The 57,671-nt window shown below is 53.6% G+C and carries 50 protein-coding genes (1 of these 50 running past the window's edge); 6 read left to right on the top strand and 44 right to left on the bottom strand.

Annotated features, from left to right (window positions below; all coding sequences use genetic code 11):
* Positions 1-1,466, bottom strand: partial view of an AbgT family transporter gene (locus tag CF651_RS22665; RefSeq protein WP_425436303.1) — the 5' portion only. It extends 67 nt beyond the left edge of the window; only the first 1,466 of its 1,533 coding nucleotides appear in the window; the start codon lies at positions 1,464-1,466; its stop codon lies off the left edge, out of view.
* Between the two features lie 464 nt (positions 1,467-1,930).
* Between CF651_RS22665 and hpaB the strand changes: the two genes are divergently transcribed.
* Positions 1,931-3,382 carry a 4-hydroxyphenylacetate 3-monooxygenase, oxygenase component gene (gene hpaB / locus CF651_RS22660; RefSeq protein WP_094017156.1) on the top strand — a complete coding sequence of 484 codons (1,452 nt, stop codon included), beginning with the start codon at positions 1,931-1,933 and terminating at the stop codon, positions 3,380-3,382.
* Between the two features lie 116 nt (positions 3,383-3,498).
* Here the strand turns inward: hpaB and CF651_RS22655 are convergent, their stop codons facing one another.
* From CF651_RS22655 to CF651_RS22515, 29 genes are all read right to left on the bottom strand, one after another.
* A complete protein-coding gene (locus tag CF651_RS22655; RefSeq protein ID WP_094017155.1) occupies positions 3,499-4,512 on the bottom strand; it encodes a LacI family DNA-binding transcriptional regulator in 1,014 nt (337 codons plus the stop codon).
* 209 nt (positions 4,513-4,721) lie between these two features.
* The gene (iolB, locus tag CF651_RS22650; protein WP_094017154.1) at positions 4,722-5,546 is read right to left on the bottom strand and encodes a 5-deoxy-glucuronate isomerase; all 825 of its coding nucleotides are present in this window, start codon (positions 5,544-5,546) and stop codon (positions 4,722-4,724) included.
* A 34-nt stretch (positions 5,547-5,580) separates the two neighbouring features.
* A complete protein-coding gene (iolG, locus tag CF651_RS22645) occupies positions 5,581-6,636 on the bottom strand; it encodes an inositol 2-dehydrogenase (protein WP_094017153.1) in 1,056 nt (351 codons plus the stop codon).
* Positions 6,623-7,510 carry a class II fructose-1,6-bisphosphate aldolase gene (fba, locus tag CF651_RS22640; protein ID WP_094017152.1) on the bottom strand — a complete coding sequence of 296 codons (888 nt, stop codon included), beginning with the start codon at positions 7,508-7,510 and terminating at the stop codon, positions 6,623-6,625. Before fba ends, iolG begins: the two co-directional genes overlap by 14 nt.
* A gap of 213 nt (positions 7,511-7,723) precedes the next feature.
* A complete protein-coding gene (locus CF651_RS22635; protein ID WP_094017151.1) occupies positions 7,724-9,175 on the bottom strand; it encodes a CoA-acylating methylmalonate-semialdehyde dehydrogenase in 1,452 nt (483 codons plus the stop codon).
* 431 nt (positions 9,176-9,606) lie between these two features.
* Complete coding sequence (gene iolC, locus CF651_RS22630; protein WP_094017150.1) at positions 9,607-10,620, bottom strand: 5-dehydro-2-deoxygluconokinase; 1,014 nt, start codon at positions 10,618-10,620, stop codon at positions 9,607-9,609.
* A gap of 4 nt (positions 10,621-10,624) precedes the next feature.
* Positions 10,625-11,536, bottom strand: coding sequence for a myo-inosose-2 dehydratase (gene iolE, locus CF651_RS22625; protein WP_094017174.1), 912 nt, complete (start codon positions 11,534-11,536; stop codon positions 10,625-10,627).
* 36 nt (positions 11,537-11,572) lie between these two features.
* A complete protein-coding gene (gene iolD, locus CF651_RS22620) occupies positions 11,573-13,444 on the bottom strand; it encodes a 3D-(3,5/4)-trihydroxycyclohexane-1,2-dione acylhydrolase (decyclizing) (RefSeq protein WP_094017149.1) in 1,872 nt (623 codons plus the stop codon).
* 236 nt (positions 13,445-13,680) lie between these two features.
* Complete coding sequence (locus CF651_RS22615) at positions 13,681-14,484, bottom strand: inositol monophosphatase family protein (RefSeq protein ID WP_245856100.1); 804 nt, start codon at positions 14,482-14,484, stop codon at positions 13,681-13,683.
* Positions 14,423-15,292, bottom strand: a complete 870-nt coding sequence (locus CF651_RS22610) for a Cof-type HAD-IIB family hydrolase (RefSeq protein ID WP_179232937.1) — start codon at positions 15,290-15,292, stop codon at positions 14,423-14,425. The genes CF651_RS22615 and CF651_RS22610 overlap by 62 nt, the downstream gene beginning before the upstream one ends.
* Before the next feature lie 27 nt (positions 15,293-15,319).
* Positions 15,320-16,090: an MgtC/SapB family protein gene (locus CF651_RS22605; protein WP_094017147.1), complete on the bottom strand. Its 771-nt coding sequence runs from the start codon at positions 16,088-16,090 to the stop codon at positions 15,320-15,322.
* 31 nt (positions 16,091-16,121) lie between these two features.
* The gene (locus tag CF651_RS22600; RefSeq protein WP_094017146.1) at positions 16,122-17,225 is read right to left on the bottom strand and encodes an ABC transporter ATP-binding protein; all 1,104 of its coding nucleotides are present in this window, start codon (positions 17,223-17,225) and stop codon (positions 16,122-16,124) included.
* 1 nt (position 17,226) lies between these two features.
* The gene (locus CF651_RS22595; protein ID WP_245856099.1) at positions 17,227-19,062 is read right to left on the bottom strand and encodes an ABC transporter permease; all 1,836 of its coding nucleotides are present in this window, start codon (positions 19,060-19,062) and stop codon (positions 17,227-17,229) included.
* A complete protein-coding gene (locus CF651_RS22590; RefSeq protein WP_094017145.1) occupies positions 19,049-19,981 on the bottom strand; it encodes a sugar phosphate isomerase/epimerase family protein in 933 nt (310 codons plus the stop codon). Before CF651_RS22590 ends, CF651_RS22595 begins: the two co-directional genes overlap by 14 nt.
* Positions 19,982-20,073: 92 nt before the next feature.
* Positions 20,074-21,276: an ABC transporter substrate-binding protein gene (locus CF651_RS22585; RefSeq protein WP_094017144.1), complete on the bottom strand. Its 1,203-nt coding sequence runs from the start codon at positions 21,274-21,276 to the stop codon at positions 20,074-20,076.
* A 45-nt stretch (positions 21,277-21,321) separates the two neighbouring features.
* Positions 21,322-22,215 (bottom strand): protein-tyrosine phosphatase family protein, encoded by an 894-nt coding sequence (locus tag CF651_RS22580; RefSeq protein WP_094017143.1) that lies wholly within the window; start codon positions 22,213-22,215, stop codon positions 21,322-21,324.
* A gap of 28 nt (positions 22,216-22,243) precedes the next feature.
* Positions 22,244-23,260 (bottom strand): LacI family DNA-binding transcriptional regulator, encoded by a 1,017-nt coding sequence (locus CF651_RS22575; RefSeq protein WP_179232936.1) that lies wholly within the window; start codon positions 23,258-23,260, stop codon positions 22,244-22,246.
* Positions 23,261-23,425: 165 nt separating this feature from the next.
* Positions 23,426-24,820, bottom strand: coding sequence for a phytase (locus tag CF651_RS22570; RefSeq protein ID WP_094017141.1), 1,395 nt, complete (start codon positions 24,818-24,820; stop codon positions 23,426-23,428).
* Between the two features lie 343 nt (positions 24,821-25,163).
* Positions 25,164-25,640, bottom strand: coding sequence for a NanQ anomerase/TabA/YiaL family protein (locus tag CF651_RS22565; RefSeq protein WP_094017140.1), 477 nt, complete (start codon positions 25,638-25,640; stop codon positions 25,164-25,166).
* A 73-nt stretch (positions 25,641-25,713) separates the two neighbouring features.
* Positions 25,714-27,507, bottom strand: coding sequence for an L-fucose isomerase (locus CF651_RS22560; protein ID WP_094017139.1), 1,794 nt, complete (start codon positions 27,505-27,507; stop codon positions 25,714-25,716).
* 21 nt (positions 27,508-27,528) lie between these two features.
* The gene (locus CF651_RS22555) at positions 27,529-28,446 is read right to left on the bottom strand and encodes a dihydrodipicolinate synthase family protein (RefSeq protein WP_094017138.1); all 918 of its coding nucleotides are present in this window, start codon (positions 28,444-28,446) and stop codon (positions 27,529-27,531) included.
* A gap of 26 nt (positions 28,447-28,472) precedes the next feature.
* Positions 28,473-29,501 (bottom strand): sialidase family protein, encoded by a 1,029-nt coding sequence (locus CF651_RS22550; protein ID WP_094017137.1) that lies wholly within the window; start codon positions 29,499-29,501, stop codon positions 28,473-28,475.
* 30 nt (positions 29,502-29,531) lie between these two features.
* Positions 29,532-30,359 carry a carbohydrate ABC transporter permease gene (locus CF651_RS22545; protein WP_094017136.1) on the bottom strand — a complete coding sequence of 276 codons (828 nt, stop codon included), beginning with the start codon at positions 30,357-30,359 and terminating at the stop codon, positions 29,532-29,534.
* Positions 30,360-30,375: 16 nt separating this feature from the next.
* Positions 30,376-31,233 carry a carbohydrate ABC transporter permease gene (locus CF651_RS22540; RefSeq protein WP_094017135.1) on the bottom strand — a complete coding sequence of 286 codons (858 nt, stop codon included), beginning with the start codon at positions 31,231-31,233 and terminating at the stop codon, positions 30,376-30,378.
* Positions 31,234-31,329: 96 nt separating this feature from the next.
* Positions 31,330-32,652 carry an extracellular solute-binding protein gene (locus CF651_RS22535; RefSeq protein ID WP_094017134.1) on the bottom strand — a complete coding sequence of 441 codons (1,323 nt, stop codon included), beginning with the start codon at positions 32,650-32,652 and terminating at the stop codon, positions 31,330-31,332.
* A gap of 184 nt (positions 32,653-32,836) precedes the next feature.
* Positions 32,837-33,865 (bottom strand): LacI family DNA-binding transcriptional regulator, encoded by a 1,029-nt coding sequence (locus CF651_RS22530; RefSeq protein ID WP_094017133.1) that lies wholly within the window; start codon positions 33,863-33,865, stop codon positions 32,837-32,839.
* A gap of 281 nt (positions 33,866-34,146) precedes the next feature.
* Complete coding sequence (locus tag CF651_RS22525) at positions 34,147-35,169, bottom strand: LacI family DNA-binding transcriptional regulator (protein WP_094017132.1); 1,023 nt, start codon at positions 35,167-35,169, stop codon at positions 34,147-34,149.
* A gap of 243 nt (positions 35,170-35,412) precedes the next feature.
* Positions 35,413-36,516 (bottom strand): glycoside hydrolase family 88/105 protein, encoded by a 1,104-nt coding sequence (locus CF651_RS22520; RefSeq protein ID WP_094017171.1) that lies wholly within the window; start codon positions 36,514-36,516, stop codon positions 35,413-35,415.
* A 307-nt stretch (positions 36,517-36,823) separates the two neighbouring features.
* The gene (locus tag CF651_RS22515) at positions 36,824-37,708 is read right to left on the bottom strand and encodes a class I SAM-dependent methyltransferase (protein WP_094017131.1); all 885 of its coding nucleotides are present in this window, start codon (positions 37,706-37,708) and stop codon (positions 36,824-36,826) included.
* Between the two features lie 136 nt (positions 37,709-37,844).
* Here CF651_RS22515 and CF651_RS22510 point away from each other — a divergent pair, with 136 nt between their 5' ends.
* Positions 37,845-38,267 carry a SpoIIAA family protein gene (locus CF651_RS22510; protein WP_094017130.1) on the top strand — a complete coding sequence of 141 codons (423 nt, stop codon included), beginning with the start codon at positions 37,845-37,847 and terminating at the stop codon, positions 38,265-38,267.
* A gap of 40 nt (positions 38,268-38,307) precedes the next feature.
* Here the strand turns inward: CF651_RS22510 and CF651_RS22505 are convergent, their stop codons facing one another.
* Entirely contained in the window at positions 38,308-39,318 is a 1,011-nt protein-coding gene (locus tag CF651_RS22505) for an IS1595 family transposase (protein ID WP_094017129.1), read from the bottom strand.
* A gap of 341 nt (positions 39,319-39,659) precedes the next feature.
* Positions 39,660-40,685 (bottom strand): NADH:flavin oxidoreductase/NADH oxidase, encoded by a 1,026-nt coding sequence (locus CF651_RS22500; protein ID WP_094017128.1) that lies wholly within the window; start codon positions 40,683-40,685, stop codon positions 39,660-39,662.
* A gap of 409 nt (positions 40,686-41,094) precedes the next feature.
* Between CF651_RS22500 and CF651_RS22495 the strand changes: the two genes are divergently transcribed.
* Complete coding sequence (locus CF651_RS22495; protein ID WP_094017127.1) at positions 41,095-41,463, top strand: DUF4180 domain-containing protein; 369 nt, start codon at positions 41,095-41,097, stop codon at positions 41,461-41,463.
* A gap of 11 nt (positions 41,464-41,474) precedes the next feature.
* On the opposite strand, the gene CF651_RS22490 is transcribed toward CF651_RS22495, so the two are convergent.
* A complete protein-coding gene (locus CF651_RS22490; protein ID WP_094017126.1) occupies positions 41,475-42,212 on the bottom strand; it encodes a class I SAM-dependent methyltransferase in 738 nt (245 codons plus the stop codon).
* A gap of 221 nt (positions 42,213-42,433) precedes the next feature.
* Here CF651_RS22490 and CF651_RS22485 point away from each other — a divergent pair, with 221 nt between their 5' ends.
* A complete protein-coding gene (locus CF651_RS22485) occupies positions 42,434-43,504 on the top strand; it encodes an LLM class flavin-dependent oxidoreductase (RefSeq protein WP_245856098.1) in 1,071 nt (356 codons plus the stop codon).
* A gap of 76 nt (positions 43,505-43,580) precedes the next feature.
* On the opposite strand, the gene CF651_RS22480 is transcribed toward CF651_RS22485, so the two are convergent.
* Positions 43,581-44,318 carry a hypothetical protein gene (locus CF651_RS22480; protein WP_094017125.1) on the bottom strand — a complete coding sequence of 246 codons (738 nt, stop codon included), beginning with the start codon at positions 44,316-44,318 and terminating at the stop codon, positions 43,581-43,583.
* Between the two features lie 32 nt (positions 44,319-44,350).
* Entirely contained in the window at positions 44,351-45,823 is a 1,473-nt protein-coding gene (locus CF651_RS22475; protein ID WP_094017124.1) for an FTR1 family iron permease, read from the bottom strand.
* A gap of 274 nt (positions 45,824-46,097) precedes the next feature.
* Between CF651_RS22475 and CF651_RS22470 the strand changes: the two genes are divergently transcribed.
* Complete coding sequence (locus CF651_RS22470) at positions 46,098-47,651, top strand: type 2 periplasmic-binding domain-containing protein (protein ID WP_342746608.1); 1,554 nt, start codon at positions 46,098-46,100, stop codon at positions 47,649-47,651.
* 98 nt (positions 47,652-47,749) lie between these two features.
* Here CF651_RS22470 and CF651_RS22465 read toward each other — a convergent pair whose 3' ends face one another.
* Positions 47,750-49,171: an S-layer homology domain-containing protein gene (locus CF651_RS22465; RefSeq protein ID WP_094017123.1), complete on the bottom strand. Its 1,422-nt coding sequence runs from the start codon at positions 49,169-49,171 to the stop codon at positions 47,750-47,752.
* Positions 49,172-49,338: 167 nt separating this feature from the next.
* Between CF651_RS22465 and CF651_RS22460 the strand changes: the two genes are divergently transcribed.
* Positions 49,339-50,571 (top strand): aminopeptidase, encoded by a 1,233-nt coding sequence (locus CF651_RS22460; RefSeq protein ID WP_094017122.1) that lies wholly within the window; start codon positions 49,339-49,341, stop codon positions 50,569-50,571.
* A 106-nt stretch (positions 50,572-50,677) separates the two neighbouring features.
* Here the strand turns inward: CF651_RS22460 and CF651_RS22455 are convergent, their stop codons facing one another.
* The 8 genes from CF651_RS22455 to CF651_RS32930 form a co-directional block, all read right to left on the bottom strand.
* On the bottom strand, positions 50,678-51,217 hold the full coding sequence (locus CF651_RS22455) for a hemerythrin domain-containing protein (RefSeq protein ID WP_094017121.1): 540 nt from the start codon (positions 51,215-51,217) through the stop codon (positions 50,678-50,680).
* A gap of 177 nt (positions 51,218-51,394) precedes the next feature.
* The gene (locus CF651_RS22450; protein WP_094017168.1) at positions 51,395-51,943 is read right to left on the bottom strand and encodes a DoxX family membrane protein; all 549 of its coding nucleotides are present in this window, start codon (positions 51,941-51,943) and stop codon (positions 51,395-51,397) included.
* Between the two features lie 660 nt (positions 51,944-52,603).
* On the bottom strand, positions 52,604-53,722 hold the full coding sequence (locus CF651_RS22445) for a PAS domain-containing sensor histidine kinase (RefSeq protein WP_094017120.1): 1,119 nt from the start codon (positions 53,720-53,722) through the stop codon (positions 52,604-52,606).
* A complete protein-coding gene (locus CF651_RS22440; RefSeq protein ID WP_094017167.1) occupies positions 53,715-54,368 on the bottom strand; it encodes a response regulator transcription factor in 654 nt (217 codons plus the stop codon). Before CF651_RS22440 ends, CF651_RS22445 begins: the two co-directional genes overlap by 8 nt.
* A 42-nt stretch (positions 54,369-54,410) precedes the next feature.
* Positions 54,411-54,872 carry a hypothetical protein gene (locus CF651_RS22435; protein ID WP_094017119.1) on the bottom strand — a complete coding sequence of 154 codons (462 nt, stop codon included), beginning with the start codon at positions 54,870-54,872 and terminating at the stop codon, positions 54,411-54,413.
* A 147-nt stretch (positions 54,873-55,019) separates the two neighbouring features.
* Positions 55,020-56,672: a b(o/a)3-type cytochrome-c oxidase subunit 1 gene (locus tag CF651_RS22430; protein ID WP_094017118.1), complete on the bottom strand. Its 1,653-nt coding sequence runs from the start codon at positions 56,670-56,672 to the stop codon at positions 55,020-55,022.
* A gap of 29 nt (positions 56,673-56,701) precedes the next feature.
* Positions 56,702-57,172, bottom strand: coding sequence for a cytochrome c oxidase subunit II (locus CF651_RS22425; RefSeq protein WP_094017117.1), 471 nt, complete (start codon positions 57,170-57,172; stop codon positions 56,702-56,704).
* Positions 57,173-57,198: 26 nt separating this feature from the next.
* On the bottom strand, positions 57,199-57,387 hold the full coding sequence (locus tag CF651_RS32930; protein ID WP_245856097.1) for a cytochrome c oxidase subunit 2A: 189 nt from the start codon (positions 57,385-57,387) through the stop codon (positions 57,199-57,201).
* Positions 57,388-57,671: the final 284 nt, after the last annotated feature.

The following is a 57,671-nucleotide window of genomic DNA, read 5'->3' as shown; positions in this document are numbered from 1 at the left end:
GTCCATACGACGAAGAACGCTATCGGGTAAGGCAGGATGAGCGAATAATACGTGCCAAGCTGCGCATCCTTCCGATACCTTTGCAAAAAGCTCAGGAACAATGGAAGGAAAGGTGACATCGGTGCAAACGGAATGACCGAGGAATCGGCAACCCGGAAGACGATTTGCGCAAAAGCCGGATGGAACCCGAGCAGCATGAACATCGGCACGAAAACCGGCGCCAGAATAGACCAGATCGCCGAGCCGCTGGCAATGAACATGGTAAGCAGCGCAGACAGGAACATCAGACCGACAAAGACAGGAACCCCCGTCATATTTAATTTTTCCAGCACATCGATAATCGACAAGGCCATAAATTTCCCCATATTGCTCCAATTGAAGAAGGCGACGAACTGGGACAATGGAAACACCATAACAATGAATCCGGCCATATGCTTCATCGGATCACTGAGCAGGTTAGGGATATCGTTCTGCCCCCGGATCGCCTTGGTTACCAAGCCGTACACGATTGCAACCGTGAAGAAGAAAAAGATAATGATCGGAACAATCCCCGACATGAAGGGGGAAGGAACGACGCTGCCTGTTTTTGGATCACGCAATATCCCGCCGTGAGGCACAACCAGCAGAGCCGCAACAATAATGTAAAGGATGGCAGCGATCCCCGCCCAGCGCAAGCCTTTATTTTGCAGATCGGACAGCTTCTCCAGCGAAATATTAAGGTCTCCCTCATACTTTCCAAGTCTCGGCTCGATGAATTTGTCCGTAATCAGCGCCGCAAGAACGGTAAGCACGATCACGGAGGCCCCCATGAAATACCAGTTGTCCAGCACGGTAACCGACGCCGACGCACTGACGGACTTGGCTACCTCGCTTGAAATCCCCGACAGGAGCACATCCGTCGTGACGATCAGCAGGTTGGCCGTAAAGCCCGAACCTACCCCTGCTATCGCGGCAAGCAAGCCGGCAACGGGATGGCGGCCGACGGCCAGGAAAATCAATGCGCCGAGGGGCGGCATGATGACGACAGCAGCATCCGAAGAAACGTGACTGAAGAACGCGATAAACACCACAAGGTAGCTGGCAAATCTCGCATTGACCTTAGAGGCCATTTTCCGCATGATCGCTTCGAGCAGCCCGACCTTCTCGGCCAGACCGACCCCGATCACGAGCGCCAATATATAGCCTAAAGGGGTGAAGCCGGTAAAGTTTTTAATGACATTCGGCAAAATCCACTGAATCCCTTCCACACTCAGCAGGTTTTTAACGGCGACAGGCTCCTTTTTGACAGGATCAAACGCCGTAATGTGAAAGGACGACAAGATATAAGTCGTAACCATCAGGATGAGAATCAAATAAATAAATAGCAAAAACGGATTCGGAATTTTATTGCCCACTCGCTCTACCCATTTAAAAATACCCGATTGACTTTGCTGCGGCGCCGTGCCGACTGGCTGTACGTTTTCCATTGCCATCCCCCTAATCTCGTTATGTTGTTTGCTTCCTCGCTGTCTGCCGCTCCCCCGAGTGCATCATTCCAGCAGCGCCGCTCCGGCCTTCCTATGATTTCAGATCCTCCCGTACCTCCATACCGGACATGATTCGTCCCCTCTCTTCTCTCTTCTTTCTTCTGCCGAAGATGTGTGCGATGCAAGCCTTGAATAGAGGTTTTATTATTAACGATAATTTAACGAAAATTTCGCTTAAAAGAATTATATAAGGTATTTCCGCAAAACTCAATAGTTTATGTTAAGTTTTCTCACAAAAGCTATCCATTTTTTATGAGGTATTTTTTGGTAAACCGTGACCGATGAAGGGGCCCTGCAATAGATTGGACAAATTACACCAAATCCTTATTTGGAAAATCAGCTGTTATCCATGTCCATCCCGGCGTACGCACGTAAAATATACAAAAAAGTCAGGCGGTGGTCCGATGCCAATAAAAAATGGGTTGCAGTATGTTGAACGCCTCGACAGCTCCAAAGCATGTATTTGGATCCGGGGTGAGCGCTTAACCGGCCCCGTGTCCCAGCATCCTGCCTTTGCAGGACTGATCTCGACACAGGCGGCGCTGTATGATTTGCAGGGACGAGAGGAAACGATTTCCAGGATGACCTATGCGTCCCCGGCGACCGGGGCCCCGGTCGGCATGTCGTTCCTGCAGCCGCGGACGAAAGCCGATCTGGAGCGGCGCAGGCAAATGATGGGCATGTGGGCCGAAGCCCACCACGGCTTTCTTGGGCGTGCGCCGGATTATATGAACACAGGGATGATGGCATTCGGATCAGCGGCCGACCTGCTGTCGGATCTGCATCCGTCGTATGCCGATAATATGCGGAATTATTACGAATACTGCCGCGAACAGGACATCACGCTCTCCCATGCATTCATTGTCCCCCATGCCGCACGCTTGAGCACCCTAATGAAGACGTTCGAAGAGCCTGATGCCCCTAGGGTCGTCGACAAGACGAAGGACGGTCTGATCGTCAGCGGAGCGTTTCTGCTGGCCACGCAAGGGGTTACCGCGGAGGAGATTCTGATCTTTCCACCTGCACTGCCTTCGATTCATGAAGACAATCCCCATGCCTTCGCCTTTGCGATTCCGAACGATCTTCCCGGTGTCCAATTTATATGCAGAGAAAGCCTGGCGGCAGGCAGCTCCAAGTACGATTATCCGCTCAGCTCCCGGTTTGAGGAGATGGATACGCTGGTCGTGCTGGATCATGTGCTGGTGCCTCATGAACGGGTGTTTTTGTACGGGGATGAGCACATGGCGGCTCGCTTCATCGAGGAGAGCCACTTTCATACGCATGCCGGCCATCAGGTTTTGTGCAAAAATATCGCCAAGACCGAGTTTCTGCTCGGCACGCTCGAATCAATCGTCCAGGTGCTCGGGCTGGGGACCTATCCCCAGGTAATCGAGAAGATTGCCGAGGTCATCGCCGGACTGGAGACGCTGAAAGCGCTGCTTATCGCCTCCGAGGCCAATGCCAAGCCGGATCGCTGGGGGCTGATGCTGCCGGATACGAAGCCATTGTATACGGCCAGCTTTTTGTTTCCGAAGCTGTATCCGCGGATGATCGAAATCGTCCAGCTTCTCGGGGCCAGCGGATTAGTCATGCTGCCCGGTGAGCTGGATTTCCAATCGGGGGCGGCCGCCGGGATCGAACGGTATTTGCGGGGAATCGACATGGATGCGAAGGCGAAGGTCGGCCTGTTCCGGCTCGCGTGGGAGATGAGCTCGAGCGCCTTCGGCGGGCGGCAATGCTTGTATGAGCGGTTCTTTTTCGGGGATGCCGTTAAGGTGTCCTCGCGGCTGTACAACGGCTGTGCAGATAAAAAGGACTATGCGGAGCAGGTAAAAAGGTTTTTACAGGAAGATTGAGGGAATTTAGGGAAGGAAGCCTCACCGTCTGATACACACCCATTTACAGACAGAAAAAAGAGACCGTCTCCGGTCTCTTTTGGATTTCTATGGGTCGGCCTCTCGATGCCGCGTCCTTACTGCTGCCCGGGCACACCCGTCGACTGCCGGATGATCAGCTCCGGCCGAAGAACGGTGCGCTGCTTCGGCTGCGGCTGCTCCTTCTTCAATTCCTGGATCAGCAGATCGACGGCCATTGTGCCCATCTCCTCCATCGGCTGTGCCACGGTTGTGAGCGGCGGATCGGTAACGGATGCCAGAATCGTATTGTCGAAGCCGATGACCGACAAATCCTGAGGCACCCGCAGGCCCAGCTCCTTGACCGCTTGCAGGGCTCCGATGGCAAGAAGATCGTTACAGCAAAACAACGCGGTCGGCCGATCGGCCTGCGCCAGCAGCTCCAGCGTCCTGCGCTTGCCGTCCTCGACGACGAAGTCGCAGTGGAGCACGCGGCGCTCCGGCAGCTCCTGTCCCGCCTCCGCAAGCGCCTCGCGGAAGCCGCGCACCCGCTCCCGACTGCTTCGGACCTTCGCCTGCTCCGCCAGCACAGCGAACCGGCTGTGCCCTAGCTGCAGCAGATGCTTGCCCGCCAGCTTGCCGCCGATATAGTCATCGACGACAACGGTATGCACCGCCTGCTCCGGCAGCTCCCGGGCGATCATCGCAATCGGGATTTGCTTTTCCACCAGCGGGTTCAATATTTCCTTGTTGTCCATCCCGGTTCCGATGATCATGCCGTCGATGCTTTTTTGCTGGAGCAGCGTCAAATAGCGTTCAACGCGTTCATCCTTGTTATCGGTGCTGCAGATCACCAGGCTGTAGCCCAGCTGGTGCCCGCGATCCTCCACGGCTCTTGCAATCTCGGCAAAGAAAGGGTTGGAAATATCCGGCACGAGCAGCCCGAGGGTATACGTCTTTTTCCCTGCCAGAGCCGCTGCAATAACACTCGGCTGATAATTCAGCCGCTCCATAATTTCCATAATTTCATTGCGTCGTTCTTCACTGATTTTCCCTTTGCCGTTAATAACCTGCGAAACCGTCGCAATCGACACCCCGGCCTCCCGGGCAATGTCATAAATAGTCGCTTTCATCACGATTCTCCTATTTCTTTAAAGGTTTGTGAATCCTGTCAGCTTCCCGCAGGGGCTCTTTCCTTCGATCGTTGACTGCTGCCGCATATCAGAAGGATTCCGCCGCCGCTCGTTCGTTTACTGCTGATGATTCACCAAACCTTTAATGTCCGATAATTGAACTGAATAAGATTCATTATGAATGCGATCGGGTAAACTTGCAACCGTTGTTATTCTTCCGTCGGCTTCGGCTGCGCCATGATCCAGGCATGATCCGGGTCGTTGTGGAACTTCCATGTACGGGTCGGTCCCGCCATCACGTTCAAGTAGTACACGTCATACCCCGGAGGAGCGGATACGGGATGGTAGCCGCGCGGCACGAGCACCGTCTCGCCGTCCCGGACAACCAGCGTTTCGTCCAAGGACCTGTCATCGGTATACACGCGCTGAATCGCAAAGCCCTGCTCCGGCTGGACGCGGAAATAATACGTTTCCTCCAGCAGCGATTCGTTCGGCAGCGCGTCCCGGTCGTGCTTGTGCGGCGGGTAGCTGGACCAATGGCCGTTCGGCGTCAGTACCTCGACAACCAGCAGACTGTCCGCCGGCTCCTGCTCCGGCAAAATATTATGAATATAGCGCTCGATATTCCCGTAGCCGCGAACCTCCGCACCGACCTGCTGCGGCGCGATCAAGCGGGCAGGATAGCCGCCCTTACCGGGCGCGGTGCATACAGCCAGCTCCAGCTGCGTCACGGCGCGAACCTCGTAGCGGTCCCCGTTCGGCACATAAACCGAATAAGGAGCCTTCCGCTCGAATACGCTCATGCGCTCTCCAATGCCGTGCCACTCCTCGTGAGTGGTCAGCACATCCGCTTTGCCGCTAAGAAGGACAAGACATACCTCCTGATCCCCGGTATCCCTGCACAAGGTTTGGCCCTCGGACAGCTTCACCAGCTGAAAGCCTACATACTTCCACCCTGCAGATTGCGGGGTGACCTCGATGACAACCCCCTCTTCATTCGGGGACGATTCGGGCTTTACAATCAATTGCGACATGCTCTAGCTCCTCCTCTCGATTCCAGCTTCCTCGTTATGCGGATTCCGTTGTCGCCTGCGCCGATTGACGAACCAGCTCCGGCAGCTCGCTCAGGCGGACGGGACGTCCTAACCGGCTCGACAGCTTCGCCGCAAGGGCGATACGCTCCGCCTGCACGCCGTCGTAACCATCCACAGGCACCGGTTTATCGTGCAGGATGCACTCGATGAACATTTTCGTTTCCTCTATATAGGCTTCGTTATACCGCTCCAGGAAAAAATGCAGCGGCTTATCGCGCCGCACGCTGTCCGCCGTACTGATCTCTACCGTGTTGGGGTGATCGTTCGTCGCAGCGGAGCTGCCTTTGGAGCCGAACACCTCGACGCGCTGATCGTAGCCGTATACGGCCTGGCGGCTGTTGTCAATGACTCCCAGGGCACCGTTTTTGAACTTAAGCGTGACGATGGCCGTGTCCACGTCTCCATGCTGGGCGAATACCGGGTTGATCAGCACGTTGCCGTGAGCATATACCTCTTCTACCTCGCTGCCGGATAAATAACGGGCCATATCAAAATCGTGGATCATCATGTCCATAAAAATACCGCCCGATACCTTAATATAATCCTCATGCGGAGGGTTCGGGTCGCGGGATGTAATCTTCACAATATGGGCATCGCCAATGGTACCGTCCAGCACACATTCACGCACCCGTTTGAAGTTGTGGTCAAAACGGCGGTTGAAGCCAACCTGCAGCTTGACGCCCGCTTGACGCACGACATCCAAAGCCCCCTCCGTTTGAGCCAGCTCCATACTGATCGGCTTCTCGCAAAAAATATGCTTTCCTGCCAGCGCAGCCTGCTTGATAAGCGGAACATGCGTGTCCGTCGAGGAGCAAATAAAAATGGCATCAATGTCCGGGTTGTCGATAATGTCCTGACTGCTCTTCGTTACAATGCCGATTCCCCGTTGCGCCGCCCATGCCTCAAGGTCCGGGCCGGCGAACAAATCGCTGACCGCGACAATTTCCGTCTGCGGCAGACGAAGCAGATTGTCCGCATGGATTTTGCCGATTCGGCCTGCTCCGATAATACCGATCTTAATTGCTTTCATGTTGGGCTCCCTCCGCTTTTCCTGCACAGCCGAACAGATGAATTTTCGCCTTCACCGAGGCTTTGATCGCTTCGCGCGCCGGAATAAGGTAGTTGCGCGGATCATAAGCTTCGGGATGCTCATTCAAAAATTTCCGGATCGCTGCCGTGCAGGCCGATTGATTGTCTGTATTTACATTGATTTTGGCGGTGCCCAGAGCAATCGCCTGACGAATTTCGTCATCGGGCAGGCCGCTGCCGCCATGCAGCACGAGCGGCAGGCCTGTCAGCCTGCGAATTTCACCCATCCGCTCGAAGCCGAGCTTCGGCTGGCCGCGGTAAGGCCCGTGTACCGAGCCCAGCGCAGGAGCGAGGCAGTCGATGCCTGTTTCCCGTACCAAGCGGACGCATTCGTCCGGCAGCGCGTACATGCCTTCCGCCTCGTCGACGACGAGATCATCCTCACGGCCTGTAATGCGGCCAAGCTCCGCCTCCACGGTGACGCCTAATACGTGCGCCGCCTCCGTCACCCGTTGGGTGATGCCGATATTTTGTTCCAGCGGATGGTGCGATGCATCGATCATCACGGAAGTGAAGCCGGCATGCATCGCTCGGATGCAAACGTCATACGCGGAGCCGTGATCCAGATGCAAAGCAACCGGAACCGTGACACCGTAATGCGCGATAAGTGATTTCACCATGCCGGCAATGCAGGGCAGTCCCCCCATATAAGGGATATAGGCTTCGCTGACACCCAGAATAACAGGCGCCTGCTCCTCTTGAGCCGCCTGTAATATCGCTTGGGTAAATTCCAAATTGTTCAAATTAAACTGGCCGACGGCATACCCGCCCTCCAGTGCTTGATTCAGCATCTGCTTCATCGATACTAGCGTCATGATGCGCACAGCTCCTTCCTATTCCACGGAACGGAGGACGGGAAACGCGAAGGGAGCAAACGGCCCGGGTCGGGCAATCGAGCCTAGCGGCGACCCTACGCAAGGGTGCCTGACCGTGACTCATTCATATGCCCAAAGCTATGGCCGATCCTCCCGATTCTGCGCGGCACCCGCCCTGCGGTCCCTCCGTTATCCTCTAAACCGCCAGTGCTTTTACCAGCGGGCCGTCACCATTTTTTTGCGGGTATAAAATTCGACGCCGTCCATGCCATTCGCGTGCAAATCGCCGTAGAACGATTTTTTCCAGCCGGAGAACGGGAAGAAGGCCATCGGTGCCGGTACGCCCAGGTTGACTCCGAGCATCCCTGCATCGATCGTTTCGCGGAATTGGCGCATCGAGCTGCCGCTGCTTGTAAACAAGCACGCCCCGTTGGCCAGCTCCGAACGGTTCGCCAGCTCGATGGCTTCCTCCAGTGTGTCCACTCTGACAATGGAAAGCACCGGCGCGAAAATTTCGTCCTTCCAAATGTCCATGCCGCACTGTACTTGGTCAAAAATGGTCGGACCGACGAAGTAGCCGGCCTTGCCTTCCGTCGCGGCATCGTCCTTGCGGCCGTCGCGGATCAGCAGCGCGCCTTCCTTTTCTCCGATCTCGATGTATTTCAGTGTGCGTTCCTTGTGGGAGCCGCGAATAACCGGACCCAGGAACGTCCCCTCTTCCAAGCCGTTGCCGATCGTAATTTTGTCGGCAGCCTCCACCAGCTTGTTCACCAGCGTATCGCCGATTTCGCCGACAGCCACGACAACGGAGCAGGCCATGCAGCGCTCACCCGCAGAACCGAATGCGGCATTGACGATTTCCTTGACCGCCAGATTCAAGTCGGCATCCGGCATGACGATCGAGTGGTTTTTGGCGCCGGCCAGCGCCTGAACGCGTTTGCCATAACGGGAAGCGGTCGTATACACATATTCGGCCACCGGCTGCGAGCCGACGAAGGATACAGCTTTAATGTCGGGGCTTTCCAGAATGCCGTTCACCACATCATGCGCTCCGTGGACGACGTTCAGCACGCCACCCGGCAAGCCAGCCTCGTGGAACAGCTCCGCCAAACGGTTTGCAAGCAGAGGCGTACGCTCGGAAGGCTTCAGCACGAACGTATTGCCGCAGGCGATAGCCAGCGGGAACATCCAGCAAGGTACCATCATCGGGAAGTTGAACGGTGTGATGCCGCCAACGACACCGACCGGATAGCGGAACATGCCGGACTCCAGGTTGGAGGCGATGTCCGGCAGCTGCTTGCCCATCATCAGCGACGGTGCGCCCGCCGCGAACTCAACGCACTCGATGCCGCGCAGCACTTCACCGTGGGCTTCGTTGTAGCTTTTTCCGTTCTCACGGGTGATGAGCCGAGCCAGCTCCTCCCAGTGCTCAACAAGCAGCTGCTGGTACTTGAACAGGATGCGGGCACGGCGCGGAACCGGCGTACGGCTCCAGCTCTGGAACGTTTCCTTGGCATTGGAAACCGCCTCGTTCAGTTCTTCCCTCGAGGAGAGGGGGACGTAAGCCAGAATCTCTTCGGTTGCCGGGTTATAGACAGGATCGGCTTGCGCGGAACGGGATTCGACCCATTCGCCGCCGATGAAGTTTTTTAAGGTTTGTGTCATGATTTATGCGCTCCCTTGGGCGTATATTCAAAAATGTGTTTCACAGCAAAAGCATGCTTCCTAATAACAATGAACTCGTTCGTCTTCCGGCCTAGCAACATATTCGATAGAGCCCGCTGCGAGACTGAAATCATTCCTCCAATCGCTGTTGTCCCCGAATTTCCTTCTGAATAATCTGGAGCTGAAGGAATTCGGGGACAAAGGCGAACGCTTACGCTTCTATGGAATGACCTCAGTCTCTCCGCTGTATAATCCGGGCTTATGACCGGTATTCATAAATTCAATACGATACTAGGTCAACAGGGTAGCCAGCGAAGACGTTTTGAATATACGCCTATTTTTTTAAATTCGTAGAATGAGCAGATTCAAAAAGCTCAGCGGCCGGAGACACATCCTCTCCCCGCAGCCTTCCGTCTATTTGAACATACTCCTTAAGAAGCCGTAATCTCGCCGCGGTTGCAGCGCTCGATATAATCGTGGACCTGGTCGGCCGTAGGCATAGCATCCGAGCAGCTGTGGCTCGAAATGACGATGCAGGCTGCGGCGCTGCCGAATTCCATGCTTTTCTCCAGCTTCCAGCCCTGCATGACGCCGTACAGGAAGCCGGCGGCGTAAGAGTCGCCGGCGCCGAACGTTTTGACGACGCGGGCCGGGAAGCTTTTGGCACGATGGCCGACACCATCCTGCGTATAGGCGATGGAGCCGTCCTTGCCGTGCTTGATGATGACGATTTTAGCGGAGTAATCGAACCATTTGGATGCGGTAATATGGTCGCTGTGATCCGGGTTATCCTCGAACCGTTCCATCATGTCGAACTCTTCGCGTGTGCCAAGGATGATGTCGCATTTCTCGGCGGCGAGGTTATAATATACCGCAGTCTCTTCCGCGGATGTCCATGTATAAGGGCGGTAATCGAGATCGAAGACGATCACGGCGCCATGCTTTTTGGCGTAGCTCAATGCTTGGAACACTGCTTCACGCGACGGGCTCTTGGCGAGCGCCGTGCCGGAGATCAGCAGCACTTTAGCTTGGGCGATCAGCGATTCCTGCACCTCGCTTGGCGTGAGCAGCAAATCGGCCGCATTATCGCGGTACATCAAGATGCTGCAATCCGTCGGGCTTTTGATTTCGGTGAACGCAAGCCCGGTCACAGCGCCCGTCGTATCGTTCACGACATTGGTCGTTGCGATGTTGTTGCGGCGCAAATAATCCGCAATGAAACGGCCCATCTGGTCATTGGCGATTTTGCCGATAAAGGCCGTGTTCAAGCCCAAACGGGACATCCCGATCGTAATATTGGCCGGCGATCCGCCGACATATTTCGTAAACGTCATCGTTTCTTCCATCGGACGATGAATTTCGTTCGCGTTCAAATCGATGCAGAGACGGCCGATAGCGACAAAATCAAGCGGCTTCTCCGCTCCGGCAAAGGACACATAAGTCATGGCATTATACCCTTCCTTCGTTTGAGGTGAGAGATTCGATATAGCGAAGCGCGTTGCGCGCATATTCGTAAGGATTGTGGGCAGCCGGGTCCTGCTCGCCCTCGAGCATCGCCCAGCCGTTGTAGCCACGGCTCAGCAGCTCCCGGAACACCGGTGCAAAATCGAGACAGCCGTCACCCGGCACCGTAAATACGCCTTTGCGGATGCAGGTGACGAAGTCGGCCTGCTCGGCACGTGCCTCATCCAGCACCTCCTGCCGGATATCCTTCAGGTGGATGTAGGCGATCCGGTCGAAATGCTTGCGCAGCACTGTCAGCGGGTCGGCACCGCCATAGTAGGCATGGCCTGTGTCGAACAGCAGGTAAACGAGCGACGGATCGGTCAGCTCCATCAACCGGTCGATTTCATCCGGCTGCTCGACTACGGTCCCGCCATGATGATGGTAGGTCAGCTTCAGACCGTACTCCTGTGCGATCGCGCCGGCGGCGTTCAGCCCTTCGGCCAGGCTGCGCCAGCCCGCTTCGTCGAGACGAAGCACTTCCTTCTCGTTGGGCGTGCGGCGGGGATCGAAATGAAGCGAGCCGCCTACCTCCGCCGTACTGATTACTGTACTGCCCATTTCCTTTAGAAATTCAACATGCTTCCGATAAGCCTCCAGTTCCTGTTCCCTGTAGGTCGGGTCGGAGAACAGCACCGATTTCCACTGCGAGACGAGCTGTATACCGCGCCGGGACAGCTCCTGCTGGAGGACGGCGATATCCGTCGGATACTTGCGACCCATTTCGGTGCCGGTAAGCCCCAAAGCCTGAATATCGTCCAGAATGCGCTCATACGTCGTGTCGGCGCCGTGCTCCTTCACGTCCTCTCCCACCCAGTTGATCGGATGGACGCCGAGCCGAAACGGCAGATCTTGAATGCTCATGCTCTTCCTCCCTTGCTCTGATTGATCTATTTAAAACGACTTTGCCGCTTGAATCCGTTTTTTCATTTCCTCATGCGCCGACAATACTTTGCCGCTCGCCGACACCTCCGGTACGCCGACCTGCCACCAGGACTCGTAGCCGTCCGAATTCGTGCCCGGCACGACGGCAACCTCAATCAGCGTCGAGAGGGTCTCTCCCTTCGCCTGCTGCAGCACCGCCTCCAGCTCTTCTGCGGTCTCCGCTTTGTAAGCCTTCAGTCCCAGGCTGGCCGCGTGAGCAGCAAAGTCGATCGGCATGTAGCTGCCCGTTAACTTACCGGTAGCGGCTTCGCGGTAGCGGAACTCATTGCCGAAGCCGTCGCTGCCGTGGCCTCTTTGCAGGTTATGAATGCATTGGAAGCCGTGGTTGTTGAAAAGAACAACCGTCATTTTGCGGCCTTCCTGCAGGCTTGTGACCAGCTCCGAGTGAAGCAACAGGTAGCTGCCGTCGCCTACGAGCGCGTATACTTCCCGATTCGGCTCGGCCAATGCGGCCCCGAAGGCGCCGCTGACCTCGTATCCCATGCAGGAAAAGCCATATTCCATATGGTAAGTCTTCGGCTCGGCCGCCCTCCACAGCCGGTGCAGATCGCCCGGCAGGCTGCCTGCCGCACACACGACGACCGACGACGGGTCGATCGTCCGGTTCACGACGCCGAGCGCCCGCGTCTGGGCCAGCCCGGCATCGCATTCCGCGCTGTACAGGCGGTCCACCTCACGGTCCCACTGTTCCTTCAGCCCGGCTACCTCACCTGACGCGTAGCCGCTCTCGTAGCCGCGTTCGGAAAGCGCGTCGTGAAGCGCTTTCAGCGCCTCCCTGGCGTCCCCTGTAATGGCCGCCCCGTTCAGCTTCGCAGAATCGAAGGCGCTGATGTTGAGGTTCAGAAATTGGACATCCGGATTCGCAAATGCGGATTTGGATGCCGTCGTAAAGTCCGAGTAGCGCGTTCCCACGCCGATAATGAGGTCCGCCTGCTTCGCCAACACATTGGCTGCCAGCGTGCCGGTGACGCCAATACCGCCGACATTCAGCGGATGGTCCCAAGGTAAAGCGCTTTTCCCCGCCTGCGTCTCCGCTACCGGGATGCCGAACGCTTCAGCGAACTTCGTGAGCTCGGCTGCCGCAGAGGCGTACAGCACGCCGCCGCCGGCTACGAGAAGCGGCCTCTTTTTCCCTGCAACAAGCTCTGCCGCACGCTCTACCGCTTGGGGCGCAGCAGGTCTGCGGTCGATATAATGAACCTTTTTCTCGAAGAAAGCTTCCGGATAATCATAGGCTTCCGCCTGCACATCCTGCGGCAGCGCCAAGGTGACCGCACCGGTCTCCGCCGGGTCCGTCAGCACGCGCATCGCCTGCACCGCCGCCGTCATCAGCTGCTCCGGCCGGACGATTCGGTCCCAATACTTGCTGACCGATTTGAACGGATCGTTCGCGGAGATTGTGTAATCGCCCTGCACCTCCAGCTGCTGAAGCACCGGGTCAGGCTGCCGGGAAGCAAAGTTATCGCCCGGAAGCAGCAGAACCGGGATGCGGTTGACCGTTGCCGTTGCCGCAGCTGTAATCATGTTCAATGCCCCAGGTCCGATGGAGGTCGTGCATGCAAATATTTTGTTGCGGTTATGCTGCTTGGCAAATGCCGCGGCGGCATGGACCATGCCCTGCTCGTTCTTCCCTTGAATATAGATTAAATCGCCTGCGCTGCGTTCCAACGCCTCTCCGATGCCCGTCACATTCCCGTGACCGAAAATGCCCATGACGCCGTGAACGAATTTGGTTTCCTGTCCGTCTACCGAGATGTACTGTTGGTCTAGAAAGCGCAGTAAGGCTTGCGCCATCGTTAGTCGAATTGTAATCGTAGTCATCTCCCTTCACCCTTAGAGATTAACCGCTTAACCTTTGTGAGTTAAGCGCTTTACTCGATTTTACTATACAACTGAAATTCAGACAATGCCTATTGCAAAAAAAATTTTGAGAATCCGCCGATTCCCGATCCGGCATTCCTCATCCTATGAACCGTACGCCATAACATGCCTGCCTAATTCAGTGTACGGTCCGTCCCCCAGGTTTATGACGCTGCCCTGCATTTTAACCTGCACAATTATTCCAGGCAGCTGACAAAAGCTTCATGAATGCGGCCGTTGCTTGCCGTGATGTCTCTTGTTAACAGGCTGTACGCTTCGCCTCTTGTATCCGTCACTGTCCCGCCCGCTTCTTGTACGATAAGCGCTCCGGCCGCTACATCCCATGCGTTCAGACCGTTTTCCCAGAAGCCGTGCAGCCTTCCTGCGCCAACATAAGCCAGATGGCGTGCCGCAGAGCCTAAGGAACGAATCGTCCGGCATTGCTCCAGCAATCGTCCCAGTCCGTTATATACCGCACCCCGCGCCTGCATATTCGAAGGGAAGCCTGTCGCAATGACACTTCTGCCCAGCTGGTCTGCCGAGGCGACTTGAATTGGTTTGCCGTTCAAATAGGCTCCCTGGCCCTTCTCCGCCCAGAACATCTCATCCAGCACAGGATCATAGACGACACCGACCGTTAATTCGCCTCGGCAGGCAAGAGCTATCGACACCGTAAACCCCGGAATCCCCTGCACAAAGTTGCTCGTTCCGTCAATCGGATCCACAACCCAAAGAAAAGGCTCGTTCTGCGCCTCCAGAAGCACCTCCTGCAGCGGCTTGCCGCTCACAAATGATTCTTCCTCCCCGAGAAACCTGTGGTCCGGGTGCTGCAGCAAGATCCCCTTGCGGATCAGCTCCTCCGATGCCTTATCCACCTCGGTAACGACATCAAAGCTGGAGCTTTTCTCCTCCGTAGCAAAGCCGCTGTCCATCCGTTGCTTAATCAGGCTGCCCGCCGTTCTCGCCATCATCTGTGCCGTCTCCAGATAAGTCATATTCATGCCCGTTCGCTCCCTTGTTATGAAAATAGTTTTGAATAATCGCCGCAATCGCGTGCTGCTCGTGGTGCACCGTCAGTTCGTCCGCCGCTTCCTTCAGGTCCGGATGCGCATTCTCTACCGCATACCCGCGATTTGCGCAGCGCACCATCGACAAATCGTTCAGGTTATCGCCCACCGCCATGGTGTACGCATGCTCCAGATTCAGAATGCGCTGCAGCTCCTGCAGTGCTATTCCTTTCGACACATCGGGCGGAAGCACCTCCAAGTAATTCCATTCCGAATAAATCATTTCATTCGCTATTCCGCTATCTTCCACCAGCTGGCCATAACGCTTCAGCTTCTCCAGATCGTCGGAGATCAGAAGCACCTTCGTCACATCATTAAACACCGTGCGGTCTGTCAACAAATGGCAAGGTACCCGGTCCTTGCGCTCATGCTTCTCGACGATCTCATTACGATAGGGGGTATATACCTGACCACCGCGGTACAAGAAAATGCCTATGCTGTCGTCCGCCTGCTCCAGAAACTGGTCCCAGAGCGCCTGCGTCAGAGGCAAATGCCGGTCGTAAAGCACCTCTCCGGTCGCCGGACTGTAAATCCGGGCTCCGTTATACACAATGACGGGCACGTCCAGGTTCATGGCTTGCACGAACGGAATTACTGATTGCTCCATTCGGCCGGTCGCCAGCGTAAAAATACCGCCCTGCTCCCTGAACCGGCGGATCGCCTCCAAATTTTCCGGGCTGATCCGCTGCGCGGTGTCGAGCAGCGTGCCATCCAAATCCGATACAAGTAAAATACGATTCACTTCTCTCAGCCACCTATCCCAATTATGTTATGCGGAGATGGAGCTTCCGCCTGCGCTTCCTTTTTTAGTGATTTGAAAATGGTCCGCCTCAAGCGAGACGATAATCTCCATCCCCGCGATTGCCTCGAAGGCTTCCAGCAGCTTCTCCTGCTTGCTAAGACGCAGACTGAAGCAGATGTCCATCGTCGGGGTACCGTTCTCCTCGATGATCTCATCGTCACCCGGACGGATTTTCACGTTGGCAATCTGAATCCCATGCTCCCCGAATGCAGAAGAAATGCGTCCCAGCACGCCGGGATGATCGATAATCGTCATCTCGACGTCGTGCAGCCTGCGGTGCCACATCAAATGCTTTTCCCACTTATTCAGCAGGTACAGGCTGACCAGCACCATGAATGTGCTCAGCAGAGCTCCGGTAAAAAAGCCCGCCCCGGCGCACAGGCCGATCCCGGCGACAACCCAGATGGACGCGGCCGTCGTCAGCCCTTTGATCATATTGCCGTTGCGCAGAATCGCGCCGGCCCCAAGAAACCCGATGCCGCTGATCACCTGAGCCGCCAGACGCGCCGGGTCCATTCTCACGCTGCTCTCCAACGCGAACTGTGAGAATCCATACTCGGATAGCAGCATAATCGTCGCCGACCCGAGACAAACCAGAATATGCGTCCGAAATCCTGCCGCATGGTTGCTCCATTCCCTCTCGATTCCGATGGCTCCTCCAAGGACCACCGCCAAGCCCATCCGAAGCAGCAATTCCAGGTGGGTAATATGCCATATGTCCGCTGCTGTAGCTCCCATCCTCTAATGCCTCCTATAGCTCTCCCCCCAGTTACCGGGCAATGAGCTTTCCTGTCGCTTTATCGTACACGTTGACCTTCTCCAGCGGGAACCTGATATACACCAGCTTGCCGATGGGCAGCTCCAAATCCCCCATCACCTTGGCCATAATGCCTAGATCGCTGCCCGCAGACAGCTGAATGATCGTCTCGGAGCCGGCCGGCAGCGTCGAATACACATGGCACGGAATGCCTCCCTCGACAGGCTCCTGCACAACCTGAATATCCTCCGGATAAATCGCCAGCGTTACCTTGCCTGAAGCAGCCGCACCCGCTGCCCTGGAATCAAGCACCAGCTTCCCAAGCGGGGACTCCGTGATCAGCCTCCCGTTCTCATACGTACTGTCGGCATCCACGAAATTAATCGTCGGATTGCCGATAAAATCCGCAACGCGGATGTCCGCCGGCTGTCTGTAAATGCCCTTCGGCGAATCGAGCTGCACCAGGTTGCCCTCAAAGAAAATCGCGATCTTCGTCGATAACGTCAGCGCCTCAACCTGATCGTGCGTAACGTAAATAATCGTCGTCTTCAAATCGCGGTGCAGCCGCTTCAGCTCCGCCCGCATTTCCAGCCGCAGCTTGGCGTCGAGGTTCGACAGCGGCTCATCGAGCAGTAAAATTTTCGGCTTGGTCACAATAGCACGGGCAATCGCCACGCGCTGCTGCTGACCGCCGGACAGCTCGGACGGATAGCGGTCCCTGTACTTTTGGATCTGCATTTTTTCCAAAGCCTGCTCTACGCTGGTCTTAATTTCCGCCTTGGGCACCTTGTTGATATTCAAGCCGAAGGCGACATTCTCGTAAACGGTCATATGCGGCCAGAGCGCATAGCTTTGGAAAACGAGATTCAACCCGCGTTTGGACGGCGGCGCATAGAAATAATTTTCCCCGTTGACGACCTCCTTGCCCCCGATCGAAATCGTGCCCCGCTCCGGGTTCTCCAGACCGGTAATGACCCGCAGCGTCGTCGTCTTGCCGCAGCCGGACGGGCCGAGCAGCGTCATAAAGTCGCCTTCCTCGATGACGAGGTCCAAATCCTTCAAGATATGATGGTTGTCGAAATATTTATTGATCTTTTTCAGCTCGATTTTGCTCATATTAGCCTCCTATGCCTTTGGAAAGATCGGCTTTCAAAAACTTGGTCGCCAGGAAATGCGTAATTAGAATGATCGCGATAATAATGAGAATAATGGCGTCCGCATATTGCTGGTACCCTTTTTCCGCATACCGGAACGTCAAGGTGGTCAATGTGCCTGTATTCGGCGTCACGAGAAGGACGATCAAATCCAATTCCTTCATGGCGCTGATGAACAGCAGCAGGAATGCGCTGACGACGCCTTTGCGGCTAAGCGGCACCATGATTTTAATAAACCGGCGCAGCCAGGACGCGCCTTGAATTTTGGCCGCCTCCTCCAGCTCGCCGCTGATCTGGAACATGGTGCTTAAGCCGGATCTTGTAGCGAACGGCAGCTCCTTGACGATCGTAATAAGAATGACGAGCGACAGCGTGCCGTACAGCGCCGGTACGAGCAGCTGCGGCTGGGCGAACATGGACAAGTAAATGGCCGCAAACGAAATGCCCGGGATCAGATAAGGCAGGAACGACAGCTGCTCTACTACCTTGGAGGACAATGTTTTTCTCGACTTCGTGATGATGTAGCCGAACACCAGTCCGATCACAGCTGCAACGATAGCCGCCGTAAAGGCGATGGAAAGCGAATTTTTCAATGCTAGCACAATACCGTCATTGATCAGCACCCCGACCTCGCCCGAAGCAATGTTGGACATCGATTCACCGGTCCAGAAATGCAGTGTCAGGTTGCTGAAGCTGTAATCCCCGTCGCGCAGCATGAACGACTGCCAGAGGAGCAGCAGCAGCGGGAACAGCGCCGCCGAGCACAGAAACAGCAGGACTGCGCTGACTGCGGGGATTCTCCACTTCCCGAGCGGTGTCGGGTTTTTACGGGAATCCTTGCCGCCGATAGTTGCGTAGCTTTTTCTTTTGCCGATCGTGCGTTGGTTAATGTAGATGGTCAGAGACGAGATGAGAATCAGGATCAGGCTCAGCACATAAGCGTCCGAAATCATCCGGTTTTTCATACTGCCGTAGAGCATCGTTGCGATGGTGTAATATTTGACGGGCAAGCCGAGGAAGGCCGCAACCCCGAACGTTCCCATGCTTTTGGAGAAGGTCAGGATGAGTGCGGACAGGATCGCGGGCATCACGAGCGGGAATGTCACTTTGCGCAAAATGGTCAGCCTGCTGGCCCCCATAATGTCCGCCGACTCCTCCAGACTGCTGTTGATGGAGCTTAGCGCGACGGCGATCAGCAAATAAAAGAACGTGTAATAGTGCGCCGACAGGTTGATGACGATAGGCAGGAAGCCGTATGAAAGCCAGTCGGGCGGATTGATCCCAAGAACGTACTGCATGAGGCCCTGGCTGCCGCCGACCCGATCGTTCTTGAACACGACGAGCCAGGCGAACGCCTTGATCCACGAAGGCAGCATGTAAGGAATAATCGCCAGAAAGCCGATCGTCTTCTTGAACGGAATATCCGTCCGGGTAACGAGCCACGCCAGCGCGCCGCCCAGAATCATCGACAGCACCGATACGCATACCGCAATCGCGAACGAGTTCATCAGCGGCTTATAAAATACGGACTGGCTAATATCGCTCGCCAGCACGTGGGCCCAATGGTACAGTGTAAATTCCCCGGGCACTACGCCCCTTGCCACACGTATATCCTCCGAATGCCAAGTAAACGTATGCGAGATAATCTCCCACATGGGAACGACAATGGTGTAGCATAGAAACAGAAAAGCGAAAATACTGATCAGGTGAATCGGATTGCTTAGAATACTTCTCGCCATATTGATCACTCGAATCCAGTTGAATCTGGAAGGCGTCTTCGCCGCTTCAAGTTTGTACATTTGCTTGTTTTCCCTCCTTACGATCTGTAGCTGCCTGAACTGCTCTTTCCAGTCGCTGTACCGAAGCCATGACATGCTCACTCAAGGTCAGGTCCGTGTTGAATTTATCCAACGTCAGCTCCAGGTTGAATATCCCGTCGTATCCCGCCTTCACCAGCTCGTTTGTGTAGTGCTCCAAAGGCAAGCTGGAGAACGCTGTCAGCGGATTGTGGGTACCGGACGCTCCGATGCCGTGAATGTGAGTGTGAATGCCTTTATGGAGAAAAGCCAGCGGCGGCAAATCCTCTATCGGATGCTCGGGCGGCGCCTCCAGCCCGTTGCCCTTCAGCAGATTAGAGTAGTAATGCCCCATATCCCAGCAGATCCCTACGGCAGGGTGATCCACCTCATTCGCCATTCGCAGCACACCGTCCACCGAATCCCCCGGATCCACCTTGGAAGCTTTTTTCCGGTTATTTTCGAGCGCAAACCGGATCGGGAGGCTCTCGTTATCCACCATCCCGGTCCATTCCCTCAATAGCTGCACCGTTCGGCTGTGCAATACTTCCTCCGTGCCTTCCTTCGCATCAAATGCATGCAGCGTCATCATCAAGCGGTCCTGATAATTATGAAAATGCTTCAGCACATAGCTCATCGAGGGATAAGCTTCCCCGAACGTGCGGCCCGGATGATCTCCGGCTACATGACCGTGAATCGTCAGCTGCAGCCCCATACTCCAGATCATCTGGATCAGCTCCTGATAGGCCCAGGAATCGGTCCCCCGGGGAAGAATCCTCACTTCGATGGAGCCCACTCCCGCAGACTTCAGTGCGTCAAGAAACAGCTCGACATCTGCATAATGAGCGATTAAATCATGCGTGCTGCTCCGGCTAAGCTTCCCGAGAAATACCGGGCTTTGGATCGAAAATCCAAGCATCATTTCTGCCACTCCATTCCTTATGATGAAAAACGCGCCTGATCGTCTCATCCCAGAATCAGGATCGCACTCTTTCATTTGATAGCGCTTACTTTTTATTGATTTTTCAACCAGAATTCTCTGAATTTAATGAAGTTGTTATAAAAATAATCGGTGTCATAGTCCCATACCTTAATTTTATCGAGCGCCGGCTGATCCGTGCGGCCGTTGTCGCTCCTCGTCGACCAGGAACCCATAACATTAAAAGGCTTGAAGCCCTCGCCCTTCCCGTCCGCTTCTCCTGCCATCCAACGGATCATCAGCTTGGCTGCGTTCGGGTTCGGCGCATTGTTGGCAACATACAGGTAGTTCGGTCCGACGACCGACAGCTTTGGCTTAATATCGTAGGTCGCGGCGACCTTAAGCCCCTTCTCGGCAATGTCGCGCTGCTTGCTGGAAGCACTAATCGCGATCGGCGGCTTCGCTTGCCCTTTGGCCCCAACGGCGTCCACGGCTTCGTCGCTGGACTTGACGAGAATCGGATCGTTTTTCAACACGCGCTTGAAAAATTCGTAGCCGGCATTTTCCGTCCCGTTCAGCTCGATCTCCTTGCCGAACTTTTCCTTGTACGCCTGCTTCATATCGTCCGCATTCTTGACCACAGCCAGAAACAAATCCATCGTATCCGCCGATTGAATCGGATCCTCCAGAATGACCTTCCCTTTCCATTCCGGCGTGGTGAGATCCCACCAGTTGCTCACCGGCGGCTCTTTGTACACCTCGGTATTATAGTAGAATGCTCTTAACGAAACGTAGGGCACAATCCCAGGACTCTTGCTTTTGTAAGGCTCCACCATCTTGTCGGTCAAATCCTTGGGCATATACTTGTGCACCAGCCCCTTGCTGGTCAGCTCCGTCGATACCGTTCCCGCCGCATCCTTCACGAAAATCACGTCGGAGTTGAACACGCCCGCTCCCTGCTCCCGAATGACCTTCTCGACGATATCGTTCGTCGTCATATTGTAGGCATCTACCTTAATGCCGGGATATTTGGCCTCGAAGGAAGCCTTGACATCCTTGATCCGGCTCGATTGCGAATAGACGACTACCTTACCTTCCTGCTTCGCTTTTTCATACAGCTCATCGACGGTTTCCGTCTTGTTCAGGCCGACCTTCTCGGCCCACTCCGCATTTTTGCCTCCGGCTTTTCCGCTGTCCGTGCTTCCGGCCGGATTGCTCTTTCCACAAGCAGCACCCACAAGCATCACGGCACACAGCATCAATACGGCAGCGGTACGGTTTGTTCTTTTCTTGGACAAGGTTAACAGCCTCCCTATAGGTATAGTGACAGCAGACCAAACAAATTATTGTTCTTCCCTTGCATTGCGTTCGGCGATCCACCTGGACCATGGCGTTCGATGCTGCTTATCGGCTTGACTCAAGCAGTAGGCATAAAATTGTTTGATAAAAGCAAGCCGTTCCACAGCCGGTGCATACTTCGGCGAGTCCGGCGAGTCCAGTCGGTACATGTCCCGGCCGCCGGTCGCTGTATGTCTCTCCAGCAGCTCGTCAAGGCTCACATGCGGCGAGTGACGCAGCATGTCGTACATCAGCATGAACGTGGTCGTCCTGCCGACGCCGCCCCTGCAGTGGAAATGAAGCCATGTTCCTTCCGGTAACGTTTCCAGAAATGCTTGAAACCGGTCGACCTCGCTGTCCGGCGGACGGTGGTGATCCGTGACGTAAAAGCGCGCGTAGCCCAGCCCTTCGGATACGACAAGCTCCTCCTCCGAATGAACGGCATTCCGGTGGGCAACGGGTCCCTCCACATTGATGGATTTTTCCTCCACCCTGTCAAAGACGACGCTCTCCTGGAGCCTCAAACCGTCCAAGCGGGATTTTTCCTCCACCATCACTTCCTGGTTCGTTAATCCTTTATTGCCCCCATTGTGCAGTCCAAACCAATTGACAGCGAGGCCATCGACAAAGCCATGGCTCTCCTGCCTTAAATCAACGACAGTGATCGGCGTCTCCCCGATCTCCTTCATCATGCGCTGCAGCCCTTGATGCGAAAATTGGGCGCTGCCCGACATACGAAGCTCCGCAAAGCCGAACCGGTTCAAGTGATCCGGCAAGCCTGAAAGCTCCTCCTCCGTAACCGGCGTCTTGCGGAACCGGTTCGGCAGGCTGCCGTCGTTCAACGCTTCCACGATGAGATGAAGCTTAGGGGACGAACCCCCAGTGTGCTGGCCTTCCATCCTTCTTTCACTCTCCTTGTGCGGCTCTTTAAGCCTTTACCCGGCTCATCGGAGCGCAGGTTTCTCTTACAATCAGCTCCGTATCCAAAAAAATCGGGTCATGCGTCAGCACATGCTCCTTCATCATTTGCAGCAGCAGCTCCGCCGCCTTCTTCCCCATCAGATTGCGGGGCTGGGAGATCGTCGTCAGCTTGATCCAATGAAGATCAGTAACCTCCAGATTGTCAAAGCCTACGACGCTGATCCGGTCCGGCACCCGAATGCCGTTCTTCGCCAGCCACTCCAATGCGCCGATGCCCAGCATATCGTTGGCAGCGAATACGGCTGTAACCTCAGGTGCTTCCTCGTACAAACGGGCCATTGCCTTGAAGCCGTGTTCGATCGTTCTTCCCGCAAATAGCGGTTCCTTAGGAAGCGGCTCCAGACCGTGAGCGGCAAGGGTATCTATATAGCCCCGAAACCGTTCCTGTCCTGTGAAGGAATAGGGAGGGAGACCGAGAAACCCGATGCGGCTGTGACCTAATGAAAGCAAGTATTGGACCGCGCTGCATGCCCCTTGATAATGATCGACGTCGACGACCGGGATCTTCAGCCCTTCCGGCGGTCTTCTGCGCAGCAGCACGACCGGGATTTGCAGTCTTTCCAGCATGTCGACGATTTCCTCGCTCATGACATCCGGCGTGGCGATGATGCCATCCATCTTCCGTTCGATAACACTGTTCAGAAACCGGATTTCTTTTTCCTGTTTATGTGTTGTATTGCCATAGACCACCTGATAGCCGCTGTCAGATAAAATTTCCTCCACTCCATCGGCAATGGCGGCGAAGAAAGGGTCCGTAATATCGGGAATCATCAGGCCTACCGTATAGGACTTCTTGTTGATTAAGCTTCGGGCCAGGGCGTTGGGCGTGTATTGAAGCCGCTCCATCGCCTCCAATACTTCCCGTTTCGTTTCCGGCTTAATGTCCGGATGATTGTTCAGCGCCCGGGATACCGTCGAGACGGAAACCCCGATTTGTTTGGCAATATCCTTGATCGTAACCATGTCTCTCATCCTTTCCGGCAAGCGTTCTGGTAACGTTTCCGGTAACGTTACCAATATTGTACGTAGAGCGCTTACAATATGTCAATAAAAACCTGCTTGAAGCCTGTTCAGCTTCCGGAAACGTTACCAGAATTGGCTGTGAAAACCTACCGGGCCTTCGATTCGCTACCGGTTGCGCTTGATCAGCTTGCGCGGATCGATGTTCGTCACCTGCGTGAGCTTGGGATCGACTGCTTCCGCAATTTTGTCCCAGCCCAGAAGCTTGAAGTTCTGGTTCATCGTCTTGCCGTCCGTAATGTTCTCATCATCCTGCGCAACGAACAGCCCGTTAGGGAATTTGTCGCCCAGTCCGAAGGACAAGACATCAATTCCGTCGGTGACGGACGTCCCGTCGGTTTGGCTGCCATCCGCAATAACGAAGCTGGAGATGTAGTCATTGCTGCCCTCGCGCTTGTAGATCGCATAACGGCTCTCTCCCTGGTTCGAGGCAATCAAATAACCGGTGCCGTCTTTCCCGTAATACAAGGTCAGTCCTTCAATATCCGGTGTGAGGCGGGTGCCGTCAGCCGAATCGACACGGGCAATCGGAAGAATCCCGTTGTCCGGCTCGGCGTCATATTTCCAGATCGCCACATTTTCCTCCGCAAGGTACATATAGCCGTATTCATCGTCTGCAACAAGCCCCTCTGCTATCGTACCCAATTGAAACTCCCGCACCAGCTTGCCGTTCACCTTGCCGCTGCCGTTATCCAAGATTTCATACTGCTCGAATTCGCCTTCCTTGCCCAGAATAAGCGCGTAAAACTTGCCTGTCTTCAAGCTGTGGTACAAGGAGAAGCCGTATACCTCATGCATCTTCGACTTGATTTTGTCGCCGTTGATGTTTGTCAGCTCACCGGTTTCCTGATTGATTGCGAAAAATTCGACTGAATTGCTGGAACGGTTCGTCGCCGCAGCGATATCGACCTTTTTGCCGCCAAGAGGGAAATCGTAACGGACGTCAATGTTGTTGACCTTGCCGACCTTGTACGAGTACAGCTCCTGACCGGCCAAATCGTAGACGAGGATGCCTCCGCCCTTGTTCGTCGCCAACAGTGTGCTCTTGGAAGGATCCTTCGGATTTACCCAGATTGCGGGGTCATCCGCCGCATCGCTTCCGCTCTCTACAGCGGCCGTCTCCACATCCGCGGTGACGGAGACGAGCTTCTCGTCCTTCTGCTTCGCGGCATCCAGCACATTGCTGCCGGTCTGATCGCTTATTAGCTGCTCGATAAAGTCCGACGGCACCTGGGTAACCCCGTCGACGAGCTTCGCCTTCGCCCGCAGCTTGCCGGTCTTCGAGCCGAGCTTGTATTCGTCTTTGTCCAATGTAACGGACCCCGTCGTTCCGTTCAACAGCTTGAAGGCTGCCGTCTTCGTGGAGGCATCCCATACAACCGAGGCTCCGGCCTTTTGCAGACTTTCCCTGAGTGGAGCGTAGTCCTCCGCTGCCCATGCGGGTGCTTGCAGCAGAAGCGATGCGGCAAAGGCGGCTACTGCGGTTTGCTTAAGAAGCTTCATGTTTCTTCTCCCCTAACTAACAAAGATTAGGTTAAGCGCTTAATCTAAGGGGAAAAAGAACGATTGATTCCTGGTTACCATCCCTGGAGTGATGATAACGCTTGCATACTTTCATAGCCTTCATGCTAAAGACAAGTGAAAGGGTACAATTGCGCTGAATCAATCGTATGTTTCTTGTTGGGTATAACGCTTAACTTAAAACTGAGTATATCATCCCATTGGATTGTTGAAAAGATGGTAAGCCAAATTTTTTTGCCCGCAACGAAACGAGAAGCCCCCGGTTCCGTGGAACAAGGAGCTTCTCATCTTCGTTAAATACGTAAGAGGATATGTTCAATAAGGATTACGCATTCCACAATTGCTTGTGAATTTTCACGACAATTTTCTTGACGGCGCTCGGCCCGTTCACATTGCAGCAAGGACGATGCACATCGGAAGGGTAAAATACCGCAAACTGTCCGGGACGCAGCAATAAATTGAACTCATTGTCCGCCCGTTCGTAAAATACGATATCACGTGTACCCAGCATGTCCTCCTGTACGGGGAGCTCCGCCGAATACTTGGCGACCCCGATCGCCTCCTCGCCGCTAACCAGAAGCTGAATATCCGCGTACTTTTCGTGCGATTCAGGCCGACGTTTCGCTGCCGGCTCTGTCTCCAGCTCCTGAACCAGGGCAAACATCAGCTCGCCGTCGATTTCGTACTTCCCTGCAGCCTTCTCCGCCAAGCCCATCGAGACAATAGCTTCAAGGCCTTTGCGAATATGGCCGGAATACGTCGCCTTCTCTTGCTCATAATGAGCCATATCACCGAAAATCATTGAAAAGTTCCCCTTTCATTTTATGGTTTGAATTCACCGGACTTTTCCATCTTACCACAAAATGAAATCGGTTTTACCGGTAAATGGGCCCTAGAGCGGCGCAAGCTCTGTAATCCGCCCCCGTCGGCTCATTCACACCGAACGCCGTCCAAACGGTTGGACGGAACACCTGCTCATCCGGCACGTTGTGCATGCATACCGGAATGCGCAGCATCGAAGCAAGCGTGATCAAACCGGCGCCAACATGGCCATAGCTGACGGCGCAATGGTTCGAGCCCCAATGGTTCATGACCGAATATACATCCTTGAAGGCGCCCTCTCCGGTCAAGTTCGGCACGAACCAAGTCGTCGGCCAAGTCGGATTGGAGCGTTGATCCAGCGTGTCGTGCACTTCCGGAGGCAGCTCGACCGAGTAGCCTTCGGCGATTTGCAGCACCGGACCGACACCTTTAATCAGATTGATGCGTGCCATCGTCATCGGCATGCCGCCCCGTGTCGTAAAGTCCGTGGAATACCCGCCGCCGCGGAAGAAATCGACCGCCGGACACCACAAGGTCGCATCCAGGCAAGCCTTGGCCTCCTGCTCCGTAATATCCCAGAACGGCTTCATGGCCGGCTGCCCGTTCAGCAGCTGCTCACCGGTTCCGTCGAGCGCCGCCGGTCCGGAGTTGATCAAATGAATGACGCCGCCTGCCGCAGCACCGGTCAGCTCCTGTCCTGTCACGCGCTTGACCGCCTCGGGACTCCAGTATGTCCGTACATCGGCAAAAATTTGCGCGCTGTCCGTCAGCAGGTGACCAAACAGCATCGTGACCGCATTCAGGTTATCGTTCTCCGTCGCCAGCATATAAGGCTCGCGGATACCGTTCCAATCGAACGAGCTGGTCAAGATCGCTTCCATGAAGTCACCGTTCGGGAAATGATCGGTCCATGCCCGTTGGCCTTGGAAGCCCGCGGCGATCGCGTTATGTCCCATCGCCTCTTCCTCGAAGCCCATATCCGCCAGCTTCGGATTGCCGATCATCAGGTCGCGGGCGATCAGCGTCATTTTGACAACGGTCTCCCAGTCCTGCTCCTTCTGCTCCGCTGTCCGCGTCAGCTCCGGCGGGTTCACGTCAGCCCCGATACGGCAGTTCTCCTTCGTCCAGGCCAAGGCGCGCGCGTACTCGTCCTTATCATAAATTTCCCGCTCCATCCGGCGGACGAATTCGCTCATATCGACATACTCGTTGCGCATGCCGAGATATTCCTGGAAGAACGTCTCATCCACGATGCAGCCTGCAATGCCCATCGATACCGTCCCCATCGCCAAATACGATTTGCCCCGCATCGTCGCAACAGCAAGTCCCGCCTTGGCGAACTGCAGCAGCTTCGCCTGCACATCGGCAGGAATCGTGCTGTCCCCGATATCCTGCACGTCTTTGCCGTAAATGCTGAAGGCCGGAAGCCCTTTCTGGTTATGCGCGCCCATAGCCGAAGCAAGGTACACCGCACCCGGGCGCTCCGTGCCGTTAAAGCCCCAGATCGCCTTCGGCTGCAGCGGATCGGTATCGATCGTCTCCAGCGGATAGCACCAGGAAGGCGTTACCGTAATGGTCAAGCCGACACCCTCCTTGCGGAATTTTTCCGCGGTCCGGGCCGCTTCCGCAACGCCGCCGATCGTCGTGTCGGCAATGACGCATTCGACCGGCAAGCCGTTCGAATGGCGCAAATTTTCGCTCAAAAACCGGGCGCAAGCCTTCGCCATATTCATGGTCGGCTCCTCCAGCGACTCGCGGATGCCTCCGCGCCGGCCGTCGATGACAGGCCGGATTCCAATTTTGGGCAGATCTCCTTGCAAACGGTTCGTCATAGCATGCTGGCTCATACGGTATATTCCTCCTTGGAATTAAATCGATTGTATATATTTTGCTGAGATACGTTGAAGCTGCTCCACTTCCAGCCGGTTCGTCGCCGTAAAATCATGATGGCTTTTGGAGCGCGTGTGGATCCCGTTAAAGACGCCTTCCAGCATCAAATAATATTTGGCGTTGACCGGATACAGCTGCCTTTCAATGAAGGAAGCGAGGCTCAGGAAATCCGACAGCTCCTCGGCCTTCTCAGGGGATGTCTGCGCATTGCGCATCAGCCATACGTACAGCTCGGGATGAAAATTCGCCATGACCCCGCTGTACCCGGTAATGCCCAGCTTGATCGTCTCCAGCAGCGTGGCGCTGTTGGCATTATATATATTCAAGCCTGTACCTTGTATGGCTTCCAGTTTCGCCTTCATATTGTCCACGTCGCAGCTGGTATCCTTCAAAAACTGAAATCTGCCCGTATCGGCGCACCATTTCAGCATTTCCGGGGAAATAAGCCGTTTATAAGGATACGGACATTCATAAAATCCAAGCGGTACCGATTCGGGCAGCTCTTGAAGCAGCCTTTCCAGGTTAGCCTGCCAAACGGCATCGGACTCGTCTTCGGCCGCCAGCCGGTTGGTCAGCAGGACCAGCGCATCAATCCCCGTCTCCGCGATTGCCCGCAGCTCCTTGACCTGATCCTCGAACGTATCTCCAATATGTCCCGAGGCGATGACGGGCACGCGCCCGCGGGCTTTTTCCTTCACGAAGGCAGCCAGCTGTACCCTCTCCTCCAGACTTAAAAAGAACATTTCGCTGGACTGGCATACGGCAAAAAGCCCGGCTACCCCTTTGTCGATATACCATTCAATCGCTTTCCCCAAAGCGGGATAATCGATTTCATTGTCCTCCGTAAACGGAGTGACCATCGTAGGCCATACCCCTTCTGCTAATCGTATGCTCATCTCTCTTCTCCCTCTCGATCCAAAGTTTATTTACATTCGTTCACGACAAGCTGGCAAAATACGATACTCTCCCTATTCCAGGTGTACGTCAAATAGAGCCGGCTGCCCTTGGCCATGATTGCCGGGTAGGAAAATTCCCCTTCTCCCTCCTCCAGCACGAAGGCTTCGCTCCAGCTGTTCCCATTGTCCCGCGATACGCTTAAAACGAGCGGTGTGCGCACTCCCCAGTTCACGCCAACCGGATTGTACGCCAATACCAGCGTCCCGTCGTCCAGCCTCGCGACATCGATTCCGCTGTTGTTGTTCGGCAGCGATGTCGCATAAGCGTCACTCCAGGTTCGGCCGCCATCCGTCGAGTCGCTGCGGTAGATACTGCCTTCCGAGCTGCGCAGCAGCATATGTACCTGGTCCGGCGCAGATTCCCACAAGGCAGGCTGAATAACGCCCCGGCCGACAAACGATTGCTCGGAAACCGGAATCGGGCTGCCGGTTACTTTGGAGATCTCGTTGTAGTTTAATTCCTCAATACGTACCCATGAGCTGGTGGACCAGGTCCGTCCCTGATCGCGCGAAATGTCGACAACCGCTTGCCAGATGCCATCCTCTGTGGATGCCGGCGCAAGCCAGGTTCCGTCCGCCAGCACAAGCAGCTTGTTGCGCACCGGCCCCCGTCCGCCCCGGTCTCCCGGAACCAGCTCTGCCGGCTCGGACCAGGAATGGCCGCCATCCTTGGAGACCATGACCCGGGTGTACCATTGCTTGATCAGGTGTCCGACTTTGTAATAAAGCAGCAGGTCGCCGCTGCCGTTCAGATGAAACACCGGGTTCCAATGGGGCAGGCCGGGCTCATCCGCGAGCACACGCGGCTCTGTCCATCGGCCGTCATGCAGCCTGGAGCCCCAAATGGCTACATCCCCGGCCCCTTCCTTGCTGCCGGCAAACCAGGCCGCCAGCACATCCCCGTTCGGGAGAACAGCGAGATGCGAAGCATGGCAGCTGGCGAACGGTTGATTGGCAGGTTGAAAAATCAAATCCTTAGCCTCGAGTGTGAGCATGTTTCTCCGCCTCCCTCTTCATGCGAAATGTCAGCCTTTAATCCCCGTGTTGGCAATGCCTTCTACGAAGTAGCGCTGCAGCGCCAGAAACACAATGACCGAAGGAATGATCGCCATGCAGGCCCCGGCTAACGAGGTGCCGTATTGAAACTGCGCCGTCGAGTTCGCCCCGCCCATGAACTGGGCGATGCCCACCGTCAGCGGCTTCAGCGTATTTTCGCGGATCGCAATCAACGGCCATAGGAAGTTGTTCCAGTTCGTAATGAACATGAGAATCGTAACCGTCGAAATTGCCGGCTTCGATAACGGGAGCATAATCCGGGCAAAAATACCGAAGTCCTGACAGCCGTCGATGCGTGCGGCCTCCTCCAGCTCCTTCGGAATGCCTTTAAAAAAGCTCGTCAGAATAAACACGCTGGTCACGTTAGCCCCGGCCACGAGAATGATAGCGGAGTACGTGTTAAGGATGCCCAGCTTGGATACGAGCAAAAACAACGGAACGATATACGCTTGAATCGGAATGAGCAGCATCGAAACGACCAAGGTGAAAATCAGCTTTTTGCCGCGGAAATGCAGCCGGCCGAACGCGTAGGCGGCCAAGGTCGTCAGCACGAGGACAAAGACCGTCGATGCCACAGTAATAAATACGCTGTTGCCCATCCAGCTAAGATATGGGTATTTCTGCAGTACGGTCGTATAGTTGCTAAGTGTCACTTGATCCGGAATCCATTTGGGCGGATAGCTGATGATTTGCGCCTCCGGCTTCAGCGAGGAGATGAACGACCAGAGCAGCGGGAACATGAAGATGATAGCGGTAACCGCCATGATCAGGTAAACGAGCAGTTTTTTTACGTACATACTTCCTTCCCTCCCCCTACTCATCGAGCTTCAGCAGCCTGGATTGGATTTGCACCATCACGACCAGAATAGCCAAAATGGCGATACCGAGTGCGGAGCCGTAGCCGAGATTATAATTCTGGAATGCAGTGCCGTACAAATATTGAACAAGCGTCAGCGTCGCCGTTCCCGGTCCGCCGTTCGTCATTACGAAAATTTGATCGAACACCTGAATCGTATTGATAAGGGTGAGTGTAATGATCATGGACGTTATCGGCTTCAGCAAGGGCAGTGTAATTTTCATAAACGTCTGAACCTTGTTGGCCCCGTCGATCGTCGACGCCTCGTACAGCTCCTTCGAAATGTCCTGCAATCCGGCAAGATACAATATCATGTTGTAGCCCATATAAGACCAGACGGTAACGATAGCAACGGAAAATAACGCATACTTGTCGTTCGTCAGCCACTCGACCGGCGCGATGCCGATTGCTTTCAAATAGTAGTTCAAAATACCGAAGTTGTTATCGTACAGCCAGTTCCATATAATCCCTACGACCGCAGGAATCAGCACGTATGGAATAATGGAGATGGTCCGGACCGTATTGCGGAAGCGCAGCTTCTGATTCAGCAGCACCGCGAGCAGCAGGCTCAGAATGACGAGCGGCGGGAGCGTCATCAGCAGAAATTTCAGCGTATTGATGAGTGCGGTATAAAATATCGGGTCCCGGAACAGCTTGGTAAAGTTGTTCAAGCCGGCGAACGTCGCTTTGCCGACAATATTCCATTTCAAAAAGCCGACGAACAGCCCGGCGACACTCGGCCCGAAGCGAAAAACGACGAAGATCAGTAAGTAGGGTAATAAGAACAACGCCGCGATCTTGCCTTGTTTTCTCATGAGTCTACAACCCTTCCGCGGAAAATAAGATCTCTGCCCCGTAGGCAAAAAACGGGTACAGCCGGCGGAACCGGCCGTACCGTAAAGAGGTTTCCGTTATTTATCCGCCAGAATCGGATCCATGTCCTTTTTCAGCTGCTTGGCGATATCCAACGGATTTTTGTTGTTCAGTACCGCGTCCTGAGCCGCTGTCAAAATCGGGCTTGGCGCGGTGCTGGAAAAGAGCTGCGCCGCTTTCGGATGCGCCGGCAGCAGGACGGCATTGCCCAAGCTGGACACGAACGCTTCCCGTCCGGCCATCTTTTTCGCCGCTTCCATCCCGATGTTGTTCGATGGCAGCTGTCCGGATTTCGCCCAGCCGCTGGAATTTTTGTCGATCCATTTGGCAAATTCGATAGCTGCCGCTTTTTTGTTCGGATCGCCCTTTTCATTCACAGGGAATGTCAAAATTTCTGCGGCCCCCCATGCGGCCTGCTTGTCGAATACTTTCGGGTATGGCGCGCTCGACCACTTGATGCTGGACGCCTCCAGCTTGGGCGTTTGCCAAGGGCCGTCCACGAACATAGCCACTTTGCCTGTAATGAAATCATCTACCGGGGATTTCTCGCCCTTCGGTACGACCTTGTATTTAAAAATCAGATCCTCCAGAAAGCCGAATGCTTTCGCCGCCTTTTGCTCATCCAGCTCCAGCTTGCCCATTGTTTCTGTGAAAGGATTGTTACCCTGCTGATTAATCAATGCATAGGCCTGGTAGAACGCGTGGTGGTTCATATTAAAGCCGAGCCCGTACTGCGTAATGTTATTCTCGTCGAAACCGCTTTCATTCGGATGCTTGCCGTTTTTGTCCAGCGTCAGCTTCTGTGCCATCTGAATCAGCTCGTCCCCGGTTTTGGGTGCCGCGCTCAATCCCGCTTTGGTGAACAAATCCGTATTGTAGAAAACCCCGTGCATGTGCACATCCAACGGAATGGCATACTGCTTGCCTTTATAGTAGGTGCCGTTCCAGGCAAACTCGGAATAATCCGCCTTGTTCAGCTTCGCGTTCTCAACCGGCTTCGTATCCAGCACGCCCATCTCGGTAAACTGCCCCAATTCAAAAGGATGCATAGCGAGCACATCCGGCGGGTGTCCGCCCTTCATTTCGGTCAAAAACTTGGCAAACAGCGGCGTCCACTGCATGGATGTGAATTCCACCTGAATCTTGCTCTGCTCCGAGTTGAATTTATCAACAAGGCCTTTCATCGTATCGAGGTCGGGTCCTGTCCAGCCTCCCCAATAATCGATTTTGACCGGACCGCTAGCGGAAGCCCCGGAGCCGGCCGCTGCCTGTTGGCTTTCACCGCCGCTCTGACATGCTGTGAATACGGTTGTCATTAGTGCTGTTGAAGCCAGAATCGCAGACCATCTTTTTAATTTCATAAAAAAACCTCCCCAATTGTCTTCTATGTCTTAAAGCGGCCCGCTTCCCGGTAACCTTGTATGTCCAAAGCCGGCGGCTGTTAAGCAAGTGCGTCAGGCTGCGCTTGGATTAAAGCGCTTTCTTTTTCAGTAAATAAGCTGCATTCTTTTAAAATCATCGTTCCCCGCAAGTACAGGTTACGGATTACGGGAAGCGACCCTCGCCTCCGCAGGATTGGCGCAGCACCATATGGGATCTGAATACGTTCCCGGCTTGCACCTTCGATTTATGCTGCATCAGGTCGGTTAACAGGGACACGCATTCCGCAGCCATTTCTTCCACGGGCAGGTGAACTGTCGATAGCGGCGGGATGGTATAGCGTGTCACGTCGTCGTCATCATGCCCCATGAGCTCAATGTCATCCGGCACGTGAAGACCCGCTTCATTCAGTGCCATCAAAGCGCCTACGGCCATCTGATCACTGAGCGAAAATACGGCTGTCGGCCGCGGTTCTCCGGCTGCAAGCAGCTGCTGTACCGCTTGATAGCCTCCTGCTTCGGAAAAGTCACTGTAGACCGTATGATTTCCGGCCAGCTCCATTCCCAGCTCCTTGGCCTTGGAGATAAACCCCTCCAGCCTTAGAAGAATCGCTTTGGAAGAAAGTCCCGGGACGATGGCGCCTACCTTGCGATGTCCTCGGTCGGCGAATAGCTGTGCCACCTCTTCGCCGGTCTTGAAGCTGTCAACATAGACGCAGCTGTATTTCTCGGACGTGCGCTGGTACAGCACAACAGGGACCATCAGCTGGGATTGCTCCAAATACTGCTCATCCGCTTCCGTCGCATTCGCGATAATGGCACCGTTATACCGAGTCCCCGTCAACAAGCTCCGCACCTCGTGCAGCCGCGTACCCACATACGGCTGAATCAGCAGCTCGTACTCCTGGTCCAAAGACACAATGCAGTCCTGAATTCCTTTCAGAAACCGGTTGATCAGAACCGTACGCGTATCCAGCGACCAGAAAAGCGCGATAATCGGCAGGACGGTTTCACCGCCGCTCCGCAGCCGTCGTGCCGAAATATTCGGCTGATAATTCAGCTGCTGTGCGGCTTCATAAATCTTCTGCTGGGTCACGGCAGATATACGGTATTGATCTCCCTTGCCATTCAGCACCATAGAGGCTGTCCCTTGGGCGACATTCGCAAGCCGTGCAATCTCTTTAATGCTGGCCATTCCCTACACCCCATTACGAAACGCAGTAAGCTATGCTGTGATACCCCACTGACGCCAGCTGCTAATACGTTTTGCTAATACGTTTTGCTAATACGTTTTTAGTATATTTCACAAGCGCTTTCATGTCAATAACCCCGCATGAAAAAACCTCTATCGAAGCCTCGCGAAGATGAGCGACGGCATTCAGCGATTGGTGAAAAAAATAAGCTCTCCTTCGACGGAATGTCGATGAAGAGCTTGCCTTTCTAACTATATCGGTTGTATACCTTATGTCTTATGCCTTACTCCGCCGCAGCCCCGCATGATTTGCGGAAAACGATGTGCGTATCCATCCACCGGGCGGTCGCTCCCGCGACCTTGTGATGCATAAGATCAATCAGCAACTTCACGCATTCCCCTGCCATTTCTTCTACCGGCAAGTGTACCGTGGATAAAGGGGGGATGGTGAACTGCGTGACGTCGTCATTGTCGTGTCCGACCAGCTCCATGTCCTGCGGCACGCTTTTGCCGAGCTCATGCAGAGCGGACAGCGCGCCCACGGCCATCTGATCGCTAATGACGAACAAAGCGGTAGGCGGATCCCCCTGCTGATCCAGCAGGCGCTTGATTCCGTCGAATCCGCCGTGCTCGGAAAACTCGGCGAACACGACATGCTCGGGCCGCACCTCCAGACCAAGCTGCGACGCTTTGGACAAAAAGCCTTCCTTGCGCAGCCTGATCGCTCTGGACGATACATCGGGCACGATCGCACCGATGCTGCGGTGCCCACGGTCAGCGAACAGCTGTGCAACGGCTTCGCCGCTTTTGAAGCTGTCGACATTGACGGACGCATATTTCTCCGAGCCGCGTTGGTACAGGACAATGGGTACGTTCAGCTGCGCCTGCTCCAGGAACGCCTCGTCCTTCTCCGTCGGATTAGCGATGACGGCACCGTTGAACCGGGTACCGGTAACCAAACTTCGGACCTCGCTTAGCTGGTTGCCGACGTAGGGCTGAATGAGCAGCTCATACTCACCCTCGATGGAGCTCAGCATGTGCTGAAACCCTTTTAAAAATCGGCTGATCAGCACGGTCCGCGTATCCAGCGCCCAGAACAGCGCAATAATCGGCAGCACGGTTTCCCCGCCGCTGCGCAATCGGCGCGCCGAAATATTCGGTTGATAGTTCAGCTCGCGCGCAGCTTCCAATATTTTTTGCTGCGTAGCGGCCGAGATCCGGTACTGCTCGCCTTTGCCGTTCAGCACGAGAGAGGCTGTCCCTTGGGAAACATTCGCCAACCGGGCGATTTCTTTAATACTGGCCATTATGGAGTACACCCCGATACTTAGATCATCCGCGGCAGGCATGACGCCTGATTAGAATCAACTCAAGATTGTTTTTTCATCTTACCCGCCGATACTGCACGTGTCAACCACTGCAGCTCCCCATTCCATAGGGCGATCCGGTACAGATTGAACCCGCCCGATTGGACAAGCGGCACCGCCCGGACCGCATCTCGTACGGCCGCGTAAGAGACAAAGCGTCAGGTGTGACCTACAAAGGTCTGCCTACCCTAAGCGCAGCATTTCATTGTACGCCATAAGCAGCGGCGCCACGCCGTGCCCGTTGTTCTCGACAATCTTCTCCCCCTGCGTGTAATACTCGTACGTTCCGTCCCGCACAATGCCTGTGTCCGGATTCGTGCCGAGCCCCGCGCTCCGGCAAATGCCGCCCAGCAGCACCTCGCCGTCGTCTCCCTCCCGCACATAGCGGCTTACCGTCCCGTCGAAGGCCAGCCGACCCCGGGCCGCATGTTGCTGCGGAAGATAACCGAGACGCACGCCTTTGAGCATCGCATAAGCTAGCATCAGGGTCCCGCTGGATTCCAAATAATTGCCCGGCTCGCCTGCGTGATCGACAACTTGGTACCACATGCCCTCTTCATGCTGATGAACGAGCATGTCCTCCACCGTTTCCTTCAGCATTGCCTTCAGTGAATCGGTATCGGCCGGCTCTCCTTCCAGCTGCTCCAGTACGTCAACCAGCGCCATGGCCAGCCAGCCTACAGCCCGTCCCCACACATGGGGCGAACGTCCCGTCTCCTTATCGCACCAGAACATGGCGCGGCTCTCGTCATAAGCATGTACATACAGGTGCTTGCCGATGTCATAAATATATTTTCGCACATTCGCGAACTGATTCAGCGTATCGGTGTAATCCTTCACCTCGCCGAATTCCTTAATGTACTGAACATAAAAGGGCTGACCCATATACAATCCGTCAAGCCATACCTGATATGGGTAATTTTCCTTATGCCAAAAGCTGCCGGCTTCTGTTCTTGGATACGTTTTCAATTGATTGTAGATTTGATCCATCACGCGCTTGTATTTAGGATCCCGCTCCTTCTCATAAAGCCCGAAGAGCACCGTCGCCATACGGATTTGATCGATGCTGTAGTACGTTACGTCGATCACCGGAATGCTCCCCTCCGTATTGTAGAGACGGTCGATAAATTGTTTGACAAAAAGATAGTCTGCCTCACTCCCAGACTGCTTGTAGCTGTCCTGATACGATTTCAGAATGCAGCTTTCAATATAATGCCATCTTAAAGAATACCATTTCTCACTTTCTTTATACTGCTCTTTTAGACGCTGGATCATAGGATAGGACAACGGCGGTGCACCTCCTGGAGTATAATTATCCATTATAATGCATATCCGCATGAAATACATCCATTCCAGCTGCATGGACGGATCATTCTTCCGATCGCTGTTGTCCCCGGATTTTATCCATTTCAACCCGCTTATAGCGGTCAAAATCCGGGGACAAAGGCGAACGCTTACGCTTCTACAGAACGTTTCCGTCCACTCCGCCCGTTTTTCAGTGGCCTCTTCCCGAAGGAAGCTTCTTTGAACAAATCCGTTTCATGCCAAGCCCCGCCTGGCCGGGCAGACCCGACTTCAGCAGGGAGCAGCTTCCTCACTTCATTCGCTCATCCGCTAGCTGGATCAGCACCTTGCCGAAGCGGCCGCCGCTGCGAACCGCAACCTTGCCGTTCGGATAAGTGCGGCGCACGTAGTCGTTGACGATGTCTTGGCTCCGCTCCTCCGCAGACAGGTAGCGATGCCGCAGCTCCTGCATCGTTTCAGCCACGGCAGCCTCATGGGACATTTCCCGTTCCGTATATTCCCGCGTAACAATAGACCGGTAGGCGTAGCCTTTTACAAACAGGAGCTGCATCAGATAACCCATATCCGACCGTTCCGTCTCCGTCGGCTCCTTCCTTAGGAGGGGCAGCACCTCCGTTGTCAAGCTGTGCTCCCGGGGGCCGGCCGACGTGCTGATATAGCAAAATTGTGCTGCGCAGCCGATCAGCTTCTCAATACCCTCCCAGTTGGAGGCTGCCGGGCACATCGAAGCGAACACAAGATCAAATGCCTTCTCCCAGCCGCGCGATGCGTAATCGATCCGCTCGAACGGCTCTCGCACAAGATGAATGCGTCCCTGTACTCTGTTCGCATTGTTGGCTTCGAGCAGCGTGGAGAGCGGCCCGTTCGGCTCCACGGCAGTCACCTTGGCTCCCCGTTCTGTGAACGGAACGGAAAATCCTCCCGATGCGGCTCCGACGTCGAGAACCGAGGCCCCCTCGAACCGTACGCCCCCCTCCTCCAGCCAGCCCATAATCCGGTTCCGCCGGCGGATGCCTTCTTCACTGAAGGCCTGACGGTCGAATGCCTCCGCTTTGTGATCAAAAGAGTGCACAGGGTCTACACCGGCCGAACGCATCCTTGATGCGAAGCCATGCGGGTCCTCGTTCCATGCCTTTTCCCATACCTCAGGATCGAACAATTCAGCAAAATCCATCCTTGCATCCCCTCTCCATAATACATACTTCATAGATATATGATATCCGTGATTATATAAAAAAGCAAGCGTTCTTTTTTATAGGCTCTTTTCGTAAATAATGTTGCTTTATTGCGTAAGAATCCTTATTGATTTTATGAGATTTTTACGCATAATTGTAATTAAGGGAGATGATTCCAAGTTGAGTAAACAGAATATCAGCACAACAGTTTCAGGAGATGTAATTTTTACCCATCTAATTGGCAAGATTAAAACAGATGATGTTTATGAATGGTTTAATGGCTTCGAGCAGGTTTGTCAGCAATTCATTTCCGAGGGTCGAAAATACAAATTGTTGGTGGATAGAAAAGGATACACGCCAAATCATTTTTCTGTTCAAAAAGCATGGAAAGATAAGTTCTTCAATGAAACCATTTTGAATCACAGTAAGGCAATTGCGTTTCTCCTTGAAGAAGGGGAGATAATGAATTATTTACAACAATCCAATACAAAAGAATCTGTAAAATTTTTTGATGATTATGAACAAGCATTAATTTGGTTGAATGAATATCCAATATAAAACCTTTATTGAACCAGTTGCTCTCAATCAACTGGTTTTTTTATGCCCGTAATGTTGCCGTTGTCATAAAATTCACTTGCTTACAAGCTTCCAACACCATTGTTTTTCTTCGCAGATTCTTGTCCAATTGCTTGTGCAATTCTAAAAAACGAAACCAAAACAAATAGTTGTCTATATACTCCGTAGCCACACCATTAAAGCGTTCCATCCATTTCTTTAACCGCCGGTGATAGGCATTAACGTGTTGGATAAGAAAAACACCTTTCTTTATACGAATGCCCTTATGGGCATTTAATATCTCATGTGGTATGCCTTTCTTTTTTGCGAATGCTTTATAATTAGTGGCTGAATCTGAACAAAGTACAATTTCTTCATCAAGGAATCCATCAAGAGAGTGGTCGATTTCATCAGCAGTGATTCGTCCACGCCCTGCCATTTTGGATAATACGTTACCATTACGGTCATGAGCAACAACAATACTTATTTGTTCTGAACTGATACCACGCTTCTTCGCTTTCCCTCCTCGCTTTCGGGGTTTACGATGAGTTACGTCTTTCTTACCTTTATCGCTTTCCAGAAAGTAAGTTTCATCACTTTCAATGATACCTCTTAGCTTCGCAAACCCAAGAGAACGCAAGGCGTTTAATATCTTATGCCGCCAATAGAAAGCAGTTGAAATATGGATTTCTAATTCTTCTGCAATTTTAGGCAGTGGAACGCCTTCAACCATCATGTTAAAGTATTTCAGCCATTTATGAGGGTGATGTGTTCCTGAAATAGGGCTGGCGGTCATGTCATTAAATGTCCTCCCACAGTCCTTACATAAATATCTTTGACGGGAACGATACTTTCCATTTCGTTTGATGCCAACACTTCCACAGTGAATACAAGCCAAACCATTGCTAAAACGAACTTCCCGAATTTCTCCAACCATATTAGCAATATCATCTTTCGGCTCTAAAAATAACGTATCTCTAATAGCCTGAAATAATGAATGTTGCTCAGACTTTGTTAAATCACTAAAATCACCGAATACAGATTGCCAGTTCATTGTGAGTCAGCCCCCTACAAACGAATGTTCTGGTTCTATTTAATCACAGGCTCTCTAATAGCAACAATATTTCAGAAAAGAGCCTTTTTATATAAACTTAGAGGGGGGCAATGGCCAACATAAACCCCAAAAAAGGCAGGTACTTGAAGTGATGCCGCTGAAAAAGCTACGGCTTCGTGTACAGATCGTTCTGCCGATCGCTGTTGTAAGCTTACGCTTCTACAGAACGATTCCGTCCACTCCGTTCGTTTTTCAGCGCTCTCTTGCAGAAGTCCCTGCCTTTTTGGGATTAACCTACGAATGACGCGAGCGATGTATTCTTTTCAGGACAGCCGGGCTGCTTAATAAGCTCTTTCATACTGCTTCGGGGGTATCGCTTCCTTGCCGTTCACTTCTGCAATGGCGTGGAGGGCCCAGTAAGGATCGCGGAGCATCCCTCTCGCGACACCGGTCAAATCGGCATCCTCATTGGCGATGATCGATTCCGCAAGCTTCGGATCGTCCAGATTGCCTACGGCAATCACCGGCACATGCAGCGCTTGCTTGAACGCGCGGGCCATAGGCACCTGATAGCCCGGGTAATTTCCCGGCTTTCTTGCGCCGGCAGGTCCTTCCCCTCCACTGCTGATATGGAACATATCGACGCCGGCCTCTTTATATTTACGCCCAATCTCGATGCTGTGCTCCAGATCGTAGCCTCCGTCCATGTACTCGATGGCGGATATTCGCATAATCAGCGGCATATCCTCAGGCATTACGGCCTTGATAGCCTGGATAACCTCTACCCCGAATTTGGCCAAATCCTTGCCATATTCGTCTTCACGGTTATTAATGGCAGGGGAGTGGAACTGATGAATCAAATAGCCGTGAGCTCCATGGATTTCAAGTGTATCAACGCCTGCTTCTACCGCTCTGCGGGCACCCTCCTGGAATTTACCGACCATCGCCTTCACTTCCTCCGTGGTCAAAGCTCTCGGCTTCTTGCTGGACGGGGTGACCGGAATATCCGAAGGACCGACAGGTACCGGGGCATCCTCCGCTTTTCGGCCGGCATGGGCGATTTGAATACCTACCTTGCTTCCATATTTATGCGCCTCAGAGATGATTCGCTTGAACGCGGGGATCTGCTCATCCGACCACAGTCCCAGATCATAGTCGGAAATCCGGCCGTCCGGCTCCACATCGGTCATCTCTATGATGATGAGTCCTGTGCCTCCAATGGCACGGGATGTATAGTGAACGAAATGCCAGTCCGTCGGCGTACCGTCCTTGGCCTCAACGGAATATTGGCACATCGGCGGCATGACGATTCGATTCTTTAACTCCAGACCTTTGAGCTTGAATGGGGTGTACAAATGATTCGGCACGATGATCTCTCCTCTGGGAAACCTGAATTTTTTATTTGCTTTGTTCCCTGCTGCTATTGTAAACACATTAACTATAAAAAAGGAAGTGGTGACATTTTTGTAACATAGTTTCCGAAAGGTACTTATTGCTTGATAGAGATGCCTTAGCGACCTTTTATATTCGTCCCGAAGCACGCCCTAGAGGTCCCGATCCTGTTCCACTACCAAGGATAACCTTTCCTTGCAAGCTTATGCATCCTTCACGCAGGAAAACCTTTACGAGGCCTTTCAAGACGAGCAACCGCGTTCATTAAAGCCAAAAAGAGCGTCCGGATAACCCGGCGCTCTCCCATAGAAGTGCATTACAAAAGCTGCTGACTATGTTAAAATTGTTGAATTCAACTATTTTACTGGGAAAGCTGGAATAAACATGAAGATAATAATGGATCAAAAAGGCGTTTCCAAGGTCGCCATCGTAGAAAGCCCCGATATCCTCATCCGTGATGTTCAGGATGCGTTAGATTTGATGGCTTCCGTCCAATACAGCCACGATTGTTACAAAATCATGATTCGGAAATCCAACCTGACGGAGGATTTCTTCGAGCTGAAAACCAGACTGGCAGGCGAAATTTTGCAAAAATATGTGAACTATCAAGTGAAGCTTGCTATTGTAGGGGATTTTGATGTCTACGACAGCAAGAGCCTGAAAGACTTCATATACGAATGCAACAACGGCAAGCAGGTGTTCTTTTTACAAGAGGAGCAAAAGGCATTGCAAGCTCTTCACCAGCTGGATTAGCCCACGTTCCTTCAAGCCGGCTTGCGCGCTGCAATCAAGAGGAACATCGGACGCCTGGTTTCATCCTTCATTTCGGGAACACGGGCTACCACTTCCGGCGTCGGCTGAGGCTCGGAAAGCTTCTCGATGCTGAAGCCCGCGTCGACCAGCCCATGGATATAGCTGGAGAAAGTACGATGATATTTAATAACGTCATGATCCAGAAATCTCGCTTGGCGCAAGCCTTCATCCTGATAGTGATCAACAGGCCAATGCAGCCGCTCGCCGTTAGGACCGTAATGCCAATCCTGCGCAGCCAGTGCGGTAAAGACCGGATGCTCGACGGAAAGGATGAACGAGCCTCCCGCGGCAAGGCAATGATACACTTTCCGGCTAACGAGGTCGAAGCGTTCAACATAGTGCAGCGCAAGCGAACTTAGGACTACATCGAATTCCGGTTCACGGAAATCGATGTCCTCAATCGCCATCCGGCGATACTCGATCGCCGGATCGTTCGTATGTTCTCTGGCTCGCTCCAGCATGTTATCCGACAAGTCGATCCCCAGCACCGACCGGGCCTGCTGCTCACGCGCATACCGGCAATGCCAGCCAAAGCCGCAGCCCAAATCCAGAATCTTTTTCCCCCGCAGGTCGGGAATCATCGCGCGGAGAGCGGGCCACTCCCCTGCAGCCTGCAGTCCTCCAATTGAACGGGGCATTTGGCTGTATTTCTCAAAAAATGAGACTTCATCGTACTTATTCTGCTTCACGGCACCCAACTCCTGAGTATGATTTGTTCCCCTTAACGTACCACTCTCCGACCCGTTCTATCAATGGAATGTATCATTATAGAGAAGCCTTCCTATACATGAAGCCGCCATTTCTCAAAATAACGTCTCATGCCTCTTCGAATGTCCTCGTACATAACTTACTAAAGTTGAGAAACTATAAAAAAACGAGTAAAGTAGAGGTATAGAAGGAGGCGGTTTTAATGGCCGAGCAGGCAAACCATATGGAAATAGGAATCAGTACGTTTTTGGAGGCTACACCGGACCCGGTGACCGGAGTGGTCATTAGTCATGCAGAGCGGCTGCGGCAAGCCGTTGAAGAGATCGTGTTGGCCGATCAGGCCGGTCTTGACGTCTATGGAATCGGGGAGCATCACCGGGCCGATTACGCGGGCACCTCTCCCGCTGTTGTGCTGGCGGCAGCCGCAGCCATGACCAAGCGCATCCGCTTGACAAGCGCGGTGACTGTGCTGTCCTCGGACGATCCGGTAAGAGTATATCAAGCTTTCTCCACACTGGACGGCATCTCGAACGGACGGGCGGAGATCATGGCCGGACGGGGTTCGTTCATCGAATCCTTTCCGCTGTTCGGGTACAGTCTGGATGATTACGAGGCATTATTCGAGGAGAAGCTGGAGCTGCTCCTTGCAATCCGCGCCTCGGAGAAAGTGACCTGGGGCGGCGGTCATCGTCCGGCCATTCATAACCTCGGAGTTTACCCGCGTTCCGTGCAGGACCCGCTGCCCGTATGGATCGCAAGCGGCGGCACGGCCGAGTCCGCTATCCGGGCCGGAACGCTGGGTCTTCCGATAGCATTCGCCATCATCGGCGGGATGCCGGAAAGCTTTGCCCCGCTGGTCTCCCTGTACAAGCAGGCCGCAGCGCGTGCCGGACACAATCCGGAGAAGCTCGCGATTGCGACGCATTCGCACGGCTTTGTCGGAGAGACGAACGAGCAGGCTGCAGATTTATTTTTCCCTTCCACCCAGGCTCAGATGAACGTTATCGGGCGGGAACGGGGATGGGGACAGCCATACACCCGTGCAACCTTTGACGCCGCGCGTACCCTCCGGGGAGCCCTCTATGTCGGCGATCCTGAGTATGTCGCGAAAAAAATACTTTTGCTGCGCAAAAACCTGGGCGTGACCCGCTTCTTCCTGCACGTCAATGTCGGTACCATGCCGCATCGCGAGGTGCTGCGCGCTATTGAGCTTCTGGGTACGAAGGTCGCCCCTATTGTACGCAGGGAGCTTGAACGGGAGAGCAAAGCATAAGCTTAAGCCAAAACGCAAAAGAGACTGCCGACATCGGCAGTCTCTCTTCCTTCTCGCTCTCGTTTCCCCTTGTAAATTACTTTATCTTTTGCATGGTTTCGTTCAAAGTCTGTATGAGCTCTTCGTTCAATTTGGACAGCACGGCCTTGTCCATCGGGCTTTTTTGCGAGCCGGCCACTTCCGGGTTCAGGCTTTTTTCGATTTTCTCATAAAGCTCTGCACTCCGCGGTCGAATGCCGTCCTCGAAGGTGCTCCAGGTTGCCTCCAGCTTAGGCCCCAGCTCTTTGACCTTCGCTTCATTACCGGCTTCAATTTCTTTTTTAAGCTCGTTCGCCGTACCCAGCAGCGTCGCCACTCCGGCTTTGATTTGATCAACGGAAATTAATTTTTGAGATAAATCATACAGGGCTTGAATCAGTTGATCGTTAATTTTAATGACGGCTTCCTTGTCGACAGGTGAGGCTTTAGCTGCCGCAATCGCCGGATTCAGGCTTTTCTCGACCTGCTCATACGCATCCGGATACTTGGGCTTGACGCCGTCTTCAAAGGAGGACCAAATTTCCTCCAGCTTGGGTCCTGTTTCCTTTATTTTCGCTTCATCGCCGGCTGTCGCCGATTTTTTCAGCTGTTTTGCCGTTTTTAGCAGCTTGGCGGTGCCCTCTACAACCGCAGCATCCGATACGGTTTTCCCGGCTGCAGGTGCTGTTTCCTTAGGGCTGGACGGAACGGATGGACTGCCTTGTGAACCGCAAGCGGAAAGGCCCAGCGCCACAATAAGGGCAATGGATCCTGTCAGGAGCTTTCTTGAAATCATACGAATACCTCCGAGCAAAGTTTATGGTTTCATTAGGATGTAATAGATGACGGTTTGGCAGACCTTTTGCTGATGCGGCTCCCGATAACAAAAGCGACAGCAGCCGCTGCAATCAGGATCTGCGGCAGGGCACTTTCCCAGGACGGGAAGAACCCTAGAAAATCAATGCTCGGCAAGACGGAGCTGTTCGATGTCTTCAGCACTCCCGCAAGCTGCAGGCTGTGAATGCCAAGGCCTGTAAACTTAATGCATAAATAAAACACGATGAAGCTTGAAACCAGGAAGAACGGGCGGATCGGCAGCTTCATGCCCACATACAGCATGAGAACCGCGATAATAATCAGGATGCCCAAGCCCAGCAGAATGCCAACAATCAGCTGCTGAACGCTGATTTGATTGACCATCCCAATAATAAACAGTACGGTCTCGGTTCCTTCTCTGAATATGGCCAGGAAGGAAAGAATGCCGAGGGAGACGATACGCCCTGTAGACAAGGCGGTCTCGGTCTTTGCCTGAATGTAGGCGTTCCACTTCTTCACGTTCGAATTGCTGTGCAGCCAATAGCTCATATAGAGCAGCATGACAGCGGCAAAAACTCCCGTACAACCGGCAATGAGAAAGTTATTCGTGCCGAAGGCCCCGGATGAAAATACAAATTTGACGATAACGGCTATGACTCCGCTGAGCAGAAGTCCTGCAATGACACCGGACCATACCCAGCGTCCTCCTTTAGCAACGTTGGATTTTTTTACAAAGGCCAGCAATGCGCCTACGACGAGCAAGGCCTCCAATCCTTCACGTATCGGAATCATGGCGGCATCCCAGTACGTGTAAGATGTTTTTTGCGCCAAAGGTGTAAGATACGCAATCATCGTAGCCAGAACTTTAGCCGCGTTGTCATACTCCTGCTTCGTCAGCATGGCATTGGCAACGACCATATCCCGCTCGGAATCACTGTACACGGATGCAGACTGTGCCACGACATGACCTTCAACGCTTAGCCAGCTTTCTCTAACTTTGCCGATCGCAGCAAGCGATGCGGCTTGGTCATGCTTCTGCGTCAGCTCCTTCGCTTGCTCCAGTAGAGCAACAAAGCCTGTGAGAGTTACGTTTTCTTCCGGCGCTTCAGCCCCATTGCCGTACTGGCCATGTATGTAGCGCTCCAGAACTTGTTTTAATTTGTCCAATGCGGAGACAATGTCTTCCTGTTTATTGATCATGAAGGCATAATCGACTTGCCCCATCTCAGCCTCAATATCTCTATAGGCCGATTTCGAGTCCGCTTTCACGGTTTCCTCTACATCCATCCATTGATCATGAAATTGATCGTACGATGCCTTCGATTTCACCGGATCTTCCTTGGCGGTGGTCAATGCTTGAGAGATAAAAGCTTCCGCTTTCACCATATTCTCGATCCCTTCGCTTGCTGCAAGGACAAATTGAGGCAATAGCAGTATAGAGACAAGGAATGGCAGGACGAATCGTATCAAAAGCTGTTTGCGCATGAACATCCCCCAAATCGGTTAACGATAAGATATCTACTTATAGACTATTTAATAATGAGAATCATTATCGAATCTTATTTTACTGGGTATTCTTTTCCCCGTCAATATACTCAAAATCAAAATATTAATGACATTTATAATCTTCCTGATCCCCTTCATGCCGTTTCATCCATCATAAAAAAACACAAGCGGCCGTAATTTAATCGGTGTAACAATTTGTCGAATGTAAGTTATGATAATGCCTAAGCATAAGAAATGAGGTGGGAAGACAAAAATGATGAAAAAAACAGTAAGTCTAGTGATGATTACGGCTCTCGGAGCCGGTACCTTGGCAGGCTGCTCCAGCGGCAAGGAAAATACAGACAATCATACGGCAGCCGGTAAGCCTGTAAAATTTTCCATCGCTTACCCTGTGACGACAGGGGACGGCTACGCTCAACGTTCACCTGATTTGAACAAGGATAAATGGATTCAGCGGCTCAATAAGCTGACGAATACCGAATTGGATGTCCGGCTGATCCAGCGGGAGAAAATGAGCGTACTCTTCGCCGGCAACGATATCCCGGATGTGCTTGGAAGTCTGGATTTGCCCACGGGTAAAGACATGTCCGGGTCTGTGGAAGCCGGCGTCTTCATGCCGCTGGATGACCTCCTGAAGCAGTACGCGCCGACGGTATATAAGACCGTACCGAAAGCAGCCTGGGATGCCGTGAGCTATAAGGGACAAATTTATGCCATCCCGAGCTATTTAACGAACCCGTCCCGCCGCGGCACGTACATTCGGACCGATCTTCTGGAGCAAACCGGCCTGCAGGCACCGAAAACGGTCGACGAGTTCTTGAACGTCATGCGCGCCTTTAAGAAGCTGGGCGTAGAGAACCCTTACCAGATGCGTGAAAATTTCAAATACGCCGATGTGATCTTGGGCGCTTTCGACGTCCTTCCTTATAAAGATCAATTCGAGAAGCAGGGCGACCAAATCGTACCGAAGTTTTTCGATGTAGAGAATACGCAAAAAGCGCTCCAAGTATACAAAACGATGTACGACGAGGGCCTGATTCCGAAGGATTTCGCGACGATTTCCTCTACCGATTACAGTAAGAACATTAACGCAGGCAAAGCGGGCATGTGGTCCGCCAATGTCGGAACGGGGCTCAAGGACTTTAGAACGACAATCAAAGCCGTGGCGCCAACCGCTAAAGTGGATGTGATCCCTTCACCGCAAGGACCTGAGGGCAAAGGCGGCTACTTCCTTTATTCCCCTATGGTGAGCGCTTACTATATCAATAAGAATGTCGATAAAGATAAAGCCATCGCTATTATGAAGTTTATTGAATGGATGACGACCGATGAGGCAGACAAGTTTTTCAGCTTGGGCGTAGAGGGCGAGAATTACACCGTAGACAACGGCAAGATCAACTACAAATTCCCGACCAATAAAGAGGAAACCCAGGAGGAGTCGTTCCGTACAACCTTGCGGCTGGCCAATGATGCAACCTACAATAAGCTTCAATTGGACTTGAGCAAGGACGGCCAAGATATTTTGGCGGCATTCAATAATGTGCTGTCCAAGGAAGGGCTCCCTGGCATCGGCTTTAACCCGGATCTGAAAGCCTTCTCGAAGTATCCGGACCTGACGCCGCTTGGGGACACCGGTCCGAAGCTCATTGTCGATCACATGGTCAAAATGATTTACGGCAAGGAGCCGATTTCGGACTGGCCGAAGGTAATCGAGGAATATAAGTCCAAGGGCGGCAACGAGATTATTAAAGAGGCCACCGAAAGATATAACAATAAAGACGGGGTCTCGATCTACTCGAATAAGTAAGCTGAGCCACCTGTGAGCTTCAACCATGAAGAACAGCAAAAAACCTGAATTCCTTTCGCTGGAATTCAGGTTTTTTCGTATATATTTAATGCAATGCCTCACTTGCTGAACGCATCGTAGGTCCGCTTCACCAAAACGATTGCCTGCTCCCGGGTCGTCTGGCCTAGCGGGTCCATCCGGTTGCCGTCGAGGCCGTTCATAATGCTGTAGCTGACAGCGAACCGGACTGCCTCCCGGGCCCACCCGGCAATGTCGGAAGCGTCGGTGAACGCCAGCTCGCCGCCGGTTTTCAACGGCCGGTCCGGCAGAGCCGCTTTGACGGCACGCAGCAGCATGACGCTTATTTCCTGACGCGTGATGGTCGCTTGGGGTGCAAAGGTATCCTCCGATACCCCTCCGGTGATGCCGAGCTTATAGGCCTTAAGCACATTGTCATTGGCCGTATCCTTGAACGGATTCGGCGCCGCCGCTTCCGCCTTTCTGCCGCTTAACGCCTCGTAAAGCTTGACGGCGATGCCGGCGAAGCCCTCGCGCGTGATCGGCTCCTGGTATTTGCCCAGCACTTCCCCTGTCGTCAAGCCAAGTGTGAACGCCTGCTTGAGCTCAGGAAGCGCCCAAGCGCTTGCCCCGTCGAACACATTCACTTTGGTTTTGGCCAGCACATCGTCCAGCCTGCCCACCATTTGGCTGTTGAGCTCGAGGCGGGTGATCGACGGATCGATTTTGTTATCGGAGGTGCCGGGCTTGACGACGACCTTATCCAGATCGGTAACGACCTTACTCGGAAGGGTTACCTTGACATTGGCAAAGGGAGCGTCGGTAACCGCCCATAGGTAGCTTATCCCTGGTGTGTTGTTCGGCGAAATCGGGTATTTATCGATGATCGGCTGAATGGAATATACGTAGAACGTATCGTGGTATTTGTCCGTCGCTTTATCCAGATAGGTTAAGGGCCCCATCGTATCGGTTGTATCGGGTACGGTAAACGTCTTGATGCCGTCCGGGCCCGACCTGGTTATTTGATAATACGATTCCATGTTGGAGTTATCGCTCCAGGTCAATAAAACGGAACCGTCCTTATTCGATTTGGCCTCCCAGTCCGTCACCTCCGAAGGCTGTAAGATTTGATACGGTCCGATAATTTCATGGGAGATGCTGTTGCTGCCTAAGATCGGCTCAAAGTAAGCGGTGAGGCGAAATTTGGCCGATGTCAGTTTCGGGTCCAGCGGAAGCGTAAACGTATGCAGGTAGGCAGGGAGGTCCATTTGGGCTGCGATCCAGGTAGCGCCGTTATCCGTCGAGTATTCAACACCGGAGGAGGTCAGGGTGGTTGATGCCGCATCATCCAAAAAATCGTAACGTATTTTTTCCCCGGCAATCACATACGAATGGGCTCCCTTATTGATTGTGAAATTCGACACATGTGCAATTGCACCAGCCTGTGAAGGGTGGATCATCCCTCCTGTGATGAACAATGACGCGGCCAATAAGGACACAAGCGTGTTATGCAGCTTCCCCATATCTCACGGCTCCTTAAGCTGATCTGACTTCGAATACCAGAAAATTATGGCACGAATCCTAAGACCGGGCAATCCTTCCGGATACCTAGCGGGCGTCGAATTTTGTTATATCGCTTTTTCTTGCTACAATAAGGAAAGAAAAAACTTTTCCAAGGAGTGGCCGCCCTATGTCCCAATTCCAAGAACTGTTATCCAAGTACGCCGAAATCGTCGTCAACGTAGGAGTCAACATTCAGCAAGGACAGACGCTTGTCATTAACGCCGCTATCGATTCGGCGGAGCTCGTCAGACTGCTGGTCAAGAAGGCTTACGAAACCGGAGCGTACCATGTCAAAGTGAACTGGACCGATGATACGGTGTCCCGATTGCGCTACGACCTTGCTCCCGACGAATCTTTCCTGGAGGAGCCCAAATGGTATGCAGGCGAAATGACCGAGCTGGCGGAAAAAGGCTTTGCCGTCATCAGCATCGTATCGGCCGACCCGGATCTGCTCAAGGGCGTCGCTCAGGAGCGGATCGTCAATCACCAGAAAACCTATGGAAAAGCCATGGCGAAGTATCGCCAGTACATGCAGTCCGACAAGTTCAGCTGGTGTGTCATTGCCGCCCCTTCCCGGGCTTGGGCAGCGAAGGTGTTCCCGGATGTGCCTGAGGAGCAGCAGGTTGGCAAGCTGTGGGAGGCGATTCTGAAAACAGTACGCGTCGATCAGCCCGATCCGACTTCCGCTTGGGAAGAGCATATCCGCACGTTGAATGCAAAATCCGATTATTTGAACGCCAAAAAGTATAAAAAGCTTCATTACCTCGCTCCGGGCACCGACCTCACGATCGAGCTGCCTGAGGGCCATATCTGGGTTGCCGCCGACAGCATCAATGAACAGGGCAATGCTTTTGTCGCGAACATGCCGACCGAGGAAGTCTTTACGGCGCCGCTGGCTTCGGGAGTGAACGGCAAAGTGTCGAGCACGAAGCCGTTAAGCTATGGAGGCAATATCATCGACGGGTTCACCCTCACCTTTGAGAACGGAAGAATCGTCGACGTCAAGGCGGAGAAGGGCGAGGACACGCTCAAAGGCCTGATCGAGATGGACGAAGGCTCGCATTACCTGGGCGAGGTTGCGCTGGTACCTCACCGCTCCCCGATTTCCGAATCGAACATTTTGTACTACAACACATTGTTCGACGAGAATGCCTCCAACCATCTGGCGATCGGCAGCGCCTACGCTTTTTGTCTTGAGGGCGGCAAAGGCTTGTCGCAGGACGAGTTAAAAGCGCGCGGGCTCAATACAAGCATCGCCCATGTGGATTTCATGATCGGCTCCGCCGAAATGGATATTTTCGGAGTCACCGCGGAAGGTAAGGAAGAGCCTATATTCCACAAGGGGAATTGGGCGTTCTAGGACGGTACTGGAACGAGTGAAGGCGGAGCCCTTCAAGGGCTGCCGGCAAATCCGCAGCAAAATAAAAAATGGGGACTGCCGCCGGCAGTCCCTTGATGTTTTACCCTTATGAAAATAACGAATCGATATCCGTCAAAACCTTCTCCGTCATCGGAAACACAAGCTGCTCCTCTTTCTCCAAATGGCTCCGCAATATACGGCAAGCATGCGTCAGCAGTGCGGCCGCTTGCTTCATACGCATGGCATCGGAATCCGATTTCAAAGCATGAACGGATCGCAGAAATGACTGCATATAGTTCATCGCGAGCTCATGGTCCTTCTCAAGGCTCAAAAAGGATGCCATCACCGTCGGGAAGGCGGAATGGCGAAAATAAGCGTTCAAAAAAGGAAACAGCTCCTTCTCTTCCCACTCGGAGTGGCGGTCAAGCTCTTCCTTGAAGGCCAACGTCCACAACCTCAGATGCAGCAAGGAACCTAACGCCCGATGCTTGTCGGTTTCCAACTCCGCCTGAACCGCCTGCTCTTCCATTTCGGTCAGCACCTGCATCAATTCACTATGCTCCTGCTTTAACCGGTCCAACACCACCGCCAGCTCCGTTATATGAGCGGTACCCGAATCAGCCTGCGGCTTCATGGGCATATTCATGGTTCCCCACCTCCAGCGAACGTTTAATTGCCTATACCCTAAAGATTACTACGGTGCCCCCCGGTTGTATGTGCGTTTTGTCACACGGACTTGGTCCTTTTTTTTCCACATAAAAAGAGGCCCTAAGCTTATGGCTTAAGGCCGTTTCACAAGCAAGGGCTTTATTCGCTTGCCGTTCTAGGCATGCAGGGTTTTATGTGTGCCGCCTGCGGTATGATTCGTGTGGTTGCCGCCTTTTCTCCGGTTGGCAGCCATTTTGCGAAGGATCGGCATCAGGTAGTAGTCCACCCCGAATTTACCGGCATTCGTTTCGGCCATAAACACCAGTCCGCCCAGCAGAATCAGCCAAGGGTTCGTGCTTACCGTACCGGCCATCAGGAACATGAAGTTCATCAGCAATCCGAAAAATGCGGCCGCGGTGGTCAGGGCACCCAAGATCAATCCTAACCCTACGCAAAACTCACCAAGAGGAATGACGAGGTTAAACCAGTTCGCGTGCGGCAGGGCAAAATGCTCGAGGAACGCTGTGAACGTCGGATACACCAGCTCATTGGTTGCTTTATCGACAATCGGTTTGGTTACCGCACCCTTGATAAAGCCTGTCGCGTCAAAGCCTCCCGTCAGCTTATGCCATCCTGCCGTTACCCATTCCCAGCCTACATACACCCGTAAGATAAAAAGCACGCCTGCCGCGTAAACATTCTCCCGCATCCATTTCAACATGATAACCAGCTCCTCCATTTGAGTGTAAAATGAGTGAATTAAATAATTCGTGATTTTTTTCACATGTATTCAATAAAAAAATAATCTGTCGTGAGATCGTTGATTGATCAAGAATGCAGGCATGGTCTCCATTCCCCTTTCGCTCTTGCAGGATCCGGAGTGTTGATTAACCTCTCCATGGCTATAATTTACCATATCCTATACGATGCAGCTGTGATAGAAATCACAAGCATTTGCCTATTTTTGAACAGCACCCGATTCATGCTGGCGAAGCCTGCGAATCGGAGAAATGATGCGGTAGCTCCCCCATAGACCGGCGCTCGGCTTGAACCGGCCGTACGGCCTTGGCAGCCTGGTGCAGGGAAAGAAAAAAACGCCTTGCGGCGTCCTTGGGTTGTTTGTACACAGGGAGGGAGTCAGGTGTAGGGCTCCGGCCGCTGTTGAACCTCGTGTTCCTTGAATCCAACCAAGCAGCGGTAGAACACAAGTTTCAAAGGCGGACGCTCCGCTCCTCCACCCACACCTGGCTCCCTCCGTTCTACTCTGTGCTTTGTGCTACTTCTTTTCTTCCTATCCGGTCTGAAAGCCGGTATTCTTATCCGTGAATAATGATCCTTTCTAGCAGCGCCTTGCTCTTTGCAATACGGTAGGTATACTTTACGACTACCCGGCATGATTTCCCCGGTTGGGCAGAATCAGCCTGATCTCGGTACCGCTTCCTACACCGGAATGGATCGTTAGCTGGCCCCCGACCGTGCGGGCCCTCTCCTCCATGCTGAACAAGCCTACGCCCGCCGCGCCCGGATCTCTCACGAAGCCTTTGCCCTGATCCGAGATGCACACCTCTACCCGGTCCGGCAAGTCATGAACCGTCACCTGCGCCTCATCCACGTCGGCGTATTTGCTGATGTTCGTCAGCGCCTCCTGAATCGTACGGTAAATCGTCGTCTCTTCCTGAGCCCCCAGCCGTCTGCGCAGACTCGTATCCAGTTGAACCCGAATGCCGTAGTGGGCGGAATAATTCTCGATGTAGGTGCGGATGGCCGGCACGACGCCCAGATCGTCCAGAACCGACGGCCTCAGCTCCCAGGCCAGTCCCCTCACATCCTCCATAATATGTGAGACATGGTTGCGCAGCTTCTCCAGCTCCGGGTGGACGTCCTCCATAATAAGTCGATCCAGCTGAATAAGCAGCGAGAATAAGCTTTGACCGATGCCATCATGCAGCTCGCGGGAAAAGCGCTTACGCTCCTCCTCCTGGATGTTCATCACCTGCTTCATCATCAGCTGCAGCTCCGCCTCGACACGCTTCAGCTCCGTCACCTCATTGCGGATCGCCAAATACTGGTGCGGCTTCCCCTGCTCATTGACGAACGGCACGATGGTCGTGTTCACCCAATACAAGCTGCCGTCCTTCGCCCGGTTGCGGATGTCACCGCGCCATACTTGGCCGGCGGAGATGGTATCCCATAGACCTTTCATAAAAGTCCGGTCATGGTAGCCCGAATTTATGATCCGATGATCCCGGCCCATCAGCTCCTCCCTGCTGTACTTGGAGATCTCGCAAAACTTATCGTTCACGTACCGGATCGCCCCTTGCCGGTCGGTCACCGCAACAATAGAGGATTCGTCCAGCGCGAACTTGAGCTCCGACAGCCGCTGAAGCGACTGCTTTAAATCCGATCGAACCTCCGGATCGTCAATATGCGCCTCCAGCTTGGATATCAATTCGTCCACATGCTCGCCGATTGCCTCATAACGCTTCTGATCCGGTTTATTCAAAATTCAGCAGCCCCTTTTTCATCGCATATTTGACGAGCTCGGGGCGTGTTTTAAACCCCAGCTTTTCCATCACATGAGACTTGTGAGTTTCCACCGTCTTGACGCTGATAATCAGCTGCTCTGCGATGTCCTTGTTGCTGTAGCCCTTGGCGATAAGCGAAACGATCTCATTCTCCCGCTCGGTCAGCATATCGGTCCGTTCCTTGGCCCCGCCGCTGCGAAGCTGCTCCAAATATTCGCCCATCAGCCGTTTGGTAGCCGACGGATACAAGTAAGCGTCGCCCGCCGACACCGTACGGATGGCCGTCACCAGCTCCTGGTGCGGGGCGCTTTTCAGAATATAGCCCGATGCGCCGGCATGGATGGCCTGAAACAAATATTCCTCGTCGTCATGCATCGTCAAAATAAGAATCGCCGTCTCCGGCAGCAGCTGTTTAATTTCCTTCGTAGCCGTCAATCCGTCCTTGCCGTGAGGCATGTTTAAATCCATCAGAATGACATCGGGATGCAGCTCGCCGGCCATGGCGATCGCCTCATCCCCCTCGGAGGCCTCCCCGACCACCTCTATATCCTCCCTCGCGTTCAACAGCATCATTAACCCCGAACGGACAACCGCATGGTCGTCTACAATCCCCAGCTTGATCATCATTGCTAAGCCCCCCCAAGATTCCGTACGTTGCGCTCGCTCTTATATTAAATCCCTAAGCTCCGCAGCGCAAGCCTGAACATACGCAATCTCCGTTACCGAATAAGCCTCGGGGGTTCGTCTGCCGACCAGCAAAAGCCAATCGTTCCCCACACCGCCGGAACGAACCGGAACCGCAGCCGCAGCCTTCAGCCCTTCGGCCAGCAGCAGCGGGCAGTCGAGATACAGGCTCCGCTTCTCAGGAGCCTTGACTGCCGTCTCCTCCATCGACGCATCCCAGGTCAGCAGGCGGCCGATCTGCCAAGCCATCCCGGCGAGGCCTCTTCCCCGCTTTACCCGCATCCGTTCATAGCGCCGGTTCGTATTCCCCGCCACAAAGCTCCACTGCAGCTGCCCCCCTTCCGAATCCAAAGGGAGCGCCAGACCGGCAAAATCGCTGCGGGTATCCAGCTTGAACCGGTCGAGCCTTACGGCCAACGCTTCTTCCTTCCTTATTTGTTCCATCCTCATCGTCTCCCTTGGATTCTCTTCCATAAGCCGCCTCTCCGGACCCGTTCCCCATTCCGGCAAGAAAAGCCGCCAACCCCTGGCAAGAGGGTTAACGGCTTGCGGTTCCACGGCTTGCGCCTGCGGATACGGACGGCCCGCGGCTTACCAGGTTTTGTAGCCTGGCGAGCCCGTTTGCATCGGACCGAACATATCCATCACCGGTATGGTATAAGCAAACATAATCAGCACGACCGTCAACGCGATCCACATCCCCCAGCGTTCGAGATAACGCGGCGTCGCCTCCTCCGGCTCCATTGTTTCCCCGAGAGGATATTCCGTGACCCCTTTCGGGCAGCGAAGCAGCGCGATGACGTTATAAATCATCAGCAGCAGTCCGAGGAACAAAACAATCCCGCCGATAGCCATCGCCACATGATATGGCATCCAAAGCACGGCATCGGGATGGTCGCCGTAGGTCGTATAGGCCGTCCGTCTCGGCGAACCAAGCAGGCCTACCGCATGCATCGAGCCCGACATGAAGAACATGCCGACGCACCAGATAACGGTTTGGAGCATGCCAAGCTTGTTGACTCTCGGCGTCATTACCCGCTGAGTGATAACGGGAATCAGCCAGTACGTGATGCCGAAGAAGGTCAGCGCCACACTCGTGGCGACCGTCAAGTGAAAGTGTCCTGTCACCCACAGCGTATTATGCACAACTTCGTTCATCTGGTTACTCGCATTGACAATCCCCCCGGCTCCCGCAGGGATGAACGTCAGCATCCCGACGAACGGCGCGAAGAAGCGGACGTCGCTCCACGGCAGCACCTTCAGCCAGCCGAACAGCCCCTTCGCCCCTTTGGCGCGCCCGTTCGTCTCGAACATCGCAAACAGCGAGAATGCCGTCATTAGTGAAGGTACAACGACCATGAAGGTCAATACAACCTGAATGTATTTCCATAGCGGGCTGATTCCGGGCTCCATCAGCTGATGGTGGAAGCCGACAGGGATCGAGAACATCAACAGCAGAATGAAGGACAGCCGGGCGAGCCCGTCGCTGTAAATTTTGCCCCCGATCAATTTCGGGATGATGACGTACCAGCACATGTAAGCGGGCAGCAGCCAGAAGTAGACGAGCGGATGGCCAAAGTACCAGAACAGCGTACGGCTCAGCATAATGTTAATACGCTCTGTCCAGCCGAACGACCAAGGAATCAGCTGCACCACAACCTCGATGGCAACACCGATCGTTGCGATCTGCCACAGCAGCATCGTACATACGGCCATAAAGCCGAATAAGGGCGACAGCTTGCCTTGATGCGTTCTTTTCCAATAACGGTATTGATAAAAAAGACCGAAGCCGCTCAGCCAGCTTCCAATGACCACAAGAGCCAGACCGATGTAAAAATACGGCGAAGCCTTCAGCGGCGCGTAGAAGGTATACAAGACGCTCGCTTTATTGAGCAAAATCATGGCGAGCGCAAGCAGCCCGCCGACCGTCATCAGTCCGTATCCCGCCCAGCCGAGCCGGTTTACCCGCGGCAGCAGATGGCCGCCAAGCGTAATCGAGGCTCCCGAATACAGAAAGCCGATAATGAAATAAGTAGTGAACACGAGCGCCATCAGCACCCCGTGCGCCGTTAGCAGCTGGTAGTAGCCGATCCCTCCGGGCAGAGTCATATTGCCGCCCCGGACCAAGCTCTGCAGCAGGCCCGCAATCCCGCCCAGGAGCAGCGCGAAGAAAGCGAACAAGATATGCGCCATGACCAGCGCCCCGTCTTTGCGGTCAAATGCTTTCGGTTGCATGGTATCCATAGGAAATCTTCCTTTTCTGTAGGAAATTATTATTTCACGACGATCTTCGTCGCCATATATTCGTGCGCGGTGCCGCAGTACTCATTGCACAGAATCAAATATTCGCCCGGCTTCGTGAACTTGTGCGAAACCTGGCTCACTTCCCCAGGGATGACCATCATATTCACGTTCGTTCCCGGAATTTCGAACCCGTGAATGACATCCTGACTTGTCACTGTAAAATGAACCGTGGAGCCGACCGGAACCTCCATCTTGTCCGGGTTATAACCGAAGGCAAAGGCGACCATAACGGCCTCGTATTCTTTGTCCGCAACCTTTTGAATGCCCGGCTTGTCGAACGGAGCGGTCTCCGACACCTTCGTCGGATCGATCATATGATGGTGCTCACTCGGGGGCTGAAGCCCCATGGCGAAAGCCGACACGCCCAGTACCCCCAAAAAGACAAACAGCATGACCAAGCCGAAGGTCAGCCACATTTTTTCCAAACGATGCATATGCATGTACGTTCCCCTTCTTTCTTTTCCCCTTATTGTCGAACCAGGTATAAGACGAACACGGCGGCCCAGGTGGCGAGAATGAACGCCCCCAGAATCATGACGCTCGCAAAAGTGCCCCGCAGCGCCGGCTCCTTGCCTTCTTGGTTGTGAACAGGCGCCTCGTCCTTCCCGGACCGGGACGGCTGAGCTTTATCCACTTCGTGCAAACCGGTATTCATATTCGAACCCCTCCAATCGACGCGTCTGCATCTGATGGATTCATTATAGAAGCTGTCGGGTGCCGAATGCTGTGATGTAATTCACATGACAAGGATAAACGGTTTCGCCATCTTTCCAGATGGCATGCGTTTGTCAAGGTAGCCGAAGGTTGGGAAATTTATACTTTCTTACTAGAGTAAAGGGCTGATTATTCAGCCCCTCCTCATCAAACCGTACGTGAGGTTTTCCCTCATACGGCTTTCCGATGTTCGTCATTCATGTGCATGCAAATTACAAGAGCGTT

It is taken from the genome of Paenibacillus rigui (genome assembly GCF_002234615.1).
Taxonomy (GTDB): domain Bacteria; phylum Bacillota; class Bacilli; order Paenibacillales; family NBRC-103111; genus Paenibacillus_S; species Paenibacillus_S rigui.
This window is presented reverse-complemented; position numbering and strand designations above follow the sequence as displayed.

Bases quoted from the DNA above. Each gene is read 5' to 3' on its own strand.
- hpaB (WP_094017156.1), top strand. From the start codon at position 1,931: ATGCCAATAAAAAATGGGTTGCAGTATGTTGAACGCCTCGACAGCTCC.
- CF651_RS22655 (WP_094017155.1), bottom strand. From the start codon at position 4,512: ATGAAAGCGACTATTTATGACATTGCCCGGGAGGCCGGGGTGTCGATT.
- iolB (WP_094017154.1), bottom strand. From the start codon at position 5,546: ATGTCGCAATTGATTGTAAAGCCCGAATCGTCCCCGAATGAAGAGGGG.
- iolG (WP_094017153.1), bottom strand. From the start codon at position 6,636: ATGAAAGCAATTAAGATCGGTATTATCGGAGCAGGCCGAATCGGCAAA.
- fba (WP_094017152.1), bottom strand. From the start codon at position 7,510: ATGACGCTAGTATCGATGAAGCAGATGCTGAATCAAGCACTGGAGGGC.
- CF651_RS22635 (WP_094017151.1), bottom strand. From the start codon at position 9,175: ATGACACAAACCTTAAAAAACTTCATCGGCGGCGAATGGGTCGAATCC.
- iolC (WP_094017150.1), bottom strand. From the start codon at position 10,620: ATGACTTATGTGTCCTTTGCCGGAGCGGAGAAGCCGCTTGATTTTGTC.
- iolD (WP_094017149.1), bottom strand. From the start codon at position 13,444: ATGACTACGATTACAATTCGACTAACGATGGCGCAAGCCTTACTGCGC.
- CF651_RS22615 (WP_245856100.1), bottom strand. From the start codon at position 14,484: ATGAATATGACTTATCTGGAGACGGCACAGATGATGGCGAGAACGGCG.
- CF651_RS22605 (WP_094017147.1), bottom strand. From the start codon at position 16,090: ATGGGAGCTACAGCAGCGGACATATGGCATATTACCCACCTGGAATTG.
- CF651_RS22600 (WP_094017146.1), bottom strand. From the start codon at position 17,225: ATGAGCAAAATCGAGCTGAAAAAGATCAATAAATATTTCGACAACCAT.
- CF651_RS22595 (WP_245856099.1), bottom strand. From the start codon at position 19,062: ATGTACAAACTTGAAGCGGCGAAGACGCCTTCCAGATTCAACTGGATT.
- CF651_RS22590 (WP_094017145.1), bottom strand. From the start codon at position 19,981: ATGATGCTTGGATTTTCGATCCAAAGCCCGGTATTTCTCGGGAAGCTT.
- CF651_RS22580 (WP_094017143.1), bottom strand. From the start codon at position 22,215: ATGGAAGGCCAGCACACTGGGGGTTCGTCCCCTAAGCTTCATCTCATC.
- CF651_RS22575 (WP_179232936.1), bottom strand. From the start codon at position 23,260: ATGGTTACGATCAAGGATATTGCCAAACAAATCGGGGTTTCCGTCTCG.
- CF651_RS22570 (WP_094017141.1), bottom strand. From the start codon at position 24,820: ATGAAGCTTCTTAAGCAAACCGCAGTAGCCGCCTTTGCCGCATCGCTT.
- CF651_RS22565 (WP_094017140.1), bottom strand. From the start codon at position 25,640: ATGATTTTCGGTGATATGGCTCATTATGAGCAAGAGAAGGCGACGTAT.
- CF651_RS22560 (WP_094017139.1), bottom strand. From the start codon at position 27,507: ATGAGCCAGCATGCTATGACGAACCGTTTGCAAGGAGATCTGCCCAAA.
- CF651_RS22555 (WP_094017138.1), bottom strand. From the start codon at position 28,446: ATGAGCATACGATTAGCAGAAGGGGTATGGCCTACGATGGTCACTCCG.
- CF651_RS22550 (WP_094017137.1), bottom strand. From the start codon at position 29,501: ATGCTCACACTCGAGGCTAAGGATTTGATTTTTCAACCTGCCAATCAA.
- CF651_RS22545 (WP_094017136.1), bottom strand. From the start codon at position 30,359: ATGTACGTAAAAAAACTGCTCGTTTACCTGATCATGGCGGTTACCGCT.
- CF651_RS22540 (WP_094017135.1), bottom strand. From the start codon at position 31,233: ATGAGAAAACAAGGCAAGATCGCGGCGTTGTTCTTATTACCCTACTTA.
- CF651_RS22535 (WP_094017134.1), bottom strand. From the start codon at position 32,652: ATGAAATTAAAAAGATGGTCTGCGATTCTGGCTTCAACAGCACTAATG.
- CF651_RS22530 (WP_094017133.1), bottom strand. From the start codon at position 33,865: ATGGCCAGCATTAAAGAGATTGCACGGCTTGCGAATGTCGCCCAAGGG.
- CF651_RS22525 (WP_094017132.1), bottom strand. From the start codon at position 35,169: ATGGCCAGTATTAAAGAAATCGCCCGGTTGGCGAATGTTTCCCAAGGG.
- CF651_RS22515 (WP_094017131.1), bottom strand. From the start codon at position 37,708: ATGGATTTTGCTGAATTGTTCGATCCTGAGGTATGGGAAAAGGCATGG.
- CF651_RS22510 (WP_094017130.1), top strand. From the start codon at position 37,845: ATGAGATTTTTACGCATAATTGTAATTAAGGGAGATGATTCCAAGTTG.
- CF651_RS22505 (WP_094017129.1), bottom strand. From the start codon at position 39,318: ATGAACTGGCAATCTGTATTCGGTGATTTTAGTGATTTAACAAAGTCT.
- CF651_RS22495 (WP_094017127.1), top strand. From the start codon at position 41,095: ATGAAGATAATAATGGATCAAAAAGGCGTTTCCAAGGTCGCCATCGTA.
- CF651_RS22485 (WP_245856098.1), top strand. From the start codon at position 42,434: ATGGCCGAGCAGGCAAACCATATGGAAATAGGAATCAGTACGTTTTTG.
- CF651_RS22480 (WP_094017125.1), bottom strand. From the start codon at position 44,318: ATGATTTCAAGAAAGCTCCTGACAGGATCCATTGCCCTTATTGTGGCG.
- CF651_RS22475 (WP_094017124.1), bottom strand. From the start codon at position 45,823: ATGCGCAAACAGCTTTTGATACGATTCGTCCTGCCATTCCTTGTCTCT.
- CF651_RS22470 (WP_342746608.1), top strand. From the start codon at position 46,098: ATGATGAAAAAAACAGTAAGTCTAGTGATGATTACGGCTCTCGGAGCC.
- CF651_RS22465 (WP_094017123.1), bottom strand. From the start codon at position 49,171: ATGGGGAAGCTGCATAACACGCTTGTGTCCTTATTGGCCGCGTCATTG.
- CF651_RS22460 (WP_094017122.1), top strand. From the start codon at position 49,339: ATGTCCCAATTCCAAGAACTGTTATCCAAGTACGCCGAAATCGTCGTC.
- CF651_RS22455 (WP_094017121.1), bottom strand. From the start codon at position 51,217: ATGAATATGCCCATGAAGCCGCAGGCTGATTCGGGTACCGCTCATATA.
- CF651_RS22440 (WP_094017167.1), bottom strand. From the start codon at position 54,368: ATGATCAAGCTGGGGATTGTAGACGACCATGCGGTTGTCCGTTCGGGG.
- CF651_RS22435 (WP_094017119.1), bottom strand. From the start codon at position 54,872: ATGGAACAAATAAGGAAGGAAGAAGCGTTGGCCGTAAGGCTCGACCGG.
- CF651_RS22430 (WP_094017118.1), bottom strand. From the start codon at position 56,672: ATGGATACCATGCAACCGAAAGCATTTGACCGCAAAGACGGGGCGCTG.
- CF651_RS22425 (WP_094017117.1), bottom strand. From the start codon at position 57,172: ATGCATATGCATCGTTTGGAAAAAATGTGGCTGACCTTCGGCTTGGTC.
- CF651_RS32930 (WP_245856097.1), bottom strand. From the start codon at position 57,387: ATGAATACCGGTTTGCACGAAGTGGATAAAGCTCAGCCGTCCCGGTCC.